Consider the following 48153-nt stretch of genomic DNA (forward strand, 5'->3'; position numbering starts at 1 on the left):
CGCGCGCCTCGAACGGGGCGGAAGCAGGACCCAATGCCAACTCGAAGCGTGCGGGCTTGATCTGGGCAATGACGATTGTTGGAGTAATCGTGGCAGTCGGTTCATTGCGACCATGGCCGCACGCTTTGGCCAGTACAGACGATGCCATCACCGTTTCCATCAACAGCGGGCAGTGGTGGTGGGATATCGACACAGTTGAGATCCCTGCTGGAACGCCCATCAATTTTAGCGCCACGACCGAAGATGTTACCCACGGATTGGGCATTTACACTTCAGACCTCCGCCTTCTGACGCAGGTCCAAGTGATCCCCGGTTACACAACCGAAGTTTCTTACACGTTCGATGAACCCGGCACTTACCAAGTCCTGTGCATGGAACTCTGCGGGGTGGCGCATCAGGACATGGTCAACGAATTCGAAGTCGTCGCGGTGGAGGACTAAATGAGCGCTGTATCTGAACTTGTCGCGGAAAAATCAATCGTCACTGAACCCCAGGTTGGGACAGTCAAGCTTACCATGATCCTCTCAGGCGCGGTCTTTGCCTTGATGATGGTCTTTGGTCTGATCATGCGTGCTGCGCAGGGCCAATGGATCGAAGTGGATCCGGCTTTGTTTTACCAGTTGCTGACGGCCCATGGCGCCGGAATGGTTGGTACAGCTGCACTGTCTGGCGCCGCAATCATGTGGTATTTTTGCGGGCGTCATATCGTTCTGACGGCTGGAATCTTTTGGGCTTTCCTTGCTTTGTTTCTGCTGGGCGTCGTCCTGATCTTAGGCTCGATCTTCATCGGCGGATATGGCGGCGCATGGACATTCCTGTTTCCCTTGCCCGCGATGTCAGGCGGAGCGTGGGAAGCCGGCGCGGCTGCTGCGTTCATGCTTGGATATGTTTCGATCGGCGTTGGCTTTCTGCTGTATTATCTGGAGCTCGGTCGTCAGATTCATGCCCGTTATGGCAGCCTTTTGCGCGCCCTGGGCTGGAACCTGATCCTAGGGCGAGAGGACAAAAATCCTCCGCCGCCAACAATCATCGCGGCGGCGGCCGTGACTATTTTCAATTCGATCGGGATAATCCTAGGTGCCGCGGTGTTGGTGGCGAGCCTTGTCCACCTGCTGGTGCCGGGTTTTGAAGTAAACGCGCTGTTGGCCAAGAACCTGATCTATTTCTTTGGTCACGTTTTCATCAATGCCTCAATCTACATGGCCGTCACTGCGGTGTATGAAATCCTGCCGGAATACACCGGCAAACCGTGGAATTCGAACCGTCTGTATGCGATTGCCTGGAATGCAGTTCTGATCTTCGTGATGGCTGTTTACTGGCACCATCTGCTTCAGGATGTGGTGATGCCACCCTGGATGCTGGTGGTCGGGCAACTGGTCTCATACTTCAGCGGCATTCCCCTCATCGCGGTCACAGCATTCTCTACGTTCCTCTATGTGCGAGGTTCGAAAATGACCTGGGATCTGACGTCCTCACTGCTGGTTCTGTCCGTGGCAGGCTGGTCGGTCGGCTCAATCCCCGCGTCAATCGACGGGATGATCAGTGTGAACAAAGTGATGCACAATACAATGTGGGTTCCGGGGCATTTCCACACCTACCTGCTGCTGGGCGAAGTGGCGATGGCCTTTGGGTTCATGGCCTGGCTGGTCCGAGGCAAAAGCATCGCCCAGATGAGCGGGTTGGACCGGGTCGCTTTTGTGACCTACCTCGCAGGCGCCGCGGGGTTTGTGACGGTGTTTCTCTTCTCTGGTGCGGCTTCGATCCCGCGTCGCTGGGCAGTGCACTACGAAGAATGGCTGACCCACGACCGCATTGGCACCTTGTTCGGCGTGCTGGTCGTGTTGGGAACATTGCTCTTTGTTCTGCGCTTTGTTCTGCGTTTTGGGCGGAGTGACAGCTGATGATTGCGCGCGCTCTTCCCTCGGTTCTGGTCGCGAGCATCGGCTTGGGAACTCTCTGGCATGCCACAGATGGAGGGCAGGCTTTCACCAGCGAAGCCGCTCGGAGATTGGACGTGGTGCACGCACCGCGTCCAGTTCCAGCCCTGCAACTGGAAGACATGTCAGGTCAGTTGATGCCCCTGTTGCCGCAAGGGGAGGAGGTGGTTCTGGTCGAGTTCATCTACACCGTGTGCGGCGACATCTGCCAGATTGCAGGCGCAGACTTTGCCAAGATCCGAGATCAATTGGAACAGCGTGGAGAGCCCGTCCGGATGATCTCAGTCAGTTTTGATCCTAAGCGAGACACGCCCGATCAGATGACGATTTACGGGGAAGCCCATGAGGCGGACGGCAAAATGTGGACCGTTGCGCGGCCGAGGCCAGAAGAGTTGCCGGCATTGTTGAAGCTTTTTGACGTGACTGTCATTCCCGATGAATGGGGCGGGTTTCAGCACAATGCCGCAATCCATGTGATTGACAGCGAGGGCCGCTTTTCGGCGGTGTATGACACCGATGCGATCGACGCTGTTCTGACCCATTTGGAGGAGCGCAGCTCATGAAGTTGCTTGGCTTGGCCTTCCTGGCTTCTGCCGAGGCCGTTGCACTTCGCTATGCGGTTGTTGAAAGTCCGATCCAGCATGTCCTGGTGCAGATGCCATTGTTGGTTCTAGCCGGGGTGTTGTTGGCTTGGAACAGGCAGGTCCGGCGTGAATGGGCTGTTCCGTTGCTACTTGTGGCCTTGACCGTATTTCTGTTCTGGATGCTGCCTAGAAACGTTGATTGGGCGCTGACGCCGACAGGGGAACTTACTAAATATCTGAGCTTGCCTTTGCTGTTGGGGGCACTGCTGAGGTTGTCCTGGCCCTGGCTGGGCCCGGTGCTTCGCGGATTTCTGAAGGCGAATGCGCTGTCGATGCTGGGTGTGCTGGGTTTTCTGTATACGCATGCGCCGGTCAGGATTTGCAACTCCTATCTGGTCTCGGCTCAGAAGGATCTGGGCATGGCCTTTCTCTACCTCGCTGCATGCTTGGCCTGTCTCTGGGCTATCCCGATCCTGTTTGGAAATCCAAGTGGCCAAAGGTCGAACGCGACCGGCTGCGCAAGCTGTGGAGTGTAATACGAAATGACCTATGCTGACACAGTCATTGGGTTCGCAGAACTGGCGCAAGAGAAAGGCGTCAACCTGCGTGCAGATCCAATTGCCTTTCTGATCCTCGCCTTAAAAGCCGGGGCGTTTGTTGGTGCCGGTATCTTGCTGATCCTTTCTGTTGGGCAGGGCGCGGATCCATCCATCCGTCCTATCGTCATGGGGGCCAGCTTCGGTATCGCCTTGACCCTTGTGGTTTTTGCAGGGGCCGAGCTGTTCACTGGTCACACCATGTACATGACGCACGGATTGCTGGCCAAAAGTATTGCTTGGTGGGATGTGCTGCGCTGCTGGTTGGTCAGTTGGGCAGGAAATCTGATCGGGGCCATATTGCTGGCGTTGCTGTTCGTCGCAGGCGGTGGTGGACTTATCTTAGGGGCAGGCGAAGAGGCTTTGCTTTATAAGGTGGCCATCAAGAAGATGCACGGCACCGAGTTGGAGCTGTTCGCCAAAGCGATCCTGTGCAATTGGCTGGTTTGTCTTGCCTTGTGGTGTTCGGCGCGCGCAAAAGACGACGTTACCAAATGCATCGTCATCTTCTGGTGTCTTTATGCATTTATTGCTGCGGGGTTTGAACACAGCGTTGCGAACATGACCGTGTTTTCACTGGCGCTGATCTCAGATCACCCCGACAGCATCACCCTGGCCGGAGCCGCCCACAATTTGACGTATGTCACCTTGGGCAACGCATTCGCCGGTGCCGGGATCATGGGCTACGGCTACTGGCGAGCGGCTTCTAAACCCACGGTTAAGGGCGCCGCAACACACGCGTCAACCAAACACCCTGTCTAGTAAGGGCGCGATCATGAGCGTGACACAACCTGGCAAAATCTCTGTCTCAAAAAACCGACAGTCCCATGCCGAACCTCTTTTTGAGGCCGCCCGCATTGCACTGATTGCGACTATCTCAGTTTGGATGGGCGCCGCAGTTAGCGGTAACTTGATAGCGGCTCCGGCCAAGTTCCAAGCCCCGTCATTGACATTGCCGGTCGCCTTGGACGTTGGGCGGATGCAATTCCTGTGGATTGGCGTATTCGAGGCGTTTTGCACGCTACTGATTGCACTTCTTCTTCTGTCGCTCCGGCAGAAACCGTCGTTGTCATTAATTGTCGCGCTCTGCGTGTTCGGATTTCAAAGGCTTTGGCTCCTTCCTTTCCTGAACGCGCGGACGCTTTTGATCATCGCGGGTCAACCAGTCGAGGACAGTTCATTGCATCTGCTCTACGTCGCGTCTGAATTTCTGAAGATCGGTTTTCTTTTTTGGGCTGGCATTCGGGAAATGAGAAGCCTGTTTCGAAAAGCAAGACCGACTGCAGTTTCGGTCCAAACCTGAATTCTCAACTATCTGCAATCAAAAGGAAGGGATGATCTCATGCGAGGTATTCTTGTGGCTGTAACAATAGCGCTGGCGGGTGCTCAAAGCGTTGCCGCAGAAGGCGACGCGGCGGCAGGCGAAAAAGTTTTCAAAAAATGTGCCGCATGTCATGCAGTTGACGAAGGTAAGAAAAAAGTGGGCCCAACGATGTTTGATGTTTGGGGCCGAGAAGCTGGCGCTGTTGATGGTTACAAATACTCAACAGCGATGGGGGAAGCCGGATTTGTTTGGGATGAAGAACACTTATCCGAGTTCCTAGCGTCTCCCAAAAAGTACCTGCCGGGCACTAAGATGTCCTTTCCCGGAATAAAGAAACCGGAGCAAATCTCAGACCTGCTGGCCTATCTGGAATCCCTGCAGTGACAGACCAACGGCGTTTCTTTGATGGTGACTTGCACGCTTGCCCTCAAAGAAACGCTATATTGCCTTTGCCGTGGTTGGTCAGGCTCTAAGCTTTTCCGTTCAAATACCGCGCCATTTCCGGGGCAGCCATAAGGGTCTGAATGAAAGTCCCGAAATGTTCAAGCGATCCCGTGCGTGGGTCACTGTCGCGCCATGCCAGCCTGATAGAACGGCCAAACACCCCATCCGCAATGGGATGTGTTGTTGCTAGGCCGCCGAAACGGTCGGGGCCACTCACAGACAATGCCGGAAAAAGCGCGCAACCCTCTCCCAGCGCGACCATTTGCCGGAGCATCTCAAGACTGCTGGCCACTCTTTGTCCTGGTCGGTCAATCCGGTCGCAAAATGCAACGGTCTGATCCCGTAGACAGTGTTCTTGAGAAAGTAGAACGAGCTGTGAGGACAAAACCTTGGACCAACGAACCTTTTCATTGGGTTTGAGATCCAGATCCTTGGGACAGGCAAAAACAAATGGTTCATGAAACAGCTCAAGCGCACTTAGTGCAGGCTGTTTCGGGTTAGTTGCGATCAGCGCAGCGTCCAGCGCCCGATTGGTGAGCATCTCTTCAAGAACATGCGTGGGTTCTTCGAATAGTGACAGCCTTAACTTGGGATAAGCGGCTTTGAGTGACTTGAGGATGAGCGGCAATAAGTAAGGACCAAGGGTTGGAAGTACACCAAACTTCAAATCACCTTCCAGATTGTCACTCAGGCTCAGCGACAATTCCAACAGTTCACGGGCCTCGGTCAGAAGGATTTCTGCTTTTTGCAGGACTATCCGGCCATTTTGCGTCAAAGAGACATGCCTACCCTGACGTTCGAAAATCGAAAATCCAAGTCGGGCCTCTAGCTTCAATACCTGTTGGCTGATTGCAGGTTGTGAAACCCCACAGATATCAGCTGCTCGGCCAAAATGACCTTCTTCGGCAATGCTTTGAATGTACTCAAGATCTCTGAGTGAAAGACCGGCAACCGAGGTTCTTCTTACCATGCATCACCTCTGATTATCGATCGGATAATTTATATAAGTTGGAGTAATTTGGCGGTTTTCGGTTTTGTCCTGCCAATACCAACTCAGGAGATTGACATGACCAGCAAACCGAAACTGACCACCGCATTTGGCGCGCCAGTGCCCGACAACCAAAACACTCTGACGGCGGGGCCGCGTGGTCCTGCGCTGCTTCAGGATGTCTGGTTTCTCGAGAAGATGGCTCATTTTGATCGCGAAGTGATCCCCGAACGCCGGATGCATGCCAAAGGGTCCGGCGCTTACGGTACGTTCACAGTGACCCACGACATCACACGCTATACACGCGCCAAATTGTTCTCTGATGTTGGCAAGATGACGGACCTCTTCCTGCGCTTTTCGACCGTTGCAGGAGAACGCGGTGCGGCGGACGCGGAACGGGACATTCGCGGCTTTGCAGTCAAGTTTTACACCGAGGAAGGAAACTGGGATCTGGTGGGCAATAACACTCCAGTGTTTTTTCTTCGCGACCCGCTGAAGTTTCCCGATCTTAACCACGCGGTCAAACGCGATCCGCGGACCAACATGCGTAGTGCGGATAACAACTGGGACTTCTGGACCAGCCTTCCCGAAGCTTTGCTTCAGGTGACGATTGTTATGTCTGATCGCGGCATTCCCGCAACCTACCGGCACATGCACGGCTTTGGCAGCCACACATTCAGCTTTATCAATTCGGACAGCGAACGGTTCTGGGTCAAATTCCATTTCAAAACCCAGCAGGGGATCAAAAACCTTACCGACGAAGAAGCTGCGCAAATCATCTCTGGTGACCGTGAAAGCCATCAGCGTGATCTTTATGATGCTATCGAAGACGGTGATTTTCCCAAATGGACGCTCTACGTCCAAGTCATGCCAGAGAAGGATGCGGGTACATACCACCTCAACCCATTTGATCTGACCAAGGTTTGGCCGCATGGGGACTATCCGCTGATTGAGGTTGGCGAGCTGGAATTGAACCGCAACCCCGAGAACTACTTTGCCGAAGTGGAACAGGCGGCCTTTGCGCCTTCTACAATTGTACCTGGTATCAGCTTTTCGCCGGACAAAATGCTGCAAGGACGTCTGTTTTCCTATGGCGACACTCAGCGGTATCGGTTGGGTGTCAACCATTCCCAGATCCCGGTGAATGCGCCGCGTTGCCCGTATCATTCCTACCATCGTGATGGAGCGATGAGGGTCGATGGCAATGCCGGATCTCGGATTGGCTATGAACCCAATATGCATGGCGAATGGTCCGAGCAACCGGATTTCTCCGAACCACCTTTGTCCATCGAAGGTGCTGCGGATCATTGGAACCACCGCGAGGATGATGACTATTTCTCGCAACCCGGTGATTTGTTCCGCCTGATGACGCCGGAGCAGCAAAAAGTGTTGTTCGCAAACACTGCCCGCGCGATTGGCGCTGCAAGGAAGGAAATTCAGATCCGCCACATATCGAACTGTCTCAAGGCCGATCCTGGTTATGGTGCCGGTGTGGCAAGCGCGCTTGGTTTGAGCATCGAGCGTGTAGACCTGGCATAAAAACAATTGGCAAGTCCCCGATCTTTTGGGACTTGCCTGACGCTGTGGGTTGTTGGGTAGCGAGCACCGTTTGGTGTTTTTGGGCTTTTCGTCGCCGTGTAAGACAAAACTACGGTTTGGCGATGGCGCTTGGAAAAAACGATTTCCATATGTGTGCACCTTGGCCCGATCACACATTGCAGCTACCTGGTTTGCATTCGCTTTGATCAACAGTGACGGTGCCGCCTTTGGTCGACACGACCTCCTGTGTCAGAAGACTGCCAATCTCGGACCCCAATTGAAGTTCCGAAACCTGACCAAGGTGATGCGCAACGATCTGCCCCGCCTGATCTAATAGGACAAGGCTTGGTGTGCCGCGCATGCCAAAGCGAGACATCGTGTTTGGCAACGGTCCTGCGCCCTGTTTGTCCACGCCGACAGGGAACGTGATGCGATATTCATGCAGGAAAGCTTGCAAAGACACCGGTGTCATAGCGTTGTGATGCTCGAACACGGTGTGCAGGCCAATTACGGCTACCTTCTCTTCAGGAAACGTCCTCTGAATCGACTGCGCCAGGGGAATACCGTGCAGGACACATCCTGGGCACAACATTTGAAAGGCCTCAATGACGACAACCCGTCCTTTTAGGTTTTCTAGGGTTAGGGGCGTGTCTGTGTTGAACCATTCCGTGACGTCTAACTCTGGTGCTTGCATTTTCTTTGTCCTCTGTAGCAGGCAGCCGCCGTGGGTTCGGCGGCTGCGCAATCGAATGTTAGTGAATCTTGCCCGGCAGGCTCAGATCACCGGATGCGACGTCGAAGACATCTGTGACGCACAGCAAGGGAGCATGGATATTAGCGTTCACACGCAAGGCCGAAGTGACGCCATCGTAAGCGACACCTTCCAGTTCGACGTCGCTGGCGAAGCCTGCGTTCACCGAGATTTCAGGGCCGTCAAACAAAGGCGTAAACCCAGGGCTATCCAGAAAGATCGGAAACCCAGGCCATGTCGCAGGTAGCTTGGGTGTGGAACCTTCGGGGATGTCACGCACCGCAAGCGCGTCGGGTCCGCACGCTTCGGTCGGGGTCAACACAACCCAATGGCTGTGCCATTCGATGCCGTCGTTGGCCGGATCTCCGTCACCGTTCTCGTCAAAAAGCGGTGTGTCATCAAAATCTGGATGACTGGTTGCGGCCATTGCAAGGATGCCTGTGCCGCCTTCGAACCCAACGGCCGAAGGGTCCAAAGACGTAGGCCAGACATATGACCAGACGTCTGAACCACCGACCTCTCCGGTTGCCGCCGGAACCGAGGCACCAGCCGATCCATTCGTGGTCATGTGAAAAGTGACCGTGTTTCCATTGCGGTGCGCGTGCGCGGCCAGAATGTCAAAATCCGCGACTTTACTGGCGTCAGCAGAAGATATGATTGCGCCATCCTGATGAATGGCATGGTTCCCATCAGCAAAAGCTGTGCTGCCGATGAGCAGAGCCAAAGTAGAAGTGAGCGTTGAAAGTTTCATGGGTGCCTCCAATTAAAAGATAGCGAATCGCTACTATAATGAGAAATGCATTGCAACTATAATTTCGAGTCGCTATTAAAAGTGTTATGAACACAAATCATCGCATACGCACACTGATCAACCGTCTGGCCCGGATTGATGCTTCCGAAGGATGGGCGGGAGATCTGAACCCGACTCAGAGGATGGCGCTCGAGTACCTCGCTGAGGCGAACATGTTCTCGCGCTCGCCGTCGCATGTCGCAGAGTACATCGGTACAACCCGTGGAACGATGTCACAGACGCTCAAGGCTTTGGCACGCAAAGGCTATGTAGAAGAGCACCGCAAAGAACACGATCAGCGGTCGATTTCCTACGAACTCACAAAAGAAGGGGCCGAGATCGTACGTCAGCCAAATCCTGTTGCTCAGGCAATTGGAGATATGCCTGCAGAAAACCTAGCCTTACTTGAGCAGGGGCTGATGCGTAGCCTCAGTCTGGCTTTGGCCGCAAATGGAGGCCGATCCTTCGGCCAGTGCAAATCCTGCACTCATCATGACGACACGACAAACAGCGGTTTTTGCAAGTTATTGGGCGTCTCACTGGAGCCCGGCGAAAAAGACAAGATCTGCATTGAGCACGAGGAAGCCAGATGAACCATCCTGAACTGTCGGCAAACATCGACGGCATTTTCCTTGGAGCCATCAGAGATCGCTGGGAAGGCAAACCGTCTTCGGCCATTCAGAAAGATCGGGTGGACGGCCGGCAGGTTGTTACCTCGCTCGGTTTTGCAGGCGATGCGCAGGCGGATTTGACCGTACACGGTGGTAAAGACAAAGCCATCCATCATTATGCACTTGATCACTATTCAGCCTGGCAAGCAGAGGGCCTAATGGCACCCAGCACAATACCAGCGGCGTTTGGTGAGAACATTTCAACAACGGGGCTGACCGAGGAAAACCTCTGCATCGGGGACATCCTGTCACTCGGGACGGCGGTAGTTCAAATTAGCCAGGGGCGGCAGCCGTGCTGGAAACTTGGACTACATACCGGGCGCAAGGAAATGCCGTACCAGTTTCAGAAGACGGGCCGAACCGGATGGTACTATCGTGTACTCGAACCTGGCGAAGTTGGCGCCGGTGATCGGATCACCTTGTCTGAAAGGCCAAATCCCAATTGGTCTGTATTGGCTGTTACACGCGCACGGTTGACTCGTCGCATTCTGCCGGAAGATGCCGAGGTTTTGTCTCAGATGGAAGAACTTGTTGAAGGTTGGCGACAAGCCTTTAGTCGAATGGCTGAAGGCAATGCCAAGGAGGATACATCGGCAAGGCTTGGAGGCTCAGGGTAAGACACCCAACGCGCGTTCTGTCGCGACGTAATTTCCTTGATCTTACTAACCTTCTCAATTCCATGACAGTCAAATCCCCGTTTGTCAGTCGCTGGGTGGGGCAGGTAAAAAATGAGACATCAACTCCAGCACCGATGAAATGCCATTAACCGCTTTGGGCCAGAAATGCTTGACGTTTGGGGCAAAATTGAATGACGTGATTTGAGCATTTCTTGAGGTTTTGACTGTCGATTGAGTCAAATATCACTGACGTTCCACATCTCCTGTTGAACGTCACACGAACCTGACCCAACCGTCATAGTTGGACCAGAAACTAGGTGAACGTTCGACATCAGAAGGCGCCCCCAACGTTGGACATCAGTTGAATTTGACCTTTGCGTTATCAACTAACACGCCGCCTCCATTTCATACTCCCGCAGACAGTTTGGTTTGATCTGACTTCCCTTCCGGAACATCAGAGCCGCTACTTTTTCCGGAAAGCAGTCGGTGTCATTCCGGTCTGGCCTCGAAAAAAGCGAGTGAAGTGGGACTTGTCGGAATAACCGAGCATCAAACCAATCTCCGAAATTGTCATCTGACCTTCTTTGAGGTGCTCCTTGGCGACATCGACACGCAGCCGTTTGACTTCGCGTGGGAGCGTTGTGCCTTGCCGCTGAAGCGCTTTCAAAAACCGTTCCGGCTGTATTCCCAGTAATCCCGCCATCGCCTCCGGCCCCAAATCGGTTTCATCCAGTTTGTCGCGTAATACAGATCGCAAAGCAGCTACCACTGTTACTTCTTCATCTTGTCGCTGTGAGGCGATGGGCTTGGCAGGGCCCTCAGAGACATGGTGCAAAAACAACCATTCCACAGGAAAACTAATTTGCATTCCGGGATCGGTCCCAAGGCCAACCTCGATCCCTTTGTAGTTGATAGGCAGACCGTTGATGTATCTGCTTTCCCATCGTACACGGGAAGAATCCCAGGCATCTCCGACGACGGTCTGAAATAGGCGTACATAGATTGCCGCACCAAATCCGGTCACCTGAATGGGTGGGACAGTAGGCTCTTGTTGCCTCTCGATACGATAAGTCGCTTTGTCCGCTTCAACGACAAGGCTGTGCCGCACAGAATTGGACTCCTGCGGTACAAGTCCGACGAAACGGGTAAAGAACTCGAACAGCGTCTCGGTCGATTGCAGGGCCTGAGCGAATGGAGGCCACTGATGCAAGTCAAACGTCTCTCCGACATTCAGGCCAAGATATCGATCCCCTGACACTTCTGAGAAGGAATTCAGCAATCCATAGACCAACTCAGAGTGAACGAACACGGATGGGTCAGACAACAGTTCGGCTTTCAAGCCGACCTGATCCAGTGCTGGTTGCGGATTGATCTTACGTTCGGTGAGATATTGCAGGAACGGAGCAGCTAAGGAGAGGCGAATAAAGCCTTCGCTATGCTCTTGAGAGGTGGAGTTGAAAGGCAAGCTCGTCACCCTCGTTTGGACTAGATTTACAATGTGGCCATTTTTGCAGTCACATTCGAACATCCTAATGCGAAACTGGCAACCGAGGCAAAGGTTTCCGGGCTACAGTTGGCAAAACATGAATATGAAGGGAGTGCTTATGTCCGGTCTACGAATGTCGCTTTGCTCGACGGCAATTGTCGCTGCAGGACTTTGTTTTTCAGCGTCCGCGCAGGCTCAGGATCAAGAAGAACTCCAGACGCTGTTTACTAACGTGCATATCTTCGATGGCGTGAATGAACAGCGTATCGAGAATGCCAGCGTATTGGTCGAGGGCAACCTGATTACGTCTGTATCAACTGAAGCGATTGACGCCCCTAATGCTACGGTTATTGACGGAGAAGGGAGAACACTGACCCCCGGCTTTATTGAAAATCATGCACACCTGATGCTGCCCGGACCCACGTTGCCCGCAATGGAAGCCAACAGCACTTGGGAAGACCTCGCGATTCACGGCACTCAAATGGCTGAGATGTACTTAATGCAAGGCTTTACCACTGTAAGAGATGCAGGTGGCGCTAATGGAGGTCTTCGTCGCGCAATCGACAGCGGGACCATTGCCGGGCCGCGTTTCTACCCTGCGGCTGCTTTTCTAAGTACACGTGGTGGCCATGCTGATTTCGCCAACTTTACGGCGCCTGTTGGCCAGTCTTCAAACTTCAGCCGTCTGAATATGGCCCAAGAAGTCGACAGTGTCTCCGAAATGTACAAGTTTGCTCGCAACAACTTCCGGATGGGAGCAACACAACTGAAGTACATGCAATCAGGCGGTGTAGTTTCAGCGTTTGACCCGTGGCAGTTGTTGGCTGGATCGACGGCAGAATTAGAAGCGGCCGTGCAGGTTGCAAACGAATACGAAAGCTACGTCATGGCCCATTCCTACCGCAAAGAAACGATCATGGCGGCACTGAATGCTGGTGTGCGATCAATTGAACACGGGTTCATGTTTGATTGTGAGATATCAGCGCTGATGGAAGAGAAAGGAGCCTACATCACAACCAATCTCACAGCATTTGATCCAAATCTCTTTGATATTCCTGCCATTCGAGATGTCCCAGCCAGCTTACGAAAGGCACAGTCCGCTACGCAGGCTTTTGGCGACTACATAAAAAACATGAATGAGTGCCCAGCCAAAAGAGGGTTTCATACGGATTGCGTAGGTTCTGTGGCAGCCTGCAACATTCAAATTGCCTATGAAAAGCATCTCAATAATGAGTTCTTTGGTTCCCACGCCTCTTTGGTCGCAATGACATCTACTGGCGGTGAAATCGCTGCTTTGTCCGGGTCGTTTATGAACCCCTATCCCGAAGGCAAATTGGGCGTGATTGAGGAAGGAGCCTATGCAGACATTCTGCTCATTGACGGCAACCCGCTTGAAGACTTCTCGGTTGTTGGCACGGGTAATCAGTGGTTCGGTGCCGATCCGAGGCCTGAAAGCCCAGATACGATTCGCCTGATCATGAAGGACGGCGTCATCTACAAAAACACACTGGATTGACCTGCCTAAACAGCCGGAGAGAATTTATGCACCATTGGTTTCGCTCCTTAGTATTTGCAGGGTTGGTTTGGTGTGGTCATCCTGTCATGGCGACGCCAGGAACCGCGTTGGACTGGTCTGACCTACCTGACCCGTCCGCGCAGGTCTTTGAAGACCCCTATCGAGATCTCAGCCCCGAACAATTCGACGATGTCCTCTACGTCGTACGACTGCGCGGCAGGCTGCAGCAGGATGGCGGCAGCGAAGAAGAGCGTCAGAAGTGGCAAATGCTTTTGACCGAGACTGAGGATGCCTTGGCAACTGATGGAATTGATGTCGACTGGCTGCTCGATCAGCGCGAAGTTGTGATGGAACGTCGAAGAAAGGCTGGAACGAACGGAAATCCACAATTCGATGGTCAGACAATCACACTGGCGGGCTTTGCCATTCCTGCTCCGAATGATCCAGACGGTCGGCCTGTCGCATATTTGGTGCCAGAACGAGGGATGTGCAGTCACATGCCTCCACCTCCGCCCAACCAGATGATCCGTGTGCGGTTGAACGGGGGCTGGGCACCCAGCTATTTCCATGAACCCGTTCGGCTGACAGGCACGCTAACGATCGATCCGTCTGTTCAGAATATGATGGTTGTGGATGGCCAGATGCCCATGAACGCGACTTTCCAGTTGGAAGCAGAAAGTGTCGAAACTCTGGAAACCAAGGCAGATAGGCTGGAATGGAAGCAGCGTGCCGCTGATCGCATCCGCGCGGCGGGCAATCGCAAGACCGGCGGGGCAAAGGCGTCTGAATGATAAGACTTCTGGTTGCCGCATTAAGCATTGCCTTCGCTGGCGCAGCGTCGGCTCAAGGTCTGTCCGGGCCCTCTTCGGTCGAAGCTGATCTAGAGCCCGGAGATGGTCTAACCGACCCACAATATCGTTCCGATTTTCCGCGCAATATCGCACCGGGTTGGTTTCAATGGAAAGACCGACTGGCTGTGGGTGGGTTTCGCTTCAACATTGATTACTTGGCATTGGGCCAATCCACAAATGCTGATCTGGGAACCGGCGAAGCGGCAAGTGGGATTGCGCGTTTCTACGGTAGTTGGCAGGCAACTGAACGCGGCTCTCTGACATTCAAGATCGAAGATCGGCACAGCTACACCGATGTTGCCCCACAGTTTTTGGGGCTGGATGGCGGAGCCCTTTCAATCACGGGAACGGCCTTCAACGATAATGGTCTGCTGCTGACCAATCTGTTCTGGACTCAAAGGGCCGAGAACGGTTCGTGGACGCTGCAAGTTGGCCAGATTGATGTAACGGACTTTGTGGATATCTATGGGTTGGTCAGCCCCTACAGTGGTTTCCAAAACCTGTCTTTCAATACCAATCCGACTATTAACACACCCAATCAAGGCCTTGGCATTGCCGGTGGAGTAAAGCTGAGCGAAAACTTCTACGCTGTTGCCAGCGTCTCAGACGCAAACGCCGACCCGTCTGGTCCAACCTTTGATGTGTTTAGCGACGGCAATCTCTTCAAATCACTCGAATTTGGTTACACCTCCGGCTTTGATCGCATCTACTTCGACAACATCCATTTGACCCTCTGGCATGCGGATGCGGCTGACGATGGCAGTCGAGCGGAAGATTACGGCGCTGCGTTCTCTGCCGCATGGTTTGTTGACAATAAGTGGATGCCGTTCTTTCGGGCTGGGGCCTCAAAGGGTACCGCAGCGCTTTATGACCGGTCCGTCTCAGCAGGTCTGGGCTACTATGGTCGCAACACCGATTTGGCCGGGCTGGGCCTGAACTGGGCCGAGGCAAGAGGCATAGACGGTGACCAGTTCACGCTCGAAGCATTCTACCGGTTTTCAATCTCGCCCGGACTGCAGATCACGCCATCGCTGCAGTTCATTTCTGACCCGCTACTGAACCCCAATCAGGATAGCATTACGCTGTTCGGTCTAAGAACCCGGATCGTTTTCTGAGGAGTTCGAATGCGGCGGTAAAAACAAAGCAGTTAATGAGGTAATGTCATGAAGACCATGTTGGCCGTAAGCGCTATCGCGATCACTCTAGGTTGCGCACTACACGCGAGCGAGGAAAGCAAGACTTGGGATGCATCAGAAGAGGCGAAGCAATTCGTACAAGACACCATCGTCCTCGGCATGTTGGCCAGCCCCTACGGCACTGGTTGGACCGACTACGACCAGCTTCATACTTACTTCGCGCGCGCTCGGGACAACGGCATTACGGGACACGAGATGACGCTGGCTGCTGCGGATATGTCGTTTGAAACCCTGCTAGAGCAGCACTATCACTTTCGCTCAGCCATGGCGCAGCAACCGGAAAACTACCTGATCGTCAATGAAACCCGAGATATCGAAGCCGCCCATATACAAGGCAAGACGGCCGTCATCTGGAACAGCCAAACCGCCACAATCCTGAACGGCGATCTTAAGAAAATGGCATTGCTAAAGGATATGGGGATCAAAAGTATGATCCTGGCTTACAATGACATTTTCCGAACCGGATCGGGGCAGTTGGCGGCCTATAACGGGCGCGACATTGGTCTGACACCTTGGGGGAAGTCGGTCATCGATGAAATGGTGCGGTTCGGTATCTTGCTCGACCTAAGCCACACGGGTTCAAAAACGGCCAACGACGCCATGGACTACATGGATGAAAACTATCCCGGCGTGCCATATGTCTATACGCATTCTGTCCCAGCTGGGCTTTATGCGAACGAACCCAATGCCACGACACGCGGTTGTTATCGGGCCATTCCCGACGAAGAGGCGCTGCGTGCGGCCAAATCGGGCGGCTATATTTCTCCGACCTTCACCGAATGGATGATGGACGGTGTTTGGCCTGAGGATATCTCACCCGAGCAAGCTGCTGATATGATCGACTACTATGTCCAACTTGTGGGGGTCGACCATGTTGGGATTGCAACGGACGACATGTTCTCGACTGAACTAGTCGTACAGTTCGCAACTGCAAACGCGAGCATGTACGACGACGGCGGCTACATGATCGATGCGTTCAACAAAGGGGCCACTGGCAACGGTGAACTGGCCAAAATCCTTGCGGCGATTACCGATGATCTTTGGGCGAAGGGTTATTCCAATGAGGACCTTGCGAAGATTTATGGCGGTAACAAGATGCGAGTTTATGCGCAAGTTTGGGAGGGCAAGCCACCCGAACTATTCCTGAAAGAGTACCCAGAGCGTCTGCGCCTAAGGCAAGAACTCCGTGATGGGTTCTATTCGCGTTAGAGACGAAAGACCTAGCAGCAAGATACTTGGCGCGTAGGCGAACAGGTCGATTGCTAGCTTGCAAAATCGAACCTCCACGGCTGTTCATGCTTCCAAATCACTCGAATGAAGGGATCTGCTTATCTGTACCTGTCGGACCATCGTGCGCAGAATAGCATCGATGAATCTGGGACTCTGGTTGAGAGTTCTTATCGGGCAGCTTTCAGTAAATCAGCATTGTTCCTTCCGTAAATCCTCAACTCTGGTACAAATGCAATTATTCGAAGATGAGGGTGCAATGAATTCACTGACTAGAATAACACGAGGAATTGGCGTCGCTTTCAAGGACGGTAGAGTGAAAGGCATTCTTGCCTTCACAGTTGGAATGATTTTATGGGCCTCGGTCTTTTACCACTTTGTCGAAGGTTGGAGTTGGCTCGACTCAATCTACTTTTCTGTCGTGACAATTTCGACCGTGGGGTTTGGTGACTTCTCACCTGAAACCGCGGCAGGGAAGATCTTCACAATGGTATACATCATCGTGGGTCTCGGTGTCTTCGTAACCGCAGCGACGACAGTGGCAGATACAATCTTGTCCCAAGACGACACAAAAGCGGACAAGTAGATTATCCCAATTTGGCCAAATCGAGTTCACACCCAGACATTGGTTTGACTGGACACCTCAAGCTGTGGCCCAGATTCATTCGTGTCTTCAAGCTGATAGATGATCACTAAAATTCAAAAAAATATACATATTATGTTTTTTGAGTGTAACATTCGAAAAACACATGGAGGGATGGAATGGAAAAGACACAGGACGCAAAGATTGTCGATCTGGCAATACGATTGCTCTTTCTCGGACTATTCCTCTACAGCGCCTTAGTCATGGTGGCCCCGCTTGCGAGCGTGGTTATCTGGGCAACGATCCTCTGTGTGGCGCTATACCCGGCATTTGATTGGCTTCAGTCCAAGCTGGGAGGGCGGAAAAAACTTGCCACGACGATCTTGGTTTTGTTGGGCCTTGTTCTGACCCTCGGGCCAGTCGCTACCGCGGTGTCTGGTGCCGCAGAACTTGGGTCTGAATTCGCGGAACAAGCAGACAAAGGTGAGTTGAAAGTCCCACCTGCGCCCGAGGGTCTCAAGGAGTTGCCCTTGGTGGGAAACAAAATAGCCGATGTCTGGGGAATGTTTGAGCGCAATCTTGACGGCGCGCTTGCAAAATACGGCACGCAAATCCTTGAGATCACCAAATCGCTCTTCGGTAAGGTGCTGGGCATCGGAATCGGTCTGCTTGGCTTAGCTCTGTCCGTGTTGATTATGGGGGCATTGTTCAACCCTGGGCCAAATTTGGTCCAGGGTCTTCAGCGCTTTGCCAACCGCGTCTTCGCACCACGCGGCGGTGAATTCGTAACACTGGCAGGCGCAACGATCCGGAACGTTACAAAAGGCGTGATCGGCGTAGCAGCCATTCAGGCGGTTTTCGTTTGGATACTGTTGGCATTGTTTGGGATTTCTTCGGCCGCCACGCTGGCATTTGTCTGCCTGATACTCTCGATTATCCAAATCGGGCCCGGATTGGTTCTTATACCGGTTATTATCTATGCATGGAGTTCCATGTCCGGCGGAACAGCTTTGATCTTCACCATATTGGCCGTTCCAGTCATGATAATGGACAGTTTCCTAAGACCCGTGTTCATCTCAAAAGGCCTTGAGACTCCCATGTTGGTCATCCTCATCGGTGTTCTCGGAGGTATGATGGCGTACGGTTTGATCGGCGTCTTTATGGGGCCGGTACTCTTTGCTGTGTTCTATGAGCTGTTCAAGGTTTGGATTGATACGTCGCCCGAAGCCGAGGCCGCTGCAGAAGGTGCCGGGAAATGAGGAAGACGATATGGACAACCTTGGCAGTCATTCTGATTTTTCTTGTTTGGTATTTGGTCGCTGATCGGAAAACGCCATTTACCGGGAACGCCAGAGTAAAAGCGGTGGCTACCCAAATCGTGCCTCAGGTGACCGGAACGGTAACTGAGGTTCTGGTAGAAAACGGACAGGTTGTTTCGGCGGGTGATGTTCTGGTCCGAATAGATTCCAGACCCTACGAAATCGAGCGTTCAAAAGCGGAAGCTGATCTTGAAGCGGCGACCCAAGAGGTGGGTGCGTCTTCGGCCGAGGTAAGTGCAGCACAGGCCAAACTCGCAAGGGCGCAGAGCGATCTGGATACGATGCGCATTCAAACGGAACGCGTATTTGCGCTCGAAAAGAAAGGGTTGATTGCCGTCTCAAAGGCGGATGATGCACGAGGGCAATTGGCAGAGTCTGAGGCAAACTTTGAGAACGCAAAAGCGGATCTGGAAAAAGCAAAACAGAGGCTTGGTGACGACGGGATTGAAAACCCGAAAATCCAGCGCGCGTTGGCGGCCTTGGCGGATGCAGAACTAAACCTTGAATGGACGGAACTGCGTGCTCCGGCGACAGGTGTCATCACTAATCTGCTGATAGCCCCCGGAACGTATGCGCGATCCGGCCAGGATCTGTTGACGTTTCTTGATGCAACGGACGTCTGGATCGAGGCGTATTTTACCGAGAACAACCTAGGAAGAGCTTCGATAGGGTCTCCGGTTGATGTAGTGTTGGACATGCATCCCGGTAAGATTGTTCCGGGCGTTATCGAGAGCTTTAGCGCGGCCGTTTCCTTAAGTGGCGGTGATGAGCCCGGGCAATTGGCGAGCCCGCCAAGTACCAAAGGTTTTTTGCGGGAGCCTGAAAGGTTCCCAGTCAGGATCGTTTTGCCGGGCTATGAAGCCGGAAGCACCGAAGATGATCTTCGCTTTCAGCTGAACGGGCAGGCCGATGTGATTATGTACCTAAGCGACAACTCGTTACTGAACTTCGTAGGCCGCACCTACATCCGCTTGGTCTCAATTCTGTCCTATGCGTACTGAGGACCAACGCTCTGTCGCCCGGCTTGCGGTTGGTGTTACCGGCGTCTTTTCCTTGGGCTTATTTCTTGGCTGGCCACTCGCCGTCGTTGGGGCGGTGTTCACCGCACTGTTTTTGCAGGCACCCGCTGCATTGCCTCTGGCAGCATTTGCTAAGCTGTTTGTCTTTTCGATTGGATTGATGTTCATTTCATTCTTGGTGTCGTCAATCTTCTCACCATATCCTCTTGTTTTTCTCATTCTGGTGGCCATTGGAATAATCCTGTCTTTCATGTGGTCGGTTTCCGGAGCCGGAGTTTTACCGGGCGTCATAGCTCTCATGGGAGCGTTGATGATTCCGAACCTGGTTCTGCAATCACAGGATCTGGCTTTGGTGCTCGTGTATTGGATACCGTTGAACCTGCTGTTTGCGGGCTTTGTATCAACGCTGATGTTCGTGTTGATACCCGCTGAACCTCAAACGCCCGCTCAAAAGAAGGCCGCATCGTCGCCGAACTTCGACCCACATCGCCGAATCGTCAGGATGTCGCTTGTAACAGTGCCGTTTGCCTTGGCGTTTTTTGTTTCCGGCGCATCTGCACTACTGGTTCTGTTTTTTGTCGCCCTGCTGAGCCAGCAGCTTGCAGCGATGCCCGCTGCAGGCAAAACAGTTGCAAAAGCTATGCTGACGGCAAACCTTCTTGGGGCGGCAGTATCCATCATATGCTACGAAATAAACGTAATAGCTCCGGTTATTATAACCCCCATTCTGCTGTGTTTTTTCTTTTGCCTAACACTCGGAGCACTTGGAAAGTCAAAAGTACCGCTCGCCGCCGCCGCCGGTTCCGCTATTACAACAGTTCTGATTGTATATGGCGGTTCGGTTGCACCGTTTTCAGACGAGGCTGACGTCAAGAGCATCACTCGCGTATTGCAAGTTGCCAGCGCCGCTTTTTTTGTAATCATCGCATATGTCGTGGTTGATGAATTCTGGCCGGAAAAAGAGCGCCGGGCAATTCAATGAGGTTAGCTGCGATGAGGCTTGGAACCGAAACCAGCAGAGATCCTCCAGCTGTATGCGCGCCGCACAAAACCACAATGACCGCCTTGGGCTCGAAACAGACGTTCTCCGCGCGCAGGATCAATGACTGCTATCCGGCGATTTAGTAATGGTTCGTTTGATCCGCAGGGGAGCTGACCACTCAACCAGAGATCGCTTCACATAACACCCCTTCGGCGACGTTCATGGTTCGTTACGGCACCACCAATCATCCAGTGGCTGTGAGAGCCTGCCGCTCGCGCCCCCTGTCGCCGATGACCGCAACGCGGGACGGAGCCGCCGTTCGCTGCAAACATCCCAAGTTCGGCTTTGTGCAATTTAAGTCAGCACGGGGGCGCTTTTTCGGTCAGGCCAGATGTTGTTTGATCTGTTGCCGAAGGTGGTCCAGAAATAGACCAACCCGACGAGGTTGGAAGGCTTTTTCGGGGTAGACTGCAAACACCCCAACATCAGGGAACTGCCCTGTAAAATTGATTGGCTCAAGTTGGTCCGCTTCCACCAAGTCTATCGCCATGATTTCTGGAAGCAATCCGATCCCCAACCCACGCACCAGTGCTTCGCGATAAGTATTGGTGTGGTTCATGACAAGTTTCCAGGGCAGGCGCAGCTTTTGCATCCCTCTATTTGTCACGAGCGGCCAACTGTCACCGAACCGTGAAGCACCAAAGACGAGGCAGCAATGTTGGTCTAGATCGGCCACCGTTGTGGGTGTTCCATATGCGCGTAGATAAGAGGGGGACGCGAACAAACCGAGGGATGTCTGAGCCAGCTTGCTAACGATCAGACTGCTATCGTCCAGCTTGATCGCTAACCGAATGGCCAAATCCACCCTGGAGGTGACGAAGTCAGTCTGCTCATTTTCAAACACCAGATCAAACAACACCTCGGGATGAAGCGTCTGAAAGCTCTGCACCGCATCCAGCAACAGTGGCGTACCGATCCCTTCCGGAGCAGCTACGCGAATTGCTCCAGATAACAGCCCACCTTCTTGTGCAACCACGTCCTGCTCAAGTGCATCCACTTGTTCTAGGGTGGCCTTGCACCCGTGATAGTAGCGAGCTCCGGCTTCGGTCACTTCCATCGAACGTGTTGTGCGGCTGATGAGGCGCAGATCAAGCATCGTTTCCAGATCGGCCACATGTCGCCCTATAATGGCCGGACTAACATTCAAATCTTCCGCGGCTGCGGCAAAGCTTCCCAGCTCGACCACGCGAGCAAACACGGTCATTTTCTTCAGCTTGTCCATTCAATACTTTTTGTATCTTTTGAATTGTCAATGACATCAATTATCCAATATTAGGTCAATAGTATGTTGTTTCCAACGCAAAAGGAGACACATGCCATGAAGCGCATTCTGACGGCCATCGCCGCCGCTACCACCTTTACAAGCGCGGCCATTGCAGCAGGTGATGAAATGACACCGGCCATGACCAAGCTGAAGGACGGCGTCTATCAGTTCTACATGGCGCATTATTCCAGCCTGGTGGTGATCACGGATGAAGGCGTTCTGGTTATAGACCCCAATCACGAATTCCGGTCCGAGGCGATGCGCGCCGAAATTGCCAAGCTGACCGATCAACCCGTGGTCAAGGTTGTTTACTCGCACGATCACTTTGACCATTCGCGGGGCGGCCAGATTTTCAAGGACGAAGGTGCGAAGTTCATCGCCCATGAAGGGTGCGTTGAGTTGATGAGCCGCGATCTGGAAAACCGGGTGGTGCTGCCCGATGTGACCTATGCAGATGAGCATCGCATCGAACTGGGCGATAAGATCATCGACTTAAAGTACTTCGGGTCCAGCGACGGCCAGTGCCAGAGCGTGATCCACATGCCCGACGACAAGGTTTTAATGGGGGTGGATTGGCATCTTCCGCGTTTTCTGGTCTCGAACGCCCGTTTGAACACGCATGATTATGTGGGCGCTCTGAACACCCTGCGCCGTGTCAGAGCAGAGCTTGACTACGATACCGTGGTTTCAGGCCACCTGGAGCATTCATCGCCTGAGCTTCTCGCTGAAGAATTGACCTTTGTCGAAGCCCTGTACGTTGCCGTTTGGGAGGGTCTACAAAACGGCAAATCGGTCGACGAACTTAAGGATACGGTCAAACTGCCTGGTTTCGAAGATTGGCTGTTCTACAAAGAAAACCTTCCAGCCCATGTTGAACGGATGGCTTACGCCATATGGCACGGCCATTGAACCTCTGACTGGGTTGCGGGGCAGCCCGGTCGTTCCCCACAAATGAAATCAGAATTGGACCTCAACATGTCTAAGAAAACAGAAGCGACCGCCAAAAAGACCGTTGTCAGCGGTTGGCATGAAGGCCGCAAATATTTCATGGCGGATCAGGAGTACACCTCGGTTGTCGCAGGCAAAGACGATACGCAATCCGAGTATGTCTTTGGCTCAGGTGAAATAGCTCCGGGCGGGTCCATTCCTGATCATTATCACAAATGGGAAGACCAGACCTTCCACATCCTTGAGGGCGACTTGGAAGTTAAAATCGGCGATGAAGTTTTTAAGGCCGGGCCTGGGGCCAGCATCCAATGCCCACGCGGCGTGTCCCACTACATGAAGAACGTCGGTGATACGACCGCCAAGATGATCAGCTACATCTTCCCCGGTGATTGGGCTGAGGAGTTTATGGCCGAAACCTCGCGCCAGAACGAGATCGGCGAAATAGATTTCGCCTTGATCGAAGAGCGCTTTGGCGTCGTCTACATCTGAACCGAAAGGAAAAACGCAATGAGACTCTTAACGCTTCTTGCCACGTTCCTCGCTTTGACCAATCTGAGTGCGGCTTTCGCTGCGGGCCCTCAAGTGACCACAAAACAACTGGCGGACAACGTCTCCCTACTGCTTAACCTTCTAGCACTGAAGGTCTGGTATGTATGGGTTCGCGACTTGCTGAGCGAACAAGTAACCGAATTACGATCAACGCCCGGTCAGGGCTCATCTGCTTGTCCGAACTCGCCGCAGAGAAAGTCGGTAGTGAGCCCACAGATACAGCGGCTATAGGCCGTTAGTTTGAGCTTTGCTTAGATCTCGCGCGTGCTTTCAATCATCCACTCAAGATATTCACCGTTGGCTTGGTCAACATCAATCGAGAGAATACTGGGCGTCTCATAAGGGTGCATCCTGCGGATCGCTTCAACGACTGCGCCAAAAAGTTCCTTTCGGGTTTTCAGCAGAAGTGGGACCTCCCGTGCGGTTACGATTTTTCCCTTCCAGAGATATTTACTGCTAGTCGCAGTGTAGCGGTTCGATGAGGAAACCAAACGCTCTTCAAGAAGCTTGTCCGCGATCTGGTCAGCGACTTTCTCGGATGGGCAGTTGACCCAAATTTTGACTATCATCTGCAATCTCACAAACGCCAAACCTAAGTTCTTAGTCTAACACGGGACCATTTCGACGCCATTGTCACTCCTACAACGTATCACCGCCATCTGCGTACCACTCAGAGAATGACCGGGTTCCTTTGGCACGCGTTGTCACCGATTGGGCGGCAGGTCGATTGACCGGCGTGTCGCGTGATCCAGAAGTCGAAGGTTTGGCTGGTTTGCTGATCGATCAAGCTGAAGGCTGAGAAAGACAGGAGCGTGCATTTTCTGGCGACCTGCCGCTCTTGGATGCGGCTGCACGCTTGAAAATAAATGTGATATCGATCCGGCGGTTGCGGAATGGCGGCTTTCTAAATCAGGTCACGGTGCGAAACCCGGACACGCAGCACTACCGTTGCTATATAACTGCCCAAAGCCTGCAAGCGTTTGTGGCTCGTTATGTAACACTGGGTCAAATGGCAGAGCAGTTTGAATTTGCCGCGATTCATCTGGCTCGGGCGTTGGACCGAAGAGAAATCGAGACGATCCCCTGTGAGGCTGGGTTCGTTCGCGCTTAGTGGACGCCGCCTGGAATACGACCGATACCTGGTGCTTTTATCCAGCAAAATGCAGCGTTAGCAAGGTACTAGGATTAGAATTTGACTAAAAGCAGATAACTAAAGCGTGTCATCCATTGCAGCTCAAAGAAGATTCTTTGTTCCTTCAATTCTCAGATTACACCCAACCATCACCCAAACATATTGATCCATCGGATCACCATCGGCGACAGGCAGATCAGCAGTAGAACGGGCATCATGCACATGGCCATTACGGCTGACATTTGAACTGGTAGCCGGTTGGCCTTTTCCTGAGCGCGCAGTTCGCGATCGATACGCATATCAGTGGCAAATCTGCGCAGTGAAGCGGAAATGCTGGTGCCGTATTGATTGGATTGAAGGAAGGCGTTCGCGAAAGAGCTGACCTCGTCAATGCCGACGCGTTCGGCCATGTCCATAAAGGCGGCCTGACGCTCTTTGCCAGCTTGCAGTTCCAGTTGGAGTATCGTGAACTCTTGCGAAATCTCCGGTGCCGCATGCGCCATCTCATTCGCCACTCGCACCATTGCGGCGTCAAATCCGAGCCCGGCCTCAATCGCCACCTGTAACAGGTCCAGCGCATTTGGAAGGCTGTGTTCGATGGCCTGGCGGCGCTTTCTTATACGGTGCCGCAGCCAGAGTGCTGGACCGTAGAAACCTGTTACCATCAAAGCGGTGACAATCTGTAATGCGTTCACCCAGGTGATGCTTTGCAATAGGCCAGCAATCCCAAGCTGAACTTGAGTTTCAAGCGGCAACGACAAAGCCACTACGAAAACGGCTGGAAGCACAAAACCCATCACCAAACGGAACAGATAAAATGATCGGACGGCATGTTTGCGCTGAATACCAGCCTGCTTAAGCATTCTGCCAATTCGGGAACGTTCGCGTTTCGACGAAGGCACAAATGCCTTAAGCAGTCCGTGCGGGTCGCTGTCATCCCCCTGTATGAGGTCAAAATCTGTTCCGTGCCCCCGAGAAATTGATCCGACCCGCATCCGGCGCGCGGCCGTGTCATCGGTTGCGGTCATGCCAGAGATTCCGAGGATTACAAAGAAAACACTTACGGCAATCCCACCTAGCACAAGATACTGAAGGGGAAGGTCTTGGCCGTTTAGAACATTTTGAATAAATTCCATTTTTTCGCTCCCATTCAGAATTTGAATTTGACGAGCCGCTTCAGGATAAGTCCTTGGGCAATCGTCAGGCCGACTATCGCACTCGCAAAATATGGGAACAGCGGATCGTTTCGAACATCGCCGTAGAACGAAGGTGTGGACATCTCGATTGAGAAGTAGATGAACACCGGCAAGACTGTGAGAATTAGACTGCTAAGACGCCCTTCGGCAGAGATGGCCTTGATCTTTTTTTGCATGGTTTGCCGGTCACGGATGACCTGGGACAGAATGCTTAGGACACGGGCAAGGTTGCCGCCGGTGCCGTGCTGAATACCGATGCTGACGGCAAGATAGTTCGCATCCTCTGTTCCGACACGTTTTGCAAAATCCTGAAACGCGGTTGCCACGTCGTCGCCATAGTTAATCTGGTCCTGAATTATGCCAAACTCACTACCTATCGGGTCCGGAAGATCTGTCGCCACGTTCCCGACAGTTACAGCCACTGGGTGCCCGACTTTCAGGCCACGGGCCATAAGGTCCAATGCATCCGGTAACTGTTTCGTAAGTTTTTTGGCCCGGGTATCCTTCATGGCGATCAGTGCCAGCAGCGGCAGAACGCCAGCCAGAAGGACGCTCAGAGCTGCGGCAATTTCCGGGGCAAGGAACCGAGATATTGCGATGAAGGCCGCCACGGCCAGACAGGTGGCTGCAAGGACCACCCAGATCGGGTTGATCGTCAGCCCGGCCTGGACAAGCAGACGACGAAAACGGGCGATCACACTGGGTTTTTCGCCAGGAGTGGTCATCGCAGGGTCACGTAGCAATTGCAGAACCTGATCGGTTGAGGCGCCCCCCTGGATTAGCTTCATGCGCCGATTTCTGGCCTCGCTGAGGGATTCCTTGCGCAGGAAAAGCTGCTGTAATCCTTCGTAAGCAAGAAGAATTCCTAGGAAAATCGAAATGTAGAACAGAATGTTCAGGGTGTTCGGTTGCAGGTCAATCATGACGACATAGCCCCACGAATAAACATGTTGGTGTCTACGTCGATCCCTGCGGCAACCAACTGATCGAAGCACTTTGGACGAATGCCGGTAGGCAAGAACTCTCCCAGTACCTGTCCGTCTTCCGACTTGCCGCGACGTTTGAAAACAAAGATATCCTGCATTGTGATCGTGTCATCTTCCATGCCGGTAATCTCGGAAATGCTGACGACTCTGCGGGTGCCGTCGCTAAGGCGGCTGAGTTGGAGTACGATCTGAATGGCCGAAGCTATCTGCGACCGGATGGTTCTGATCGGCAAGTCAGCGCCAAGCATTGTCACCATCTGCTCGACCCGGCTTAGTGAATCACGCGCCGAGTTTGCGTGAACGGTGGTCATAGACCCGTCATGGCCCGTATTCATGGCTTGAAGCATGTCAAAACATTCTGATCCACGAACTTCTCCAACGATGATGCGGTCAGGCCGCATCCTTAGGGCATTGCGAACCAGATCACGTTGGGTGATTACACCTTGCCCTTCAGCATTTGGAGGGCGGGTTTCAAGACGTACAACATGGCTTTGCTGAAGCTGAAGTTCGGCAGCGTCTTCGATGGTAACGATACGCTGTTTGCCATCGATAAACGACGACACAGCGTTCAGCATGGTTGTTTTACCCGTGCCGGTACCGCCTGAGATGAGGATATTCAACCTTGCTTCGACAAGTGCCTCAAGGAGTTTGGCTGCCTGATCATTCATGCTGTTCTGATCAACAAGCTTTTTTATTGTCAGAGGGTTGCGGGAGAACTTGCGAATTGACAAAGCTGGTCCATCGACGGAACACGGCCGAATAATTGCGTTAACGCGGCTGCCGTCTTCCAAACGCGCATCAACCCAGGGCTGAGACTCATCGATACGCCGACCAACTTTGCTGACGATCTTGTCGATAATCCGTAGCAAGTGACGTTCATCGCGGAAGCGAACAGTAGAAAGCTCCAGAAGACCAAAGCGTTCGACGTACACCTGATCAAAAGAGTTTACGAGAATATCGTTGATAGTCGGGTCTTCCAGCAACGGTTCCAATGGCCCCAGGCCCATGACTTCGTGGATAAGCTCATCAACCAGCGCAGTGAAAGCCTCAGACCGCATGTGCAGGTTTTCAGCCTCGATCAGGCCGGTTACCAAAGATGCGATCTGGCGTTTCAATTCCGATCGTTCAACCTTATCGATGACCGAAAGATTGAGCCGGTCCAGAAGCTCACCATGCAAGCGGCTTTTGAGTTCTAGATGCGCCTGCAGGTCGACGTCCACGGGGTCAGGAGTCGCCTTGGATTTGGTGGGCATGTCAATGGGTCGATCCAGTGTCAGCACATTCGACTTGGAAGCAACCTTGCGTGATCTAAATTCGTTGAACACGTTGATCTCCTTTTACGCTTTCTTCGTTGCCACGGGCTGAGTTTCAGCCGAGACCGCAGCGGCCAATTTTGCCAAGGCTTTTCCAAGGTCCGATTGCGGCTTCATGTCCACAATCGGCCGTCCAAGATCTACGGAATTTCTGGCAACTTTCGAATTGTCGGGTAGCCAGTGTTTCAGGCTTGTTTTCAATACCTTCTCGGCTTCGCGGACATGCGAAGGCTTGATCAAAGTGTTCCGCTCTCTGTTGACCACGAACTCCACCGGAAGGCCGACGTTTGCCTCGCGGTAGAAATCAATCAACCGCCGCGCCTGGCGTACGCAGGGGACAGTAGTATCGGTAACCAAAGCCAATTTGGTGGCCCGTTTGAAAATAGGTTCAACCCATTCAACAACGGCGCAGGGAAGGTCGATGATTATATAATCATAGCGCTGTTGCAGAAGGTCCAGCATCCCTTCGATCAGATCAGGCCGCATCGATTGCAGGGGCACCATCGGGGTAGGCGCGCACAGAACGTCAACGCCAAGCCCATGCTCTTGCAGGATCGAAGACAAAAGGTGATCATCAGGAATTTCAGAATTTTCAATTAGCTGAAGGAATCCGCCGTTGTCCTCGATGTCCAGAAAGACATTCGAGTTTCCGAACTGAAGGTCAAAATCCAAAAGGGCTACTCGGTTTTTTGCAGATTTCCTGAAGAAAGATCCCTTGCCGCCGACAAGCGAGCACGCAAGGTTGACAGCAACTGTTGAAGCCCCGATTCCACCGCGCGCCTTTGCGACTGGTATCACCTTGCCCAACGCCGAAGAACCGTCTGAAATAGTGGTTTGCGAAACCGCACGCGCATTTAGTTTTTCACTGACTGCGGCTTTCAAACCTTCGCCATCAATTGACAGCGGCAAAACCTCATCAATACCGATCTTGTACAATTCACGCGCCTTGGAGATCGACAGATCATTCTGAGTGAGCGCAACAAACAAGGTGTTATCGTCGCGGTGCGTCAGGACAGCCTCGATAGCGCGGAGTTCTCCTGTGTCATCAGGGTCGATTTCAAAGATCACCAGATCGTGCTTGAATGCAAGATCGAGGGCAGTTCCATTCAACATCTGAAACGATGCCCCGTTCCTGGTGACTTTATTTTCCTCATTTACGGGAAAGACATCCGCAACCAGCTGCGCGATCTCTTCGTTTTCCGAAACAAGCATAATTGCCTGTGATTTCGGTGTGAAAACATTCTGATCTCTCATCCTGACTCTCCTAATGCAAGGTCTTCAGCAGGCAGCGAGACGCTGAAGTTTGAGTAACCGACTGTCGAAGATATTGTGCTGTTAGTTGCGCTCGCGGCATTTGCCAGCGCGGCCAACGGTGACACGAATTGAAAATCGTTAAGGTTCAATTCGACTGAGACCATGGGTGTATACGGGCCACCCAAGAAACCCAGATTGGGATTGAAGTCATAATGAAACGTTAAGTTGTCTATTGTGGCATCCGGGGGCAAAAGCGGGCTAATCCGGGTCCAGATTTCCGAGGCCGTAGCATTGGTTGCGACACCCGAACACGAAGGGGTTTGAGGATCCGCACAAACCCCGGTCGAGGCACTGCAGGACGTACCAAATCTCGGTGACGAAGTAGATGTGCCTCGCTGATGCGTCGTGGGCACTCCGGGGCATGCAGGCGGTCGTACGATTGCAATGCGCGTTGCCAGTTGCGAGGCTTTTTGAGCATTCGCAACGCTAAAGGACATGCGGCCGAAATCCAATAACGCCATGAAGAGGAACAGAAACAGGGAAACGACTATGGCGAACTCGACAAGAACGCCGCCGCTTTGATCCTGAAGAACTTTCTGCCCTCGGCGAAGCAAGCGCGTGTGGATATGAAGCTGACCTTTCATTGTCCGAAAATCCGTGAAGTGTCAGAGACATCCGTCGTCACGGACGATAGTCCGCTGCCAAAGAGAGACAGGATGCTGCCCATCGGAAACTGGATAGTGATGTTTGCACTTACCGTGCCTACTGGGGCTGGGTTGACCCTATAGGTTCCAGACACACAGGACAGGCTGGGTGTCACCGAATTGACCGTTATGCTGGGCGGGAACAGGCTGATGGCATTTTTGTCGTCTTCGACGATGCCCTTCAAAGTAGTAGTGAGTCCCGCAACAGAGCCACCAGAGGTGCAGATATCTGCCGGAGTGACTCTGGACAGATAGCGACTGGCGTCGCGAACGCCTGCTATGACCGATTGGTATGACCACATCATACGTGCAGATTCCAACGTGACCGCCAGCAGCAACAGCATGAGTGGCATGACCAGGCCAAATTCCACGAGGATCGCGCCATCATCTTTTCTTACAAAGCGTTTGAGGGATTCTGCGAGGCGAGTTTTCATGATCCTGCGCCCCCTCAACGGTACAACTGTACGAGGTCGCGAAAGATACCGCCGAACCCATTGCCGCCGCTGCCGACGCCTGAAACGTCAGGAAAGCCGACAATCTCGCCATGGATGTCAAAACTCGGCGGTGAACTACCGTCATCCCCCACCGGTTCGGTCAGGAAGACGGCAACAAATTTTGTGACCGGAACACCTGTGGTCGAGCCGGAAACCGGGTTTTGAGCGCAATCAATGCCTGCTGCGGTCACGACGCGACGCGCTGGGTTAGTCGACATTTGGTTCGAACACATCGGGCGACCGGTTTCGGCAAGCGAAGGGTCCAGGATCGAGTTTGCGTTCGGTGGTGAATGTGGGTTGCTGTTGCCGTACGCGATTTCCCGCAGATACATTCCGTATCTTGTGCCAGCGAACACGCTATCCGTTACGCTAAGAGCCGGGAGGTGAGCATCGCTGCCAATTCCGTCTGCGATACCATCTGCAAGGTCATGGTTCCGGTTTAGATACCCTTGGCGATCCCAGACACCGTCTCCGAACCGGTTGTTACCACCGCACGTACCTGCTGCCATGCAAGTGTCGCGACCAAGTGCGATCGTATCAGGCGTGACTTCTTCGTTACCCTGAATGCAGGAACCACCACCCTTTTTCTGTATCCCTTTGATGACGTTCGGAGCCGGTGCAAAGTCCGGATTGTTTTTCTCACCGTTAAGTACGCTACGGAAAATATCAAAGCGGACATTGAACGCCGCATTGGTGATTCCGACCTTCTGGCCAGGTTCGGTATCCAAACCATTGGTGAGGACGCATTGCGTGATCTGGCTTTGCGCCGCGATGAGGCAGGCGAGTTTATTCCCGCCTTCATCCGCACATACGCCGGAGGCATCTTCAAATGTTGCTAGGTCGATAAACCCGAAGTTGCCCGGTCCCCAGGCAGTTCCGTTGCCACCGCTGCGCAGTAAGATTTGATCACCAACGGTCAGGGTATTTTCCCAATCCGGCGGTAAGCAGAACATTAAAGGTGAGATATCGCAGGCCGCTTTGGAGTAACCGGCGACGGCCTCGGCCGAAACGCTGGCCGATATGCCGCTTCCGCCAAGCATCCGGTCCAAAGCTGAAGCAAGGTTCATGCTGAGAGATTTGGGCGTTAGCACGACCTGAGCAAACTTGGCTTCTCTTGGGTTGGTCGTGACGTCTGCGCCCAACGGCGTGAGGTCCGAAACCGGCAGAGCGGAATGAAACGAAAGCGTATAATCCGATGAACCCGAAAGCGTGGCGGACCCATTGGCAAATGTCTGGCTGTCACTGATCAAGTTGGCCGCTGCATTGGTTGCGCGGGTGATGGCGTCGGGTTGTCCGTCCAACTCACCAGCGGCTGCCAAGGCTACATGGTCCGCGAAGGACTGAAGCTCTGCATGGGTCGAGTTCATTCGGCCTACATCCATCGTGATTGCAAAGAACCCGAGAAATGCGACAAATGCTGTACCCCAGAGAATAGCGACCGTGCCGCGCTCGTCCTGTGCAAAGAATGATATGTTTGTTGTCCGACGCATGACGCAGCCTTACTGTGCAGTGTTCTGGCTGACTTTAAGCGAGCGGGCTTTCGGCTTGGTGCCAGAGTTGATGGCTGCCGGTGTCGACTGGGCGTCCGTTTGATCGCGGGACTCTGCATTTGGAACGGCTTCCACTTCTGTCGCGTCGTCGGCTCCACGAGAGCTTCTCTGTATAACTTCAACTTCGGTTTCGGTGCCGCGGTTCACAATGATTGTCGGTTGCGCTTCGACTTTTTCAACCGGACCTTCCTCTTGCAGAAGATCGCGCAGGCGGACCATTTCCATCGGTTCATCCTCGACGCCGTCCAACGTTCTGAGTGTGAGGCTCAGGGTGCCGGCCTTTTGGGCCAAAGCCAGGCGCTGACCTTGCTGAGGGGTTACTTCTACTGTGATCGTGCGGGCAATTTCGGGTTGATCGCTCAGTTCTTCGGATTGCTGATCGACGCCAATCACGCGGATATTCTGCAAAATAGTAACGGCGCGCAAATCCATTTTCGCACCTTGTGTCAAAACGATGTCTACCCAATCACCTGGAGTGACAAATCCGCCGACCGCGGTCACGGCGTCCACTTCGATCGCCATGGCGCGCGTGTTTTCACCCAGCTTTTGAACCAGCGTGACCTTTTCGCCAAAATTCGAAACTTTCGAAATAAGCATGACTTCACCGGGATAGAACCGCCCCTTAGCGCGACGCAGCTGTTGGCGATTATCCGGAACAAGTACGCCTAACTCGGTGAAAACCCCGGCAGGTAGCGCTTCGCGTGGCCAGAGATGAGTTGTGACGTGATGATTTTCTATTGTTTGACCAAATGCGATTTCTGAGCGCGCAACGTAGATCTCAACGAGATCGGCGTTCGTCGTGGCACTGGGTGCAGTCGTGTTAAATTGGATGTAATCCTTCGCCAGGAACACAGAGCCTGAAGCAATCGCAATTCCAAATAATGTGGTAATAACTGGTCTGATACGCATCTCTGTCTCCAAAAGTTACGCTCAAAAATTTCGAAATGTCAGTGGTTAGGTTTCGAAAATCCCGGCGGTGTATTCTGCGCCGCTACACGGATGGGACGGCGCAGAATGTTGTTGTGGTTTGCAAATCGCAAGGAACCAATGGTTCAGCAGGTCGCGCTACCCAGAGCTGCGCAAGCACCCGTTACGTTCGTGTTCGTGGTGGTTCCAAGATACGAGAACGCACCAACCGCAATTGACGCGACAACCAAAAGGGCAAGGCCATATTCAACAATTGCCGCGCCGCTTTCTTCTTTGACAAACTTCTTCATAAATTTGGTCATGTTTCCCCCGAAAGGTTAAATTGAAATCCACGCTGCATTTATCGCAGCGCAAGCCAGGCAATTCGCATTGGCTCTGAAATAACGGTAGCGGTGATGAAAACTTCCGCCTTCCGCGAAAAATAGGAAAAATACACGCAAAAGAAGATTTAATTACCACTAAAACTTCTTAAAAGATATTAAAATAAACACCGCATTAACAAGGCTTTAATCTCCAATCGAATCAGTCGGTCTGGAAACAATGCGGCGATTCGAAGTGCAACTGTGGCTGGAAAGCTCAATAATACTCGTCGCTATATCTTTCCTTTGAGGCATCCAAGTGTCGGGTATTTGTTTTTCGGTATCTAAGTTTTACGTCATAATAACAGTTGGTTATGTAAATATTGGAGGCTGCTCACTCTTTTTCTGCCCTACAGGCACGGTCTTAAAATCAGTTGCTGGACCCATGAACCCCGAACAAGTTTGTAATTGCGGTGGGGCCGCGGCAGAAAGTTCTGCCTCGCAACGTTTGTTGTTTTGGTTAGTAGGGTAATGAGTATCATTTTCTCCAAGAGCGCCCAGGCGCAAAATAGTTTCAATTTTGTTATGGAATGGACGCATGCTTTAACGAGCAAAAACTCCATTCCACACGTTTTGTATAAGCTAATAAAGTTGGTTAATGCGGATGCCGCATTAATTGCACGTACACTTAAGGTGGAACGAAAAGTAAAATATATTGCCCGGTGTTGCAGCGAGGAAGGAAAGGTTTGGCCCTCTCAACCTCAAACTCTGGTGGAACGGGTTCTGGGTGAAAGTTTTCTGACGGCACGGGTGGGCTCAATTTGGACGTTGTCAGACGCGTTGGTTGCGGGCAACACAGCAACGCTTCGTCATTTTGAGGGTAATTTAAAGGCGCTGGGCGAGGTGATCGTGGTTCCGCTTGATACAACCGGCGGGCATGTGGATCACATCGAGCTGCATTTCAGGCATGAACCTGCCCAATATGATCTGGACCTACTAGCCATGTTGGCGCCGACACTTGCGTCAGGTTGGTGCAAGCGAACGCCTGGTTCAATCTCCTCGTATTTGGAGAAGGGTCGCAATCATAATCTGAAAGAAGTTTCGGATACCGAGCATGTTCCAATCCTGGGCCCTCAAAATCCAGCAGGGCTCAGCCGGTGCGAGTTTCGGGTTTGCGCTATGCTGAAGGAAGGAATGACAGTTAAAAAGGTTTCAGAAGCCCTGACTGTCTGCCCAACGACTGTTCGTTCGCACCTAAGCTCGGTATTTTCGAAGACGGGTGCCTCTAATCAAGTCGAACTGTTGCACTTGTTAAATCGAAAAATTCAAGCAGGCCGCAGGCCCAGAGACGCTGAAACAGCTAACTTCGGTTGACAGCAATGGAATGCCAGTTCTGCAACGCGCCTTGTTAGCCATAAAACCGAGCAAGACACCCTTTGGTCTGATCGACGGCTAAGCTATGGCACAAAGCCAAGCATGGCTGATGTTATTCGAATAATATTTAGAGCAACCCAAATTATAGTTTGGTTACAAGCGGCGAAGAGCAATTCAACACATTGTTTACGTTCCGGCGACAACTTTAACCAAAGGTGAACAATGTGTTCTCGTGGTGTTCAACAGGCATCGCGCATACTCCTTCCACCGAGCCGAGACAGTTATGGGTACTTGGCTCCCTGGAAGGGGAACTGCATGATTAAGTCTGCCACTGAAAGCGCTATGGATCAGGTTCCTGTACACTTGGAACCACCACGTTCCACCGCGCGCAAACACTTGTCTAACAGCACGAAATCCAGAAGCGGGCGTTTCCCGCCTGTCGAAATTGCTCTGAAAGCTATCGCAAGGAATGAGCAGCTTGAAAGAGCAAGAAGGACGTCTGACCCTACATCTTGACGTCCGCAGTTTTCGCGGGAAACGTCCTACCCGGGAAAACACAAATGCAAAAGCCCGCTCCAATCCGAGCGGGCTTTTTTGCTGTGTTAAGCTAAGGTTCAGAATTAAGGTACTTTTTCTGGTTCATGTTAGACGAATGCAAGGCAAAAGCGTCGCCCGGAGTCTCGTTGGCAGAATACTTAGCCGTTGCTAACAAGTTCTTCCACTTGTTCTCCCTCAGGCGTCTGACCGTCATCGACCGGATCTGTATTGGCTTCATCCTCATCGTGATCGTCGTCATCATACTTGTCTTCGTCATACGAACTGCCAAGCGCGGTTTTGACGGCTTCCTCGTCAGGATTAGAGGCTCGTACAGCGTCGAGAACATTGTCCTGCTGTTGCGTTGCGATGGCGTCATCTTCTGAAAACCCGCCCTTGTGGTGATCCAAAAGGTTGTCTTCTGCCTGATGCACGGCTTCTGCGGCCGCCAACTGATCTTCCGTAGGTCGATCAATCGGATTACCATCTTCATCCGTGGTTAAGTCGTGTGCATCTTTAACGGCTTGCGCGTCTTCCAAAGCTTCAGGGTCAATTGTCCCAGGGTTGGCTTCCTCATTGGCAAGGATATCCTCAGCTTCCTCCAATGACAGAGGGGCTTCGTCCAAGTAATCTAGCGCTGCGTTGATTTCTTTCACGTCTTTGGGGCTTAACGTGTTGTCTTCACCCATGATGTGATTGAATTCGGTGTCCGCAACGGCAAGGCCCGCTGCAAGGCTGACCGGCCCGGTACCTTTCTTGTACTGACCGTTTGCAATATGCGCGAGCTTTGCTTTGGGGCTGGAGTTAATGGCGCCGTTTAGCTTGCCGAGATTGCGCGGTTCAAGCGCAAGCGTACTATCTTCCAGAATCTTTGCTTTTCTGCTTGGCGGGCGCAAGGACCGCTTGACCGAAGTAGTCCTTGTTTGTTTTGCGGTGGTTACTGGCTTGCTACCTTTGAACAGGCCTCCAATTCCCTTCCTTTGCGTTTTTTTGGCAGTTTGCTTTTTATTACCGCCAAAAAAGCCTTTCAAAGAGAATTGACCCTTCTTAGAAGACCTCGAATTGACCCCTGCGGAGCCTTTTGACTTGTGACCAGATTTTCCGGCCGCTTTGCTTGCTCCGTTCGTGGATGCGGCTGACCCGTTACCCTTGTTTTTATCTTTGCCGCTACTCGCACTGTTGCCATGGCCTTTACCACCGCTGTTGCCCTTGTCGCCTCCATTTCCATTGCCGCCACCGTTACCGTTGCCGCCACCATTACCGTTGCCACCGCCGTTTCCTTTGCCTTGCTTGGCATAGGCGGCATCAGGGAACGCGAATGCGCCAACAATTGCCGTGGATCCCAGTAAGGCGATTGCGATTGCAGAGGCTTTCATTAGGCCGGTCGTATTGATCTTCATGACGGTCCTCGTTTGTTGAATGCGAATTTCCACACACGATGAAATGCGTAGAAACATGACAGCACGAGTGCGCGTGTCGGAATCGGGAACTAACTGACAAATTTAAGCCTATTATCGTTGAACCTGCGACGAACCGACCGTTCATCGCCAGTTCATCTTGAAATCTGTAGAATTGAGGCGCGATTACGCGATATTGAGTACTGAGGATGAGAAAGCTTTTTATCATCACTTGTCTGTTCGCCTTTCTCCAGGTTGGGGAAGGGCATGCTGCTGTGCGCGAACTAAAGCAATCCGAATTGCGCAAAGTGACAACGACGGGCAGCACCATCAGGTTAAAGAGGGTTCTAAAAGGCGTTGAAAAAGTCTTTGGTGGAACGCCGGTCGATGCGCGCGCGTTCCAGACTGACAAGGTCTACTATCGGATCCTCGTAAAGAAACCCAATGGGAAGATCATAAGTGTTATTGTGAATGCTCAAACCGGTGTCGTTGTGCCCAATCGTTCTAATATCGGACGCCAGATTTCAAATGCAGCCAAGTCCACATCAGGCAATTCTGCCAAATCCAACTCACAAAGCCAGACCAGCAGTAAGGGCAATCAGAGCAACAATAGTGGCGGCAACGGTAACGGCAATTCCGGTGGCAACGGTAATGGCAACTCCGGTGGCAACGGCAACGGCAACTCTGGCGGCAACGGTAACGGCAACTCCGGTGGCAACGGTAACGGTAACTCCGGTGGCAACGGTAACGGTAACTCCGGTGGCAACGGTAACGGCAACTCCGGCGGTAACGGTAACGGCAACTCCGGCGGCAACGGTAACGGCAACTCCGGTGGCAACGGTAACGGCAACTCCGGTGGCAACGGTAATGGTGGTGGCAAAAAATAGTGGTTAAAATTTCGGTCGCAGGCCTATAGATAAAAGTATGAGAGTATTACTCGCAGAAGACGAACCGCACCTTTGCGAACAGATCAAAAAGCTGCTGAATGCTGAAGGCCGCGTGGTCGATATTGTCCACAACGGAGTTGATGCCCAGCATCTGGGAACTACCGAACCATATGACATGATCATCCTCGATCTCGGGCTTCCGGAACGAGATGGCATCTCGGTTTTGCGCGACTGGCGCAGCGCGGGTATAAAAACTCCGGTTTTGATCCTGACGGCACGCGATGGTTGGAGCGAACGGGTCGACGGATTGGATGCCGGTGCAGATGATTACATGACCAAACCATTCCATTTGCCCGAGCTGGCCGCGCGTGTCCGAGCCATATTGCGCCGTCAGAGTGGGCAGCTGAATCCTGTTATCGAGATGGGCAATGTCGTTCTTGATACACGCAATGGGCGGGTGACTGTTGATGGCGTTCCGATCGACTTAACAGCCCAGGAGATTGCTGTTCTTACTTACCTGGCCCACAACGCCGGTCGCCTGATCCCCAGATCCGAACTTTCGGAACATATCTACGAATATAACGGTGACCGAGATTCGAATACCATTGCGGTTTTCATAAACCGGCTGCGCAACAAATTGGGACCTGACCTGATAACAACGGTCCGGGGTCGCGGATATATGATCGATTCAGTTTGATGTTGTCGCTGCGTCAACGGGCACTGCTTGGAGGGATTGCATCTGGGGCATTGTCCGTTGGCGTGGGCACACTGGCTGTTTTTTCGTTTATCGATGCCCGAATTTCAAACAGGTTCGACGCTACGCTTCGAGATCGCCACACACAGCTTGTCGTTGGGTTGAGCGTTACGACACAAGACCCGGATGCCCTGCGTGATCTCATGTTTGATCCGGCATACAGCGCGCCATATTCCGGCAGATACTGGCAAGTTACCACCGGCAACGGCGAGGTTTACACGTCGGCGTCTTTGTTTGACGAAACAATCGCTGAACCACCTGACATCTCTGAAAATGCAACCCTTTGGAACACTTCCGGCCCCGAGGGGGAAGCGTTGCGCAGCGCATACCAAAAAATTTCTTTCGAAGATGGAACTGTCTGGGGAATTAGTGTCGCGGAAAGCCAGGCGCAGTTGATCAATGAAAGACGGGCGGCACAGCGCAGTCTTCTACCGGTGTTTGGGTTGGTTGGCTTGATTGGAGTTGCAAGTTCGTTGATGCTGATGTCTGCAATCCTGGGTCCTCTTCGTAAATTGCGTGCGGATGTCGCCCATCGTTGGGACACGGATGACAATCTGACACCCACGGATTACCCAGACGAAGTGGCCCCTTTGGTCGATGATCTGAATCAGCTTTTGCATCGCAATCGGGACATTGTATCCGGCTCACGCAGGCAAGCCGCTGATCTGGCACATGCTCTGAAAACGCCAGCCACTATTCTGAGAAATGAACTACAGGCTATGTCACAGGCCGGTGTCGACACAGGTATCGCTGACGAAGCTCTAGATCGGATCGACTCTCAACTCGGCCGGTCACTTGCGCGAATCCGGGCTCTAAACACGGCTGAGTTGACCCATTCGCGTACGGATGTTTCACACTCAGTCGAACGTCTCGCACGGTTGTTTACTACGATCGCTGAGAGAGAGGGTAAAATACTGGAAGTCAAAAGCGATCCTGAGCTTTGGGTGCGCATGGATACGCAGGATATCGAAGAGGTTCTGGGGAACTTACTGGATAACGCAGTCAAATGGTGTCGTGGCAAAGTAAAACTGACCGCAAAACGTCACGAAGACTGTGTCGAAATCTGTATCGAAGATGACGGCCCAGGTATCCCAGAGGACGCAATACGCGAAGCGCTACGCTCTGGTGGACGGCTTGACACTTCGGTAAGAGGCAGCGGGCTGGGGCTGGCAATCGCGGTTGATCTTCTCAATGCATACGGTGCGCACTTCGACCTGGGAAAATCTGCCGCGTTAGGAGGATTAAGTGGTCGGGTGGTTATCCCAACCAAGTCTTAAGCGGCGACGGCTGAGAGAATGAGTGGCACAATGCGTGGATTTCTGAGCAGCCTCATCTGACTGGTCCAGTTTGATTGTTAGTGCATTGTTGGCCTCTGACCCATTGAGATGATGGTTTCCGGGGCTGGTGGGCGATGTACACCGACTGCATCAATTGTGATGTTCGAGACTCAAAAACACCAATGTACGATTGATTTGGCCCTTATCTTTTTGGGCAACGCGAAAAAAGCCTTCTGAAGTGAAAAGTTCCCTCAGCACGTAACTATCAGGGTGGTTGACTGATCCGTCGTATTGCGTCCAAGTTCCCTCTTTGCAATGTGTTACTTCAGTCCAGAGGTCGTTAAACGCGCGAATGGCTTCAGAGTCCCGGAATGGAAACACCCATCGGCATGAAACGCCTTGGACATTGTCCAGGCCGACAAACGTTTTGCACATCGTTCCATTCGGTGAGACGCCCGTGGTACTATAGTTTTCAAGCGCGGAAACCCGGTCACATTTGTCCGCGAAGCCAGTTGTTGGTGAAGTTACGATGACAAGCTCCAGAAAACAAACGGCCACAACTTTGGCCGTTTGTTTGGCAGTCAAGTTTTCATTCGGCCGCATCCGGGACATTTTTACTGGGGTAAACACCTTTCACGCGTTCTTTAGTTGGATCAAAATGCGGGAACGGAACAATTTTTGCCTTCAGGCGCTTTTGCTGCCCATCCAGTTGGCCGATCTCAATGTCGTGCCCCTCCAGCGCATGGGTTGATGCAACACGCCCAAGGGCGATGACCTTGCCTAAGATGGGTGACTTCATCGCGCTGGTGATTTCGCCGACCTGCGCTTTTCCGATACGTACACAATCGCCCGGAGAAGGCACTGTTCCACCTTCTATATCAAACCCGACCAGCTTGCGGTGAGGGTGAGCCTTGCGTTCCTCAATTGCGCTGCGCCCGATGAAGTCATCGGTCTTAGATTTAAATGGGACGGTAAAGCCGACCCCGGCCTCGAACGGATCGGTCTGGTCGTCAAATTCGGACCCGGCAAAGATCAAGCCGCCTTCGATCCGCAACATGTCGAGGGCGGCAAGACCGAGCGGGGCAATTCCATAGTCCTGACCAACTTCCCAGACACGGTCGAAAATCTCGACAGCGTCCTTAGGGTGGCAGAAGATTTCATACCCCAACTCGCCTGAGTACCCGGTCCGAGAAATTACGACGGATGTCCCGCGCACATCCCCAACCCGAGCCACTGTAAGCCGGAACCAAGGCAATTCCTCAATGGTTGGCTGCTGGGGTGGCGTCCAGAATATCTGCGAGAGGATGTCGCGGCTGTGCCGCCCCTGTACCGCGATATTGTGCAACTGATCTGTAGAGTTTCGCACCCAGACATTCATGTTACGCTTGCGCGCTTGTTCCTGCAGCCACAATCCGCTGGTGTCGTTGCCGCCGATCCATCGGAAGTTGGTCTCTCCCAGCCGATAGACAGTGCCATCGTCGATCATGCCGCCATGTTCATAGCACATTGCCGTATAGACAACTTGACCGACGCTCAGCTTCTTCATGTTGCGGGTCACGCAAAGCTGCATCAGCTCTTCGGCATCCGGGCCAACAACCTCGTATTTGCGCAGTGGGCTCAGATCCATCACGGCGACTTTGTCCCGACAGGCCCAATATTCTGCGATCGCGCCATGATTGGTCATCGTATTGGGCAGCCAATACCCGTTGTATTCGACAAAATCACGGGTATGACGTGCAAAGCAGTCGTGAAATGCTGTTTTCTTGGTTTCTTCCACATCCGCCTCCGCAGATTTTCTGTAGCCATAGGACCGTTTGAAATCTTCGGTCGCTCTGTAAGTTCGCACCTGAATGTCGGTTGGATTCCAGCCATTGGCCGGGTCAATGTCGCAGGGGCAGCCGGTACTGACGCAGACAAGATCTGTCAGCGCGCGCAGCAGCACGAAATCTCCGGGTCGCGACCACGGATCATCCATGCTGATGGCATTGTCATCGTCCAGCATCGTGTTGAAAAAGAAGTTGATCGCAGGCCAACCTGCGCGGGGCCGGATGCCATACTGGTCCAGATCTTTGTTGATATTTTCCGAGCAATTGACATGGCCAGGATAGCCCAAGTCTTCATAATACCGAGCTGTGCAGGCCAGCCCGAACGTGTCGTGGCGGCCGCACGTATCCTGCACGATCTCGACCAGGGGTTCTTGATCCACCGACCAGTACTTTGAGAATATGCCTGGTTGCGGATACAAACTGCCCATCAGGCTACGTGTCGTGGTGGGATCAATCTCGCGTTCGATCCCCTGATCCAGTGCACGTCGGCTGAACGCCTGAAAGTCTGAACATTCGCGGCCCCTGACATCCACGATCTGGATGAACTCCCCGGCTTTGACCTCATAAGATTTGGCATTGCCAGGCTGAATGTTGATATCCTTGAGTGGGTCGGCCAGAGGATCGGGCGGGCCCACGTCGGGTTTTTCCAAGCCAGGAGCGGCACGCTGAATGTACAGGATAATGTCGGTCGGCGGGTTGTTGTCTTCGGGTCGCATCGCTTCGCCGGGAGCAGAGACGATCAGAAGACCGTCGCATTCCGCCACGAAATGCGCCATGTCGCCGGGCCGTGATCCATCCGAGAAAGCCCGGATCGCATCCCCGCGTCCGATATCGAAACCTGCAACCTCTAACGCGCGTAGCACTTTCTTGCCCGAAGCCGAGCCATTCGCCAGAGTCGCAATCAGCCCCTCTGGTCGACCGCGCCCCTGCGCGCCAAGCATGGCGGCGTCCGAGCTTCGATCGGGGGCAAAGAACACCATCTCGGCGGGTTGCATCCCATCGCGATCCAGCAATGTGATCGTGTCGCCTTTGGACACCGAAACCGCCCGCGACCCTGCGCCAGGGACGGGATGACGTTCCGTTCCATGCGGTAGAATCGGAAGACCGGGGGCCAGAACCCCGCTACGTTCGTAAGGCACTTCGAAAACCGGTTTCACATTCATAATGCACCTTCCTGAATGGACTCGGTTGCACCGCGGTGCGTGACCACCAAAAGGCATCCCGCCTCGGTGCGCGAAAAATGGCTGGAACCGGCGGCCAAACTGACGAAGTCACCGCTGCGATAGCTGAAACCGTCGTGATCAGTCAGATCGCCTTCGAGGACAAAGAACTCTTCCGCACCGTGATGAATATGCGGATTCGAGCGCGTTCCCGGGGCCATCTTCATCAGATAACTCCCTTGCCCTGTGACTTCGTCAAAGCTGACATTCTTCCACCAGACCTGTTCGTCGAGCAGACCGTCCATGTGCATTCTAACAAAGCCGGTATCGTCGAACCGGGCGACAGTACGCATGTTTTGCTGTTGTGCCATCTTAATCGAGCCCCAGTCGCTTTTTACGCTGTTCCGCCCAGCTGCTGATCGCCATGTCAAAGGTCAGCGCCATCAGCGACACGTTCAGGCCGAGGACAAAGTTTTTGCCCAACTCGGTTCCGGCCAGCGTTCGCTGAAGTTCTTGACCAAGGTCCTGCGTGCCGATGAAGGCTGCGATGATGACCATGAAAAAGGCGAACATGATGGCCTGATTGAACCCGACCGCCATAGTTGGCAGAGCCAGTGGGAACTGTACCGACATCAGCTTTTGGCGACGGGTTGAGCCGGACATGTCGGCGGCTTCGGTCATTTCCGGCGGAACGCTGCTGAGGCCAATAATAGTGTACCGGATCAGCGGTACGGCGGCGAAGATCAGGATCGAGAACACAACCGCCACGTCATTGACACCGAACAACATGATCGCTGGGATAAGATAAATAAAGCTGGGGAAGGTCTGCGCGGTGTCGCAGGCCAGAAGTATGCTTTTCGACCAGCGTTCTGACCGGGCAGCAATTACGCCCAGCGGTATTCCGATCAGTGTGGCCAGCGCAACCGCCGAGATAACGGTATACAGAGTGATCACCGACCTGTCCCACCAACCCGAGAAGGCGACGATGGTAAAAAACACCGCCGCATAAATACCCGGGCGGCGTCCGCCGACCCAATAGGCAAAGGCAACGACTATTAGGATGAAGGCGGGGGTCGGGATCGCCAGCAGCGTGTCCCGGAACGGGATCAGAACCTTGACGTTCAGGAACCAGCGCAACCATTCAGTTGTTCCCTTGATGGCGTCGATCGCCAGGAACGACTTGATCACCACGTCAATTTCCTTGCCTTGGCTCAGGTGCTGTTTGCGGCCAACTTCAGCCAGGATCGGGAACAGCTGCGACAGCAGGATAAACCCGATGAACAGACCCAGTGCGACCAGCGAGATTTGATGCCGCTTCCACCAGGGCGTGTTGCGTTCAAAGTGAACTGGTTGCTTGACCACCCAGGCCTTGGACATCCGGTCCAAAGTCACGGCCAAAAGGACGATAGTGATGCCAATCTCGAAGGATCGTCCGAGCTTGAAACTTCCCATCATCGCCAACAGTTTAGCGCCAAGACCCGGCATTCCGATAAAGGCGGTCAGAACGACCATTGCCAGACACAGCATGATCACCTGATTGACGCCAACTAGAATTTCGGTGCGCGCTGCCGGAATGTATACATGGCGCAGCATCTGCCAGCGAGTACAGCCGGACATCTGACCCGCTTCGATCACTTCGGGGCTAACCTTCTTGAGCCCCAGCGTTGTCATCAGGATCATCGGCGGGATCGCGAATGTAATCGTTGCGACGGCCCCGGCGGTTGGACCCACCTTGAAGAAAATCACCGCAGGCAGCAGGTAGGTAAAGAAGGGCAGGGTTTGCAATATGGACAGGATGGGCTTCAGGACCCGCTCGAACCAACCGTATTTCCATGCGGCAATACCCAAAGCCAGCCCCAGCAAGAACGCCAGGGGCGCTGCAACCACGATCACCGACATTGTTTGCATGGCGATCTTCCACTGGCCGATTGCTGCGGTCCAGATAAAGGTGCCCGCGCCCAAAGCGGCCAACTTCCATCCACCGACAGCATAACCCACAACCGCGGCAACGGCGGCAATCGCAGACCATGGGATCGGTCCCAGATAGGGCCAGCGACGCTTGCCTTCCAAAAGGTTGGCCGACGTATCCAGCAGGAATTCAAGCGGACCTTCCGCGATGAAGCGGGTGACGTATATCAGGCCCAGGTCATTCTGGATGAAGTTGAAGATCGCATCCAGAACTTGTGCGGTGGGCGGGATCGCCGCTTCGGGGATGCGGTTCAGCCATTCAGGCAGAATACCAGCGGCTTTGGCAAGGATCAGTGCAAACGCCACTGCAAGCAGCGCGGTAAGTACCCGTGTACGTCCCCACGGCTTGTCCGAAGTCTCCGTCAGATCAGTGGACAGCGTCGCCATTATTCGGCTCCGAGCAGAACATTCAGAGCAGTGTCGCGTTCCAGGACACCGGTGATAACGCCTTTGTCATCTGCAACCGGCAAAAGGATGCGGTTGTCATTGACCAGAACTCGCGCAAGTTCGTGGATCGTTGCGCCACCATTGATCGGAGCTCCTTCCAAGGCGTGCCCGTTGACCGGTTTCGCCAGCCCTTTCGCATGCACCACGCGGGATTTGTCGATGTCCTCGGTAAATTTCGCCACATATTCAGTGGCAGGATTCATGACGATTTGATCGGGTGTGTCACACTGTTCAACCGCGCCATTGCGCATGATCGCGATCCGATCTGCCAAACGCAGCGCTTCGTCAAAATCATGAGTAATAAAGACGATGGTTTTACCCAGCATCTCTTGAAGCCGTAGGAATTCATCCTGCATTTCACGTCGGATCAAAGGGTCAAGGGCGGAGAACGGTTCATCCAGGAACCAAATATCCGGCTCAATCGCCAGGGACCGGGCGATGCCGACCCGTTGCTGTTGCCCGCCGCTGAGTTCGCGCGGGAAATATTCTTCACGACCCTCAAGGCCCACCAGCTTGATTACTTCCAATGCGCGTTCGCGTCGGTCATGGCGATCCTGACCGCGCATTTCCAGCGGGAAGGCCACGTTATCCAGAACCGTACGATGCGGCAGCAGACCGAAGGACTGGAACACCATGCCCATCTTGTTGCGTCGCAACTCGATCAGGTCGCGCTCGCTCAGGCTCATGATGTTCTGACCGTCAACCTCAATCGTGCCGCCGGTAATGTCATGAAGACGTGAAAAGCACCGTACCAGAGTAGACTTGCCTGATCCGGACAGCCCCATGATGACCAGCATTTCACCCCGGCCAACTTCAATCGAGACGTCTTTGACCCCGGCGATGTAACCGTCCGTACGTATCTCGTCGAAACTGCGACCCGCGGGCATAGATTTCAGATAGGTCTCAGGAGAGGCTCCAAACAGTTTCCAGACGTTTTTGGCTGAGATGACGGGCGCTGTGGCGGACATGGCTGCCTACTTTCTTGTTAGGCGCGGCCTTGCTTCACCGAGATCGGCAAGGCCGCGCCAGTTTCGTCGCGAATGACCGGTTTATCAACTGCAGGCGCTGATCCAGGGGTCAACAACAGCGCGGTTAGCGTCCAGCCATTCGGCTGCTGCCTCTTCCGGTTCCAGCTCGTCTGTATCGACCAGCTTTGCCATTTCCGCGATTTGCGGGTTGGTGAACGAAATTTCAGTCAATACGCAGTAGGCAGCCGGCCACTTATCTTTCATGCCATCCCACGCGGCTTTTTTCAGGTAACCGCTGGCTGGGTTTCCGCAATCATACAACGCATCGGGATTCGGACCTTTGGATGGATCTTTGTCGCAACCATCTTCCCAGGCCGGAAATTCAACAAATTCACCTGGCCAGACAGCTTCGGCAAAGTTGGGTGTCCAGTTGAAGACCAGAACAGGTTTCTTATCCGCCTCTGCCGCTCCGATCTCGGCCCAAAGGGCTGCAGCCGAACCCGCATTGATAACCGTGAAATTCAAATCAAGCGCTTCGGCACGTTCCTTACCGTGCTTCAACCAGTCGACGGGTCCATCCAGATACCGGCCTTTGTCCCCGGTTTCCGCTGTTGCGAAAAGATGCGCGCAGTCGTTTAAAGCTTGCCAATCAGGCAGGCCGGGGCAGGATTCTTTAGTCCACATCGGATACCACCAATCCTCGCGCGTGACTGCATCATGATCGCCTGCATCATGCAGACCACCCTTTTCCAGCGCGGCGCGGAAGGATGCGCCAAATGCACCTTCCCAGACTTCCATCTCAAGTGTGACATCGCCCAAGCGTACCGACTCGTAGACCGCCTGACTGTCTGTTGTGACGTATTCGACGTTGTCACCAATCTCTTCGAGTAGTTGACCTGTAACGTAAGACATCACGATCTGACTGGACCAGTTGTGAATTGGAATGACGATCGGATCGCTGCTGTCTTCGGCGAACGCTCCGGTGCCCGCTACCGCTGCCAAGGTTGCAGCAGAAAATAGGTTTGTGAGTTTCATGTTTGCTCCCTGAGTGACGTACATTTCTTATCTGCGGACTCTTCCGGCCCCGAATTTTCTCATTCTGCCTAAGTTTTCACGAGACGCAGAACAGAAATTTGAGAGGCATTGCCTATAAATTCTTGAGGCAAATCTGACTTTTCACTATTTTAACAGTCAGTTGCCTGATCGGTTTCCAGTCGAAACGGGCAAATGTTTTTGATTGCGATCATCTTCAGATTGGGAAACCGCCTTCAGATGCCAAAGAAAGCGCCAATTACCGGGAAGGTCCTTCCACCGCTCGATTACCTTTTGGCATTTGAAGCGGCTGCGAAGGCACAGAGTTTTGCGCAGGCCAGCAAGGTGCTCAACATTTCTGAAACGGCAATCAGCCGCAAGGTGCGACTGTTGGAACAACATTATGATGTTCCGCTGTTTGTCAGAGGTCATCGCTCGGTCTCGCTGACGCAGCAAGGTGCGATTTTGTTGGCAACTGTGGAAAAGTCGCTGGACCTGATGCGGGATGTTAGCCGTGACATGCTGGCTAAACATCAGGCCAACACAGTCTCGATCTCTGCGACCAACTCGGTTGCGTCACTCTGGTTGATGCCACAGCTAAGAAAATTCAACAAATCTAATGATCGCATCCGTATTTCGTTGGTGTCTTCCGACAGTGATGCAGAGTGCCTGTCAGATTCGATGGATTTGACGATATTGCGCGGGGATGGGGAATGGCCTGGATATGATGCTCAGCTGTTATTTGGGGAAACTGTTTTCCCGGTCTGCAGCCCGGAGTATCTCAGTAGTAATCCGACAGTGACAGATTTAACTGCTTTGCCAGAGTTGGATCTGATTGAGGTGACCAGTAGTCACGCGGAATGGATGACATGGCACACGTGGTTCAACGGCAATGATATTTCGACCTCATTGATGGAACGCGCTGTGGCCTTCAACACCTATCCTCTCTCTATACAAGCTGCAGTCGATGGATTGGGGGTCGCATTGGGTTGGGCCCATCTTGTCGACCCACTGCTTGAAAGCGGCGCGTTGGTCAGACCAATTCAGGACGTCTCGGTGCGAACACAGTCTGGGTATTATCTTCTTAAAAGCCCAACGCAAAAAGCATTCCCGGAATTACGCATCGTTGAAGATTGGTTGTTGGGGCTTAGCGCGGTGCGCAAACGTTACGCGTGATCCGTGACCCCATTGGGTAATAAATGCCCATTCGGTCATGTCCTCGTATTTCCAAGGTTGACCCAAGGGAAAAATTATTTACCGTAAAGAAAGTATTCGATTCCTCCCCGGTCGCAGATGCGGACGGGTTTGAGTTCGTTAAACCTACTTTGCACGGAGCCCAGCACCCAATGAGCTACAAATCCGACATCGAAATCGCCCGTGAGGCGAACAAGAAGCCGATTCAGGAAATCGGTGCGAAAATTGGCATCTCCAGT

At 53.1% G+C, this 48153-nt stretch carries 48 protein-coding genes and 1 pseudogene (1 of these 49 only partly in view); 26 read left to right on the forward strand and 23 right to left on the reverse strand.

Features of this window, described 5'->3' with window-relative positions; genetic code table 11:
• The 7 genes from ACR0M2_RS12070 to ACR0M2_RS12100 form a co-directional block, all read left to right on the forward strand.
• A protein-coding gene (locus tag ACR0M2_RS12070) for a cupredoxin domain-containing protein (RefSeq protein WP_480705254.1) crosses the window boundary here: on the forward strand, nucleotides 1-440 show its 3' portion. 70 nt of this gene lie to the left of the window's left edge; the window shows 440 of its 510 coding nt (coding positions 71-510); its start codon lies beyond the left edge, outside the window; its stop codon occupies nucleotides 438-440.
• Nucleotides 441-1901 (forward strand): cbb3-type cytochrome c oxidase subunit I, encoded by a 1461-nt coding sequence (locus ACR0M2_RS12075; protein WP_480705256.1) that lies wholly within the window; start codon nucleotides 441-443, stop codon nucleotides 1899-1901.
• The gene (locus ACR0M2_RS12080) at nucleotides 1901-2500 is read left to right on the forward strand and encodes an SCO family protein (RefSeq protein ID WP_480705258.1); all 600 of its coding nucleotides are present in this window, start codon (nucleotides 1901-1903) and stop codon (nucleotides 2498-2500) included. Before ACR0M2_RS12075 ends, ACR0M2_RS12080 begins: the two co-directional genes overlap by 1 nt.
• Nucleotides 2497-3057 carry a hypothetical protein gene (locus tag ACR0M2_RS12085; protein WP_170378534.1) on the forward strand — a complete coding sequence of 187 codons (561 nt, stop codon included), beginning with the start codon at nucleotides 2497-2499 and terminating at the stop codon, nucleotides 3055-3057. Before ACR0M2_RS12080 ends, ACR0M2_RS12085 begins: the two co-directional genes overlap by 4 nt.
• Before the next feature lie 6 nt (nucleotides 3058-3063).
• Entirely contained in the window at nucleotides 3064-3879 is an 816-nt protein-coding gene (locus ACR0M2_RS12090; RefSeq protein WP_170362180.1) for a formate/nitrite transporter family protein, read from the forward strand.
• 124 nt (nucleotides 3880-4003) lie between these two features.
• Nucleotides 4004-4420: a hypothetical protein gene (locus tag ACR0M2_RS12095; RefSeq protein ID WP_480705260.1), complete on the forward strand. Its 417-nt coding sequence runs from the start codon at nucleotides 4004-4006 to the stop codon at nucleotides 4418-4420.
• Nucleotides 4421-4459: 39 nt separating this feature from the next.
• On the forward strand, nucleotides 4460-4825 hold the full coding sequence (locus ACR0M2_RS12100) for a c-type cytochrome (protein WP_480705262.1): 366 nt from the start codon (nucleotides 4460-4462) through the stop codon (nucleotides 4823-4825).
• An 85-nt stretch (nucleotides 4826-4910) separates the two neighbouring features.
• Here ACR0M2_RS12100 and ACR0M2_RS12105 read toward each other — a convergent pair whose 3' ends face one another.
• Together ACR0M2_RS12105 and ACR0M2_RS12110 are read right to left on the reverse strand one after the other, a co-directional pair.
• On the reverse strand, nucleotides 4911-5594 hold the full coding sequence (locus ACR0M2_RS12105; protein ID WP_480705318.1) for a hydrogen peroxide-inducible genes activator: 684 nt from the start codon (nucleotides 5592-5594) through the stop codon (nucleotides 4911-4913).
• Between the two features lie 60 nt (nucleotides 5595-5654).
• Nucleotides 5655-5855 (reverse strand): annotated as a pseudogene (locus tag ACR0M2_RS12110) (LysR family transcriptional regulator); the annotation flags it as partial.
• 96 nt (nucleotides 5856-5951) lie between these two features.
• Between ACR0M2_RS12110 and ACR0M2_RS12115 the strand changes: the two are divergent.
• Nucleotides 5952-7412 carry a catalase gene (locus ACR0M2_RS12115; protein ID WP_480705264.1) on the forward strand — a complete coding sequence of 487 codons (1461 nt, stop codon included), beginning with the start codon at nucleotides 5952-5954 and terminating at the stop codon, nucleotides 7410-7412.
• Nucleotides 7413-7581: 169 nt separating this feature from the next.
• On the opposite strand, the gene ACR0M2_RS12120 is transcribed toward ACR0M2_RS12115, so the two are convergent.
• Both ACR0M2_RS12120 and ACR0M2_RS12125 read right to left on the reverse strand, forming a co-directional pair.
• Complete coding sequence (locus ACR0M2_RS12120; RefSeq protein WP_170362175.1) at nucleotides 7582-8106, reverse strand: redoxin domain-containing protein; 525 nt, start codon at nucleotides 8104-8106, stop codon at nucleotides 7582-7584.
• A 58-nt stretch (nucleotides 8107-8164) separates the two neighbouring features.
• Nucleotides 8165-8914: a hypothetical protein gene (locus ACR0M2_RS12125; RefSeq protein ID WP_480645272.1), complete on the reverse strand. Its 750-nt coding sequence runs from the start codon at nucleotides 8912-8914 to the stop codon at nucleotides 8165-8167.
• A gap of 212 nt (nucleotides 8915-9126) precedes the next feature.
• Here ACR0M2_RS12125 and ACR0M2_RS12130 point away from each other — a divergent pair, with 212 nt between their 5' ends.
• Together ACR0M2_RS12130 and ACR0M2_RS12135 are read left to right on the forward strand one after the other, a co-directional pair.
• Nucleotides 9127-9546 (forward strand): MarR family winged helix-turn-helix transcriptional regulator, encoded by a 420-nt coding sequence (locus tag ACR0M2_RS12130; protein ID WP_480705266.1) that lies wholly within the window; start codon nucleotides 9127-9129, stop codon nucleotides 9544-9546.
• The gene (locus ACR0M2_RS12135; RefSeq protein ID WP_480705268.1) at nucleotides 9543-10241 is read left to right on the forward strand and encodes an MOSC domain-containing protein; all 699 of its coding nucleotides are present in this window, start codon (nucleotides 9543-9545) and stop codon (nucleotides 10239-10241) included. Before ACR0M2_RS12130 ends, ACR0M2_RS12135 begins: the two co-directional genes overlap by 4 nt.
• A 463-nt stretch (nucleotides 10242-10704) precedes the next feature.
• On the opposite strand, the gene ACR0M2_RS12140 is transcribed toward ACR0M2_RS12135, so the two are convergent.
• Nucleotides 10705-11706, reverse strand: coding sequence for a helix-turn-helix domain-containing protein (locus ACR0M2_RS12140; protein ID WP_170351548.1), 1002 nt, complete (start codon nucleotides 11704-11706; stop codon nucleotides 10705-10707).
• Nucleotides 11707-11845: 139 nt separating this feature from the next.
• On the opposite strand from ACR0M2_RS12140, the gene ACR0M2_RS12145 reads away from it, so the two are divergent.
• The 8 genes from ACR0M2_RS12145 (at nucleotide 11846) to ACR0M2_RS12180 (ending at nucleotide 20420) form a co-directional block, all read left to right on the forward strand.
• Nucleotides 11846-13243 (forward strand): metal-dependent hydrolase family protein, encoded by a 1398-nt coding sequence (locus tag ACR0M2_RS12145; RefSeq protein ID WP_480705270.1) that lies wholly within the window; start codon nucleotides 11846-11848, stop codon nucleotides 13241-13243.
• A gap of 86 nt (nucleotides 13244-13329) precedes the next feature.
• Nucleotides 13330-14034: a DUF3299 domain-containing protein gene (locus ACR0M2_RS12150; protein ID WP_254438816.1), complete on the forward strand. Its 705-nt coding sequence runs from the start codon at nucleotides 13330-13332 to the stop codon at nucleotides 14032-14034.
• A complete protein-coding gene (locus tag ACR0M2_RS12155) occupies nucleotides 14031-15209 on the forward strand; it encodes a carbohydrate porin (RefSeq protein ID WP_480705272.1) in 1179 nt (392 codons plus the stop codon). The genes ACR0M2_RS12150 and ACR0M2_RS12155 overlap by 4 nt, the downstream gene beginning before the upstream one ends.
• A gap of 48 nt (nucleotides 15210-15257) precedes the next feature.
• Nucleotides 15258-16499 (forward strand): membrane dipeptidase, encoded by a 1242-nt coding sequence (locus tag ACR0M2_RS12160; protein WP_480705274.1) that lies wholly within the window; start codon nucleotides 15258-15260, stop codon nucleotides 16497-16499.
• A gap of 334 nt (nucleotides 16500-16833) precedes the next feature.
• Nucleotides 16834-17103 carry a potassium channel family protein gene (locus ACR0M2_RS12165; protein ID WP_367647833.1) on the forward strand — a complete coding sequence of 90 codons (270 nt, stop codon included), beginning with the start codon at nucleotides 16834-16836 and terminating at the stop codon, nucleotides 17101-17103.
• 176 nt (nucleotides 17104-17279) lie between these two features.
• Nucleotides 17280-18359, forward strand: a complete 1080-nt coding sequence (locus ACR0M2_RS12170; protein ID WP_480705276.1) for an AI-2E family transporter — start codon at nucleotides 17280-17282, stop codon at nucleotides 18357-18359.
• The gene (locus ACR0M2_RS12175) at nucleotides 18356-19420 is read left to right on the forward strand and encodes an HlyD family secretion protein (RefSeq protein WP_170362165.1); all 1065 of its coding nucleotides are present in this window, start codon (nucleotides 18356-18358) and stop codon (nucleotides 19418-19420) included. Before ACR0M2_RS12170 ends, ACR0M2_RS12175 begins: the two co-directional genes overlap by 4 nt.
• Nucleotides 19410-20420: a DUF2955 domain-containing protein gene (locus tag ACR0M2_RS12180; RefSeq protein WP_480705278.1), complete on the forward strand. Its 1011-nt coding sequence runs from the start codon at nucleotides 19410-19412 to the stop codon at nucleotides 20418-20420. Before ACR0M2_RS12175 ends, ACR0M2_RS12180 begins: the two co-directional genes overlap by 11 nt.
• 382 nt (nucleotides 20421-20802) lie before the next feature.
• Here the strand turns inward: ACR0M2_RS12180 and ACR0M2_RS12185 are convergent, their stop codons facing one another.
• On the reverse strand, nucleotides 20803-21702 hold the full coding sequence (locus ACR0M2_RS12185) for a LysR family transcriptional regulator (RefSeq protein ID WP_170351532.1): 900 nt from the start codon (nucleotides 21700-21702) through the stop codon (nucleotides 20803-20805).
• 96 nt (nucleotides 21703-21798) lie between these two features.
• Here ACR0M2_RS12185 and ACR0M2_RS12190 point away from each other — a divergent pair, with 96 nt between their 5' ends.
• Both ACR0M2_RS12190 and ACR0M2_RS12195 read left to right on the forward strand, forming a co-directional pair.
• Entirely contained in the window at nucleotides 21799-22653 is an 855-nt protein-coding gene (locus ACR0M2_RS12190; protein WP_480705280.1) for an MBL fold metallo-hydrolase, read from the forward strand.
• 66 nt (nucleotides 22654-22719) lie between these two features.
• Complete coding sequence (locus tag ACR0M2_RS12195; RefSeq protein ID WP_480705282.1) at nucleotides 22720-23181, forward strand: cupin domain-containing protein; 462 nt, start codon at nucleotides 22720-22722, stop codon at nucleotides 23179-23181.
• A gap of 311 nt (nucleotides 23182-23492) precedes the next feature.
• Here ACR0M2_RS12195 and cutA read toward each other — a convergent pair whose 3' ends face one another.
• From cutA to ACR0M2_RS12245, 10 genes are all read right to left on the reverse strand, one after another.
• Complete coding sequence (gene cutA, locus ACR0M2_RS12200) at nucleotides 23493-23810, reverse strand: divalent-cation tolerance protein CutA (RefSeq protein WP_480705284.1); 318 nt, start codon at nucleotides 23808-23810, stop codon at nucleotides 23493-23495.
• Nucleotides 23811-24522: 712 nt separating this feature from the next.
• A complete protein-coding gene (locus tag ACR0M2_RS12205; RefSeq protein ID WP_170351524.1) occupies nucleotides 24523-25509 on the reverse strand; it encodes a type II secretion system F family protein in 987 nt (328 codons plus the stop codon).
• 14 nt (nucleotides 25510-25523) lie between these two features.
• Complete coding sequence (locus ACR0M2_RS12210) at nucleotides 25524-26492, reverse strand: type II secretion system F family protein (protein WP_170351522.1); 969 nt, start codon at nucleotides 26490-26492, stop codon at nucleotides 25524-25526.
• A complete protein-coding gene (locus ACR0M2_RS12215) occupies nucleotides 26489-27880 on the reverse strand; it encodes a TadA family conjugal transfer-associated ATPase (protein ID WP_367647831.1) in 1392 nt (463 codons plus the stop codon). The genes ACR0M2_RS12210 and ACR0M2_RS12215 overlap by 4 nt, the downstream gene beginning before the upstream one ends.
• A 12-nt stretch (nucleotides 27881-27892) precedes the next feature.
• Complete coding sequence (locus ACR0M2_RS12220; RefSeq protein ID WP_480705286.1) at nucleotides 27893-29122, reverse strand: CpaE/TadZ family protein; 1230 nt, start codon at nucleotides 29120-29122, stop codon at nucleotides 27893-27895.
• The gene (locus ACR0M2_RS12225; protein WP_480705287.1) at nucleotides 29119-29766 is read right to left on the reverse strand and encodes a TadE/TadG family type IV pilus assembly protein; all 648 of its coding nucleotides are present in this window, start codon (nucleotides 29764-29766) and stop codon (nucleotides 29119-29121) included. The genes ACR0M2_RS12220 and ACR0M2_RS12225 overlap by 4 nt, the downstream gene beginning before the upstream one ends.
• Nucleotides 29763-30260, reverse strand: a complete 498-nt coding sequence (locus ACR0M2_RS12230) for a TadE/TadG family type IV pilus assembly protein (RefSeq protein WP_480705289.1) — start codon at nucleotides 30258-30260, stop codon at nucleotides 29763-29765. Before ACR0M2_RS12230 ends, ACR0M2_RS12225 begins: the two co-directional genes overlap by 4 nt.
• Before the next feature lie 14 nt (nucleotides 30261-30274).
• Nucleotides 30275-31810 carry a TadE/TadG family type IV pilus assembly protein gene (locus ACR0M2_RS12235; protein WP_480638850.1) on the reverse strand — a complete coding sequence of 512 codons (1536 nt, stop codon included), beginning with the start codon at nucleotides 31808-31810 and terminating at the stop codon, nucleotides 30275-30277.
• Between the two features lie 9 nt (nucleotides 31811-31819).
• Nucleotides 31820-32791, reverse strand: coding sequence for a Flp pilus assembly protein CpaB (gene cpaB / locus ACR0M2_RS12240; RefSeq protein WP_480705291.1), 972 nt, complete (start codon nucleotides 32789-32791; stop codon nucleotides 31820-31822).
• Between the two features lie 131 nt (nucleotides 32792-32922).
• Nucleotides 32923-33099: a Flp family type IVb pilin gene (locus tag ACR0M2_RS12245; RefSeq protein WP_145975006.1), complete on the reverse strand. Its 177-nt coding sequence runs from the start codon at nucleotides 33097-33099 to the stop codon at nucleotides 32923-32925.
• 528 nt (nucleotides 33100-33627) lie between these two features.
• On the opposite strand from ACR0M2_RS12245, the gene ACR0M2_RS12250 reads away from it, so the two are divergent.
• Nucleotides 33628-34470: a helix-turn-helix transcriptional regulator gene (locus ACR0M2_RS12250; protein ID WP_480705292.1), complete on the forward strand. Its 843-nt coding sequence runs from the start codon at nucleotides 33628-33630 to the stop codon at nucleotides 34468-34470.
• A gap of 695 nt (nucleotides 34471-35165) precedes the next feature.
• Here the strand turns inward: ACR0M2_RS12250 and ACR0M2_RS12255 are convergent.
• A complete protein-coding gene (locus ACR0M2_RS12255; protein WP_480705294.1) occupies nucleotides 35166-36404 on the reverse strand; it encodes a hypothetical protein in 1239 nt (412 codons plus the stop codon).
• 206 nt (nucleotides 36405-36610) lie between these two features.
• Between ACR0M2_RS12255 and ACR0M2_RS12260 the strand changes: the two genes are divergently transcribed.
• The 3 genes from ACR0M2_RS12260 to ACR0M2_RS12270 are packed head-to-tail and all read left to right on the forward strand — an operon-like array spanning nucleotide 36611 to nucleotide 39319.
• Nucleotides 36611-37288, forward strand: coding sequence for a PepSY domain-containing protein (locus ACR0M2_RS12260; protein WP_480705295.1), 678 nt, complete (start codon nucleotides 36611-36613; stop codon nucleotides 37286-37288).
• Nucleotides 37289-37325: 37 nt separating this feature from the next.
• A complete protein-coding gene (locus tag ACR0M2_RS12265; protein WP_170351510.1) occupies nucleotides 37326-37985 on the forward strand; it encodes a response regulator in 660 nt (219 codons plus the stop codon).
• Nucleotides 37985-39319 carry a sensor histidine kinase gene (locus ACR0M2_RS12270; RefSeq protein WP_480705297.1) on the forward strand — a complete coding sequence of 445 codons (1335 nt, stop codon included), beginning with the start codon at nucleotides 37985-37987 and terminating at the stop codon, nucleotides 39317-39319. Before ACR0M2_RS12265 ends, ACR0M2_RS12270 begins: the two co-directional genes overlap by 1 nt.
• Nucleotides 39320-39469: 150 nt before the next feature.
• Here ACR0M2_RS12270 and ACR0M2_RS12275 read toward each other — a convergent pair whose 3' ends face one another.
• From ACR0M2_RS12275 to ACR0M2_RS12300, 6 genes are all read right to left on the reverse strand, one after another.
• Entirely contained in the window at nucleotides 39470-39904 is a 435-nt protein-coding gene (locus ACR0M2_RS12275; RefSeq protein WP_480705299.1) for a hypothetical protein, read from the reverse strand.
• A gap of 4 nt (nucleotides 39905-39908) precedes the next feature.
• Nucleotides 39909-42308, reverse strand: a complete 2400-nt coding sequence (locus tag ACR0M2_RS12280; RefSeq protein WP_480705301.1) for a trimethylamine N-oxide demethylase — start codon at nucleotides 42306-42308, stop codon at nucleotides 39909-39911.
• Entirely contained in the window at nucleotides 42305-42658 is a 354-nt protein-coding gene (locus ACR0M2_RS12285; protein ID WP_170351502.1) for a cupin domain-containing protein, read from the reverse strand. Before ACR0M2_RS12285 ends, ACR0M2_RS12280 begins: the two co-directional genes overlap by 4 nt.
• Nucleotides 42659-42677: 19 nt before the next feature.
• The gene (locus ACR0M2_RS12290; RefSeq protein ID WP_480705303.1) at nucleotides 42678-44660 is read right to left on the reverse strand and encodes an ABC transporter permease; all 1983 of its coding nucleotides are present in this window, start codon (nucleotides 44658-44660) and stop codon (nucleotides 42678-42680) included.
• Nucleotides 44660-45688 carry a quaternary amine ABC transporter ATP-binding protein gene (locus tag ACR0M2_RS12295; RefSeq protein WP_480705305.1) on the reverse strand — a complete coding sequence of 343 codons (1029 nt, stop codon included), beginning with the start codon at nucleotides 45686-45688 and terminating at the stop codon, nucleotides 44660-44662. Before ACR0M2_RS12295 ends, ACR0M2_RS12290 begins: the two co-directional genes overlap by 1 nt.
• An 84-nt stretch (nucleotides 45689-45772) precedes the next feature.
• Nucleotides 45773-46723 (reverse strand): ABC transporter substrate-binding protein, encoded by a 951-nt coding sequence (locus ACR0M2_RS12300; RefSeq protein WP_170351497.1) that lies wholly within the window; start codon nucleotides 46721-46723, stop codon nucleotides 45773-45775.
• A gap of 192 nt (nucleotides 46724-46915) precedes the next feature.
• On the opposite strand from ACR0M2_RS12300, the gene ACR0M2_RS12305 reads away from it, so the two are divergent.
• Both ACR0M2_RS12305 and ACR0M2_RS12310 read left to right on the forward strand, forming a co-directional pair.
• The gene (locus tag ACR0M2_RS12305; protein ID WP_480705307.1) at nucleotides 46916-47896 is read left to right on the forward strand and encodes a LysR substrate-binding domain-containing protein; all 981 of its coding nucleotides are present in this window, start codon (nucleotides 46916-46918) and stop codon (nucleotides 47894-47896) included.
• Between the two features lie 23 nt (nucleotides 47897-47919).
• Nucleotides 47920-48153: hypothetical protein (locus ACR0M2_RS12310; RefSeq protein ID WP_480705309.1), on the forward strand; the 234-nt coding region annotated here is incomplete at its 3' end.

The sequence above is a fragment of the Ruegeria sp. BE10 genome, assembly GCF_056538905.1.

Coding starts and splice junctions, on each gene's coding strand:
- ACR0M2_RS12225 (WP_480705287.1), bottom strand. CDS start 29,766: ATGAAAGGTCAGCTTCATATCCACACGCGCTTGCTTCGCCGAGGGCAG.
- ACR0M2_RS12080 (WP_480705258.1), top strand. CDS start 1,901: ATGATTGCGCGCGCTCTTCCCTCGGTTCTGGTCGCGAGCATCGGCTTG.
- ACR0M2_RS12115 (WP_480705264.1), top strand. CDS start 5,952: ATGACCAGCAAACCGAAACTGACCACCGCATTTGGCGCGCCAGTGCCC.
- ACR0M2_RS12280 (WP_480705301.1), bottom strand. CDS start 42,308: ATGAATGTGAAACCGGTTTTCGAAGTGCCTTACGAACGTAGCGGGGTT.
- ACR0M2_RS12305 (WP_480705307.1), top strand. CDS start 46,916: ATGTTTTTGATTGCGATCATCTTCAGATTGGGAAACCGCCTTCAGATG.
- ACR0M2_RS12265 (WP_170351510.1), top strand. CDS start 37,326: ATGAGAGTATTACTCGCAGAAGACGAACCGCACCTTTGCGAACAGATC.
- ACR0M2_RS12285 (WP_170351502.1), bottom strand. CDS start 42,658: ATGCGTACTGTCGCCCGGTTCGACGATACCGGCTTTGTTAGAATGCAC.
- ACR0M2_RS12160 (WP_480705274.1), top strand. CDS start 15,258: ATGAAGACCATGTTGGCCGTAAGCGCTATCGCGATCACTCTAGGTTGC.
- ACR0M2_RS12175 (WP_170362165.1), top strand. CDS start 18,356: ATGAGGAAGACGATATGGACAACCTTGGCAGTCATTCTGATTTTTCTT.
- ACR0M2_RS12135 (WP_480705268.1), top strand. CDS start 9,543: ATGAACCATCCTGAACTGTCGGCAAACATCGACGGCATTTTCCTTGGA.
- ACR0M2_RS12155 (WP_480705272.1), top strand. CDS start 14,031: ATGATAAGACTTCTGGTTGCCGCATTAAGCATTGCCTTCGCTGGCGCA.
- ACR0M2_RS12210 (WP_170351522.1), bottom strand. CDS start 26,492: ATGATTGACCTGCAACCGAACACCCTGAACATTCTGTTCTACATTTCG.
- ACR0M2_RS12235 (WP_480638850.1), bottom strand. CDS start 31,810: ATGCGTCGGACAACAAACATATCATTCTTTGCACAGGACGAGCGCGGC.
- ACR0M2_RS12230 (WP_480705289.1), bottom strand. CDS start 30,260: ATGAAAACTCGCCTCGCAGAATCCCTCAAACGCTTTGTAAGAAAAGAT.
- ACR0M2_RS12245 (WP_145975006.1), bottom strand. CDS start 33,099: ATGACCAAATTTATGAAGAAGTTTGTCAAAGAAGAAAGCGGCGCGGCA.
- ACR0M2_RS12150 (WP_254438816.1), top strand. CDS start 13,330: ATGGCGACGCCAGGAACCGCGTTGGACTGGTCTGACCTACCTGACCCG.
- ACR0M2_RS12260 (WP_480705295.1), top strand. CDS start 36,611: ATGAGAAAGCTTTTTATCATCACTTGTCTGTTCGCCTTTCTCCAGGTT.
- ACR0M2_RS12145 (WP_480705270.1), top strand. CDS start 11,846: ATGTCCGGTCTACGAATGTCGCTTTGCTCGACGGCAATTGTCGCTGCA.
- ACR0M2_RS12290 (WP_480705303.1), bottom strand. CDS start 44,660: ATGGCGACGCTGTCCACTGATCTGACGGAGACTTCGGACAAGCCGTGG.
- ACR0M2_RS12130 (WP_480705266.1), top strand. CDS start 9,127: ATGTTCTCGCGCTCGCCGTCGCATGTCGCAGAGTACATCGGTACAACC.
- ACR0M2_RS12295 (WP_480705305.1), bottom strand. CDS start 45,688: ATGTCCGCCACAGCGCCCGTCATCTCAGCCAAAAACGTCTGGAAACTG.
- ACR0M2_RS12095 (WP_480705260.1), top strand. CDS start 4,004: ATGGGCGCCGCAGTTAGCGGTAACTTGATAGCGGCTCCGGCCAAGTTC.
- ACR0M2_RS12120 (WP_170362175.1), bottom strand. CDS start 8,106: ATGCAAGCACCAGAGTTAGACGTCACGGAATGGTTCAACACAGACACG.
- ACR0M2_RS12180 (WP_480705278.1), top strand. CDS start 19,410: ATGCGTACTGAGGACCAACGCTCTGTCGCCCGGCTTGCGGTTGGTGTT.
- ACR0M2_RS12195 (WP_480705282.1), top strand. CDS start 22,720: ATGTCTAAGAAAACAGAAGCGACCGCCAAAAAGACCGTTGTCAGCGGT.
- ACR0M2_RS12250 (WP_480705292.1), top strand. CDS start 33,628: ATGAGTATCATTTTCTCCAAGAGCGCCCAGGCGCAAAATAGTTTCAAT.
- ACR0M2_RS12270 (WP_480705297.1), top strand. CDS start 37,985: ATGTTGTCGCTGCGTCAACGGGCACTGCTTGGAGGGATTGCATCTGGG.
- ACR0M2_RS12185 (WP_170351532.1), bottom strand. CDS start 21,702: ATGGACAAGCTGAAGAAAATGACCGTGTTTGCTCGCGTGGTCGAGCTG.
- ACR0M2_RS12085 (WP_170378534.1), top strand. CDS start 2,497: ATGAAGTTGCTTGGCTTGGCCTTCCTGGCTTCTGCCGAGGCCGTTGCA.
- ACR0M2_RS12075 (WP_480705256.1), top strand. CDS start 441: ATGAGCGCTGTATCTGAACTTGTCGCGGAAAAATCAATCGTCACTGAA.
- ACR0M2_RS12300 (WP_170351497.1), bottom strand. CDS start 46,723: ATGAAACTCACAAACCTATTTTCTGCTGCAACCTTGGCAGCGGTAGCG.
- ACR0M2_RS12090 (WP_170362180.1), top strand. CDS start 3,064: ATGACCTATGCTGACACAGTCATTGGGTTCGCAGAACTGGCGCAAGAG.
- ACR0M2_RS12100 (WP_480705262.1), top strand. CDS start 4,460: ATGCGAGGTATTCTTGTGGCTGTAACAATAGCGCTGGCGGGTGCTCAA.
- ACR0M2_RS12255 (WP_480705294.1), bottom strand. CDS start 36,404: ATGAAGATCAATACGACCGGCCTAATGAAAGCCTCTGCAATCGCAATC.
- ACR0M2_RS12205 (WP_170351524.1), bottom strand. CDS start 25,509: ATGGAATTTATTCAAAATGTTCTAAACGGCCAAGACCTTCCCCTTCAG.
- ACR0M2_RS12170 (WP_480705276.1), top strand. CDS start 17,280: ATGGAAAAGACACAGGACGCAAAGATTGTCGATCTGGCAATACGATTG.
- ACR0M2_RS12220 (WP_480705286.1), bottom strand. CDS start 29,122: ATGAGAGATCAGAATGTTTTCACACCGAAATCACAGGCAATTATGCTT.
- ACR0M2_RS12125 (WP_480645272.1), bottom strand. CDS start 8,914: ATGAAACTTTCAACGCTCACTTCTACTTTGGCTCTGCTCATCGGCAGC.
- cutA (WP_480705284.1), bottom strand. CDS start 23,810: ATGATAGTCAAAATTTGGGTCAACTGCCCATCCGAGAAAGTCGCTGAC.
- ACR0M2_RS12190 (WP_480705280.1), top strand. CDS start 21,799: ATGAAGCGCATTCTGACGGCCATCGCCGCCGCTACCACCTTTACAAGC.